A 56,927-nucleotide genomic window follows, 5' to 3' on the forward strand; every position below is an offset into this window, starting at 1 on the left:
GCCACCATGGCCTCCCCTTCCCCGCGTGCCTCAGTGCCTGCCCTGGCGCGCATGGTTCCACACCCGCAGGCTTCGTAGCGTGAATTTGCAACTTCGTAAATCCCGATGCAGTGGTTGCATTGAGTGCAGTCAACTGCCACGCTGAGTCTAAGAGCACAGCGCGTAGTGGAACGATCACGCTGAGGGGCGACGTATGTCCTACGAGATGAATGCGCCGGTTGTGGCGAGCCTGGATCAACTCTTCGTCACCGCCCCGCGGGCCACCCCCGGCTGTGACGTCTGCGCCGCCCTGCTGGACCAGTGGCACCGGCTGAGAGGGCCGCGCTCGCCGGAGTACGACCTCTCCGCCGCCTCGGACCGGGCCGTGGAGATCCGCAAGTGCCCGAACCACCCGGTGTCGGCATGAGCGCCGACGGATATCGCTTCTCGGCGCAGTGGCAGCGGGAGTTGGAGGCGGCCGTGGCCGCGCAGCTCCGAGCTGACGCGACGTCGGTGCTCCTCGTGGCGGCGGAGGAGTACCGCAGGGACTTGGCGGCGGCCCGCGAGCAGCGGCCCCCGCGTTCCCCCGTGGACCCGCCGCCGACCGCCTAGGCGGTCGGCGTGCGGAGGGCGGCAGGGGTGCCCCCGGTGAGGTCGGGAGGTGCCCCTGCCCGCTCCCGTTCGTGAAAGACGACGTGACGAGAGCCCTCCGTCCGGGATCGTGGACGGCAGGCGTGACCGCGCGGGGCGCCGAGAACCTCAAGGCCGAGGGCTACGCGCCGCACCTGACCTGTGGCGACGGACTCGAAGGGGTCCCGGATCGGGAGCCCTTCGACCGGGTCGTCAACACGGCCTCGGTCCGGCAGGTGCCGTGGGCGTGGGTCGAGCAGACGCGGGAGGGCGGCTTGATCCTCACGCCCTTCGGCACCGCCTACAGCAACGCGGGGCTGCTCCGGCTGACCTCGCACGGCCGCCGCGCCACGGGCCACTTCGTGGGCGGCTCGTCCTACATGTGGATCCGGGACCACCGGCCCACGAACACCCCGCACGTGGACGGAGGATCGCGCCGGAGGGCCTCTCCCATCTGCCCCGCGGAAGTACTGGGGAGGGGATGGGAACAGGACTTCGCCGTGGGGCTCCAGGTCCCGGACGTCACGCACGCGCACCGCGGAGCGGGGGAGGAGCGGGAGGTCCAGTTCGTCGACCTGGCGGGCACGCGCGGGGGCAACGGGCCTGGCTGGGGCACTCCGGCGACCCCGTGCCCGTACCGGAGCGGCCGGCCTAGCGGCGCCCCCGCCCGGTCGGCGGGGGCGGTCGCCTCAGCGGGTGGCGGCCAGCGCCGAGACGTCCACCTTGTACGGGGCGAAGGCGGCGTTGTTCTTGCAGGTCAGCTCCTCCCAGGTGCTGACCTTGGTGACCGGGTCGGTGCGGGTCAGGTGGAACTTGCAGGCGCCCTTGATGTACTGGCCCTTCACCCCGCCGGGGAAGTCGACCTCCTTGTTCCACAGGTACGGCGAGTTGTAGTTGTTCAGCCGCGCCGTGGCGTTCACGTCGATGCCGCCGGGGGCGTAGATCTCGTAGACCCAACCCGTCTTCTCCGCACCGTAGGTGGCGAACTTCTGCGCCACCCACTTCTCGCAACTGGTGCTCAGGTGCGCGCTGTTCTGCCCGCCGCCCTTGACGATGTACTCGGCGAGGGGAGTCAACTGGCGCCCGCGCGGGGTGAAACCGGTGCGGAAGATCTCCTCGACCCCCTCCCTCGTGTCACCGCGCCACAGGACGTTGACGTCGCTGCGCCACTGCCAGCGCTCGCCGTCCGCACCCGCCGCGACGTCGCGGCCGATCGAGCTGTCGGTCGTCGTGCGGTACCAGTCCCAGGGGCGGTAGTCGACGGTCGGCCCGCAGGGCGTGGTCAGGTCGTCGGCGAGCGCGACCGTAGCGACCGGTGCGACCGGGGCGGCGACGGCCGGGGTGATGGAGACGACGGAGACGAGGGAGAAGGCGGCGAGGAACCGGAGAGCGGACTGCAACATGGTGGGGACCCATCAGTCGATCAACGTGACGGGCCCCTTTATATGCGCGCTCTGAACGGCCGAGACGGACGGGGAAGTCGGTTCCACCCGCACGGGTGGAACAGTCGTACCGGATAAAGGATTCGGCTCAGAGATCCGGTGGATGGCCACGGCGGAGGGCGGAGTGTTCACCGTGGATACGGGCATGTGCAATCCGCGGGTCGCGCGCTATCTTTCCTCGAACGGCGCTGACGGCGTCAAGTGGTCCCGGTGTCGGGCGACGGCGGTTTCTCGATGCTGAGGGGAGATTTCCTCACCCTGGTGCAGTACGACCACCCCGTCGAAGTGGTCCTGTTCGTCAACTCGTCCTCGGGCATGGCCGAGTGGGAGATGTTCATTTCCGGCCGCCTTCGTACGGAGCGACGCATCACCGTCCGGGCGTCGCCGCGATCGCCTCCGTGGTGGGGGAGCTTCGTGGCGTACGGGCGTCGGGTGCGGGGTCCCGAGCAGCTCACCGGGGCTCTCGGGGACGGATTCCGGCACGAGGGGCCCGCTCCGGTGGGCGCGGCGACCGCCCCCGGTGTCCTGTGGATTCCGCCGAGGACCAGTACCGAAATGGTCACCGCTTTCGCACGTTCCGCCAGCAAGATCGCGCGCACCGGCGGGGTCGGCCGGGTGATTCGGATGGCTCGATCCAACCTCCTTAAGGTGCCCTTGAGTTGAGCTCGAAGGAGTGCGGATTCTCCCGGTGGGAAGAAGCCCTTCCGTAGGCCTGTTCGAGAGGGACTTCGGGATACGGAGGGCTGTCGCCGTGCGGGTGGGGGCGAACACCGGAAAACTGTCGAGAAGAGGACGGCCCGAACCTCGGGAGCCGTCGACCACGGGCGACGGGAGCGCGGGCGACACACTGTGGATCACCCGCCGCGTGCGCCGGGCGGATCTGAAGGCGGTGGGCGAAGTACGCAAGGCGTTACGGGAACTGCTCCGGCACCGCTGCCGGGGCGACGCGGCCGATGTGGCCGAACTGCTCACGACCGAACTCGTGACCAACGCCCTCGTCCACACCGACCAGGGGGCCGAGGTCTTCGCAGGCCTCACCGCCACCCGGCTGCGGGTGGAGGTGCGGGACTACGTCGCACGCCACCCCAGACCGTTCGTACCGACCGCCGACGACGGTACGCACGGCCGGGGACTGGTGCTGATCCAGGCCCTCGCCGACACCTGGGGCGTGGACTCCCTGGGCGGCACCACCGGCAAGGTGGTGTGGTTCGAGATCGACGGGGGCGCCGACGCGACGTGGGCGGCGGAACCGGCCTGAGCGCCGCGCGCCCGGACCGGTACCGCCGCCACGGTGGCCGGTCAGCCGAACTGCTGCTCCAGGTCCTTCAACTTGCGCTCCAACGAGTCGAGTCGGGGGATGGTCTGGGTGTCGTCCTCGGCGGTGAGGTCCACCGTCCGGGACGCCGTCTCGGACGGATCGGTCCCGTTGACGGCCTGGAGCGACGGCCGCCGCCGCAGCGGGAGTTGACCCGCGTCGGTCGGCGCCGGCTCCCCGCCGATGGCGGCTGCGGAGCCCGTGGCCACACCCGGTGCGGTCGCGAGTTCGTGTTCTTCCATGACGACCTCTTGCAGTTGGCGGCCCCGCGAGCGGCCGAAGGCCCGGCTCTGCCGTCCCAGCGCCTTGATGCGGGCCCGGTCCAGCCGGTTCTGGTCCCGCCTGCGGTGCCGGTCCTGCGCCTTCTCCCGCTTGTCCTCCCTGACTTCGTCGACCGCCTCGTCGAGCGTGCGCACGCCCTCCAGCAGCATCAACGACCAGGCGCCGAAGGTCTCCCGCGGAGCCCGCAGCCAACGCACGATCCGGATCTGCGGCAACGGCCGCGGCACCAGGCCCTGTTCGCGCAGCGCCGCCCGGCGGGTCTGCTTGAGCGCCCGGTCGAAGAGCACCGCCGCGGACAGCGACATCCCGGAGAAGAACTGGGGCGCGCCGTCGTGGCCGAAGCCCCGTGGTGCGTGCACCCAGTTGAACCAGGCCGCGGCCCCGGCGAAGAGCCACACCAGTATCCGGGACCCGAGGGCCGCGTCACCGTGGCTCGCCTCGCGGACGGCGAGCACCGAGCAGAACATGGCGGCGCCGTCGAGGCCGAAGGGGACCAAATACTCCCAACCTCCGGAGAGGTTGAGGTTCTGCCGCCCGAAACCGACCAGCCCGTGGAAGGAGAGCGCCGCGGCGACGGCGGCGCAGCAGAAGAGCAGGACGTAGGAGGCGGTGCCGTAGATGGCCTCCTTGCGGCGGCGGCGGTCCTCGCTGCGTTCCCAGCTGTCGTCCGACGCGGCCTTCTCGCCCTCGCGCTTGCTCTTCGCCAGCACCGCCACTGCCGCAAGTACGCCCAGGATCAACAGGCTGCCGGGCAGCAGCCAGTCCAGCGATATGTCGGTCAGTCTCATGCGGTGTCCCTTGCCTCGCGTATGCGGCTTTCCGGGCGCCATAGTGGCGGATCGCGCAAGGGCCGCACGCGGGTTTCGGGGCAAGAGGACGCCAACGGGGGGCGGAGCCCGCCGGATAGGGTGTTGTAGGTCGAACGGGCTCTCGTTCAGGGTCGATTGAGTTCGATTAACCTCACCCGAACGGGTGGCTTCACCAGGACGTCATGCCGCGGCGGCGGATTCCGTCAGCCGGGCCACGCGGTCCGTGTCGCAGGTCCGGGGGCACGTGGTGCAGGTGTCGTCGGGGCGGATCGTGTAGAAGAAGCAGCAACTCGCCCGGTCCCGGGTGGGCAGTTCCTCGCCCGCGGGTCCGGTCAGCGTGCGGAAGCCGCTGCCGCCGGTGTACGGAGCGCTGCCGCCCGGCAGGAGCAGGTCCAGCTCCGCCATCGCGCGGCGTTCCTCGCCGAGCAGGTCCCCGACGTACCAGAGGCTCTCGACGACCCCGTCGGTCACCAGGCCCCACAGCGCCCGGCGGCCGCGCCGCGTCCGGGGGCCGAAGCCCTCCAGCACCGGCCCGAGGTGCTCGGCCACCGCGGCCCGCACCTGCGCGCGCAGCGCCTCCTCGTCGGGCACGACCAGGGCCCCCGGGAGTCCGGCGGCCGGATCGTCCGGCAGGCACGCGAACCGCTCGACCTCGATGCTCATCCGGCCCTCGGACCGGTGGTGGGCGACCCGGTCCGGGGGCAGGTGCGGCACGCGCCGCGCCAACAGCCACGGCACCGTGATCAGCAGGCAGGCCGACCACGCGTAGCGGTGCAGGCCGAAGGTCGCGATCACGTCGGGTCGGCCCTTGTGGCCGTAGTCCCGGAGCACCTGGGCGTCGTCCCACGCGAGGTAGGAGTCCAAGGCGGCGCCGCCTTGGGCCAGTTCGTCCGCGCCGACCCATCCCGGGCCGCGGGGGGAGGGCTCGTGGGCGGCGCGCTCGATGACCCGCAGCTGCGGATAGGCCGCGGAGAGGCGGGCGTAGGCGTCCGCGAGGGGAGAAGGGAGTGCCGTGACGGTCATGCGGGCCATGGGTGGTCCACCGAATCGCGCGATCGTTGACAGGTTAGCCTTACCTTACCTGATCTCGTGCGGTCCGTATCGACGGCGCCCGCGCCGCGTCACCTATTCTCGGGAGGAACCCGCAGGCGGGGAGCGGAGCGGAGGAGGATCGAGTGCAGGACACGGACCGTGCCGGGGTGCCCGAGCAGGCCCGTGCGGAGGCCGGCGCCGAGGGGTCCTCCGCGCGCCGTCCGGTGCTACGGCATTCCGTCCGCGGCCAGGTCCTCGACGCGCTGCGCGCCGCGTTGGTCGACGGCACGCTCGTGCCCGGCGAGATCTACTCCGGGCCCGCCCTGGGGGAACGCTTCGGGGTCTCGGCCACGCCGGTGCGCGAGGCGATGCAGCGGCTGGCGATGGAGGGGGCGGTGGAATGCCTCCCGAACCGGGGCTTCCGGGTGGTCGCCCCGACGCCGGGCGAGTTGGCCGAGCTGGCCGAGGTACGGGCGCTGCTGGAGGTCCCCGTGATGCTGGGGCTGGTCCGTACGGCCGAACGGGCGTCCTGGGTCGCGCTGCGGCCGCTCGCCGAGGCGACCGTGGCGGCGGCGGAGGCGGGTGACCTGCCGGGGTACGCGGAGGCGGACCGGGCCTTTCACCGGGGGGTGCTGGGGTTGGCGGGCAACGGGCAGCTGCTGCGGGTCGCGGACGAGGTGCACCGGCGGGTGCAGTGGGCCCGGAGCCGGCGCTCGCTGCTGTGCACCGATGCGGCGCAGCACGTGGCGTTGCTGGAAGCGCTGATCGATGCCGACGCGAACACGGCCGACACCCTGATCCACGCCCACTTCGCCTGGCCCCCGCACTAACCGGCCCCTCCGGCCCCCGGCGTGCCCTCAATCGCCGGGCGGGCTTGATGTGGCCGGGGCCGGATCGCTGGCGCACTCCAGCCTCGCCGGCGTTTGAGGCGCGGGTCCGGGCGGAGCCCGGGGCGGGGCGGAGCCCCGTTTGCTGGTGCCGCTGCGTGGGGCCTCCGGCGGGCCCTCAAACGCCGGGCGGGCTGGATTGGCCTGGCGCCGGCCTGCTCCGGACTCGCCGGGCGGGCTGGGTTGGCCTGGCGCCGGCCCGCTCCGGATCCGCCGGGTGGGCTGGGTTGGCTTGGCGCCGGCCCGTCCGGACTCGTCGGGCGGGGTGGATTCGGCTGGGCCCGGTCCGCCTCGGCCCCGCCGGTCCGGCGTCAGGCCGCGGGGGTCAGGTGGGCGGCCAGCCAGGTGGGGATGCCGCCCAGGAGGCGGAAGAGGCGCAGGGCCTCGGCGCGCAGGCGGGCGGCCTCCGGCTCCGGTTCGGCCTCCGCGAGCGCGGCCAGGGCGGGCGCGGTGCCCACCAGGAAGCCCAGCTCCTCCCGGATGCGCAGGGATTCCGCGAAGCCGTGCCGCGCCTCCGCCAGCTCCCCGTCCCGCAGCGCGAGCCCGGCCAAGTGGCGCCAGGTGAAGGACAGCAGCAGGGTGTCCCCGTGCGCCGTGGCCCCCGCGTGCGCGCGCCGGTACGCGGGCCTCGCCGATTGCGGGGCGTCGGCCAGGTGCTCCGCCACCAGCCCCCGCCGGAAGTCCAGCAGCGGCCGCGTGGGCGATCCCGGGGCCAGCAGCGCCGCCGCCCGCCCCAGCGCGGAGCGCGCCTCGTCGGACCGGTCCCGGACGCCCAACACCGTCGCTGCGTAAGCCAGTTGGCCGCGCTCACAGGCGGCCGCGCCGCGCTCGTCGTCGTCCTGGGCCACCGCCTCGGCGATCCGCAGCGCGTCCTCCGCCTCGGCCCAGCCCTGCCCGGTGAACAGGCACCGTTCGACCAGCAGCGCGGTGCGCTGCACGGCCGGCCCGGCGCGGCCCACGTGCGGGTCCAACAGGGCCGCCGCGTCCGTCCAGCAGCCCCGCGAGCGAAGCCGCCATATCGCCCGCTGGAGGGGGTCGTCCCCTCCGGTCATTCCGGCACCCGACATGGCGGTGTCCGCCACATTGCCCTCCCCGAAGCAGCCAAGCCAGCGCGCTGCCCGCGCCCTGGGGCGAAATGAGAGCACGGATCCACTTGATCGGCCAAGGGGTCGGGTGAACCTTTTCACAAAGTCCGGACACCTCGTCAGTCGCTCCCGGCCGCCCGGCCGACCCCCCGGCCGGGCCGCTGATCAGCTCATCCGCAGTGCCAGGAAGAAGTCCAGCTTGTCCTCCAGCCGCGAAAGATCGCGGCCCGTCAACTGCTCGATTCGCCCGACGCGGTACCGCAGCGTGTTGACGTGCAGGTGCAGCCGGGTCGCACAACGGGTCCAGGACCCGTCGCAGTCCAGGAACGCCTCCAGGGTCGGGATCAGCTCCGCCCGGTGGCGCCGGTCGTAGTCCCGCAGCGGGTCGAGCAGCCGCGCGGTGAAGGCGCGGCGCACGTCGTCCGGGACGAAGGGCAGCAGCAGGACGTGCGAGGCGAGCTCGTGGTGGCCCGCCGCGCAGACCCGGCCCGGTCGGGCGGCCGCGACCCGGCGGGCGTGCCGGGCCTCCTCCAGCGCCCCGCGCAGCCCCTCGGCGGAGTGCACCGCGGCGCTGACGCCCAGCGTGAGCCGGCCGTCCTCGGCCAGACCGGCCGCCAGGGGCTCCCGTACGGTCGTCAGGAGCACGTCGGCGTGCAGGGCGGTGTCGGGGCCCTTGTCGTGCGTGGGCTCCCCGGAGTCCGCGGACAGCGCGGGCAGCGGTACGAGCGCGATCGCCTCGTCGCCCGCGTGGGCGACGGCGATCCGGTCGGAGGGCTCCGGACCCGACAGGGTCGGGTCGACCAGGATCTCCTCCAGCAGCGACTGGGCCACGGGACCGCCGGGGATGTCCCCGCCGTCCCAGTCGACCCGGGCCACCACGACCTGCCAGTGCGGGGCGGCGCCCAGCCCGGGCAGCAGCACGGGGGCCGCGACCCGCAGCCGGGCCGCGATCTCGGCGGGCGGAGCGCCCGTCTGGACGAGCTCCAGCACCTCCTGGGCGAGGCGCCGGCGGACGGTGCGGGCGGCGTCGCGCCGGTCCCGCTCGACGGCGATCAGCTGGGTGACGCCCTGGAGCAGGTCCAGGCGCTCGGCGGGCCAGTCGCTCGCGTCGGCCTCGACGGCCAGCAGCCAGTCCGACAGCACGCTCTCGCGCACGTCACGGGCCGCCGGGCCGGTGCCCCGCCCGTGTCCCCTGATCGGGAAGAGCGAGTAGGTAATACCCTGGATGGAGATCCGGTGCGGGCCCCTGCGGCCGGTCCGGACCGCCGCCAGGTGTTCGCTGGCCAGCGCCGCGCAGATGCCGGGCGCCAGCGGTTCGCCCGCCCCGGCGATCTGCCGTCCCGTAGGGGACAGCACCCAGGCGCGCAGATCGAGGTCCGTGGTGAGCAGATCGAGGACCACGTCGGGGCCACCGCCGGCGGGACCCGACGTCATCAGGCGCCGGTGGCGGTCCACGACGGCCGCGAGGTCCCCCGCGCGCTCCCCGGAGACCTGCCGCACGACGTACTCGGTGATCGTGGCGAATGCAACGTCTTCGTTCACGGCGAACAACGGCAGTCGATTGCGCCGACAGGCTGATACCAGATCGTCCGGGATGTCTCCCAGCTCGGCCTCACCGGCGGCCAGGCCCGCCACCCCGGCGCTCGCGAGCAGTCGTGCGAACGGCTCGGAGTCGTCCGAATTTCGCCGCCAGGCCAGGCCGGTCAGCACGAGTTCCCCGCCGGAGAGGTATCGGCTGGGATCCCTCAGGTCCGTCGTCATGACGCCCCGGACCGTGCGGTCCAGCTCCTCCTGGCCGCCCAGCAGCCGCAGCCCCAGCGCCTCGGTTTCCAGCAGTGCGCGCAGCCGCATGATGTCGCCGCCGATCTGTCTCGATGTTGCCGTTGGAAATCGGGCAGGTCAGTGCATCCTGCCTTTCATACGAATCTACAAGACGAGGGAGGCCGTCAGCCAACTCCTTCATGGTTTCAGTGACTGCACCCGGGGGACGCGCGGCTTGTGTACTGGCTCCACACCGCATTAACAGCACGTGAACGACCAGTCGAGGGTCTTTGGGCCCGCTGGCTTGAAGTGATCGACACGATGAAGAAGAAGAGAGCCGCACATGGACTTCCTTCGCCCCGCCAGCTGGGAGGAGGCGCTCGCCGCTAAGGCCGAGTACCCCTCAGCTGTGCCGATTGCGGGTGGCACCGATGTGATGGTCGAGATCAACTTCGACCACCGTCGGCCGGAGTACCTTCTGGACCTGAACCGCATCGGCCTCCTGCGGGAGTGGGAGGTCGGCGAGGATGTGGTCCGGCTCGGCGCTTCCGTCCCGTACACGCAGATCATGGAGAACCTCCGCACGGAGCTTCCCGGTCTCGCCCTGGCCTCGCACACGGTCGCCTCGCCGCAGATCCGTAACCGCGGCGGCGTCGGTGGCAACCTCGGCTGCGCCTCCCCGGCCGGCGACTCCCACCCCGCGTTGCTCGCGGCGGGCGCGCAGGTCGAGGTGGAGTCCGTACGCGGTTCCCGCCTGATCCCGATCGACGAGTTCTACACCGGTGTGAAGCGCAACGCGCTCGCCGCCGACGAGCTCATCAAGTCCGTCCACATCGACAAGGCGGACGGCCCCCAGCAGTACTCCAAGGTCGGCTCCCGCAACGCGATGGTCATCGCGGTGTGCGCGTTCGGTCTGGCACTGCACCCGGAGACCCGCACGGTCCGCACCGGCATCGGCTCGGCCGCGCCGACCCCGATCCGTGCGAAGGCCGCCGAGGAGTTCCTGAACGCCGCGCTCGAAGAGGGCGGCTTCTGGGAGTCCGGCAAGGTCATCACCCCGTCGATCGCCAAGCAGTTCGGTGACCTCGCCTCCGGCGCGGCCAACCCGATCGACGACGTCCGCGGCACGGCGAAGTACCGCCGTCACGCGGTCGGCATCATGGCTCGCCGCCAGCTCGTCTGGACCTGGGAGCAGTACCGCGGTACCGGAAACGGCCGCTCGCTTGAAGGGGCTGCGTAATCATGCGCGTCAATTTCACTGTCAACGGTCGTCCGCAGGAAGCCGACGACGTCTGGGAGGGCGAGTCCCTCCTCTACGTCCTGCGCGAGCGCATGGGCCTGCCGGGTTCGAAGAACGCCTGTGAGCAGGGCGAGTGCGGTTCCTGCACCGTCCGCCTCGACGGCGTGCCGGTCTGTTCCTGTCTGGTCGCGGCCGGTCAGGTCGAGGGCCGCGACGTCGTGACCGTCGAGGGCCTGGCGGAGTTCGCCAAGCAGCGCGACGAGCACGGCCACGGCGGTGCCTGCGGCACCGGCGGCGGCTGCGGCAGCAAGGGCGTGTCCCTGGACGCGGCCAAGCAGTGGCAGTCCAAGCCGGGCGACTCGCAGACCGGCGAGGGCATCGAGCTCTCCAACATCCAGCAGGCGTTCATCGACGCCGGCGCCGTCCAGTGCGGTTTCTGCACCCCGGGCCTCCTGGTCCAGGCCGACGCGCTGCTGGAGGAGAACCCCTCCCCGTCCGACCAGGACATCCGCGAGGCCCTGTCCGGCAACCTCTGCCGCTGCACGGGCTACGAGAAGATCCTCGACGCGGTCCGCCTCGCGGCCGCCCGTCAGGGAGAGGCGGTCTGACCATGGCCCAGAACACGCGCACGGTCCCGGCCGGTACGCCGACCAACGTCACGCAGAAGCACACCAAGGGCGGCATCGGCGAGTCCACGCTGCGCCCCGACGGCACCCTCAAGGTGACCGGTGAGTTCGCGTACTCCTCGGACATGTGGCACGAGGACATGCTGTGGGGCCAGACGCTGCGCAGCACCGTCGCCCACGCCGAGATCGTCTCGATCGACATCTCCGAGGCCCTGGCGATGCCGGGCGTCTACTCGGTGCTGACGTACGACGACCTGCCCGCCGAGATGAAGAACTACGGCCTGGAGATCCAGGACACGCCGGTTCTCGCCAACGGCCGGGTACGCCACCACGGTGAGCCGGTCGCCCTCGTGGCCGCCGACCACCCGGAGACCGCCCGCCGCGCGGCCGCCAAGATCAAGATCGACTACAAGGAGCTGCCGCTCGTCACGGACGAGGCCTCCGCCCTCGCCCCCGGCGCGCCGCTGATCCACGAGGGTCGCGACGACCACCACATCGGTCACGTCCCGCACCCGAACATCGTGCACCGTCAGCCGATCATCCGCGGCAACGTGGAAGAGGCCCGCAAGCGCGCCGACGTCATCGTCGAGGGCGAGTACACCTTCGGCATGCAGGACCAGGCCTTCCTCGGCCCGGAGTCCGGTCTGGCCGTCCCGTCCGAGGACGGCGGCGTCGAGCTCTACGTCGCCACCCAGTGGCTGCACTCGGACCTCCAGCAGATCGCGCCCGTCCTCGGCCTGCCGCCGGAGAAGGTCCGCATGACGCTCTCGGGCGTCGGCGGCGCCTTCGGTGGCCGCGAGGACATCTCGATGCAGATCCACGCCTGCCTGCTGGCCCTGGCCACGAACAAGCCGGTCAAGATCGTCTACAACCGGTTCGAGTCCTTCTTCGGTCACGTGCACCGCCACCCGGCGAAGCTCTACTACGAGCACGGCGCGACCAAGGACGGCAAGCTCACGCACATGAAGTGCAAGATCGTCCTGGACGGCGGCGCGTACGCGTCCGCTTCCCCGGCGGTCGTGGGCAACGCGTCCTCCCTCTCGGTGGGTCCGTACGTCCTGGAGGACGTGGACATCGAGGCGATCGCGCTCTACACGAACAACCCGCCCTGTGGCGCGATGCGCGGCTTCGGCGCCGTCCAGGCCTGCTTCGCCTACGAGGCCCAGATGGACAAGCTCGCGGCGAAGCTGGGCATGGACCCGGTCGAGTTCCGCCAGCTGAACGCCATGGAGATGGGCACGGTCATGCCGACCGGCCAGGTCGTGGACGCGCCGGCGCCGGTCGCCGAGCTGCTGCGCCGGGTCAAGGCCCGCCCGCTGCCGCCCGAGCGCCAGTGGGAGACCGCGGGCGAGGGTGCGGACGTCCGGGCGCTGCCCGGCGGCCTCTCCAACACCACGCACGGCGAGAACGTCGTCCGCGGCGTCGGCTACGCGGTCGGCATCAAGAACGTCGGCTTCTCCGAGGGCTTCGACGACTACTCCACCGCCCGCGTGCGCCTGGAGGTCATCAACGGCGAGGCCGTCGCGATGGTCCACACGGCCATGGCGGAGGTCGGCCAGGGCGGCATCACCGTCCACGCGCAGATCGCCCGTACCGAGCTGGGCGTCACGCAGGTGACCATCCACCCGGCCGACACGCAGGTCGGCTCCGCCGGTTCCACGTCCGCCTCGCGGCAGACGTACATGACCGGTGGCGCCGTGAAGAACACCTGTGAGGCCGTCCGCGAGGCGCTCCTGGAGATCGGCCGTCGCAAGAACGGCTCCTTCCACCCCGCGTGGGCCACCGCCGAGCTGTTGCTCGAAGGCGGCAAGATCGTCACCGACGGCGGCGAGGTCCTCGCGGACATCGCCGAGATCCTCGAGGACGAGGCCATCGACCTCGAACTCGAGTACCGCCACCACCCGACCGTCCCCTTCGACCTGGTCACCGGTCAGGGCAACGGGCACGTCCAGTACACCTTCGCCGCGCACCGCGCGGTGGTCGAGGTGGACACCGAGCTGGGTCTGGTCAAGGTCGTCGAACTCGCGACCGCGCAGGACGTCGGCAAGGCGCTGAACATGCTCTCGGTGGTCGGCCAGATCCAGGGTGGCACCACCCAGGGCCTCGGCGTGGCGATCATGGAAGAGATCATCGTGGACCCGAAGACCGCGAAGGTGCGCAACCCCTCCTTCACGGACTACCTGATCCCGACCATCCTCGACACCCCGACCATCCCGGTCGACGTCCTGGAGCTCGCCGACCCGAAGGCCCCCTACGGCCTCCGCGGCATGGGCGAGGCCCCGACCCTCTCGTCCACCCCGGCCGTCATCGCGGCGATCCGGCAGGCGACGGGTCTGGACATCACCAAGACCCCCATCCGTCCCGAGATGCTCACCGGAACCCTCTAGGGATTCCGGTCCCGCCGGGACCAACACTCTCCGGGCGGTGTGACGCGGGAACGTCACACTTGCCGGTCGCACCGCCCGGAGTACGAAGTACCGCACCGCTCGCGGTCCGCTTCACCCGCAGTACCGGAAGTACCGCAACACCAGCAGTAACCGCAGTACCAGCAGTTACAGGCAGTACCAGTGGTAACGAAGTAGCAGCAGTACAAGAGCAGCTCACTTGCTTCGTCTCGGGCCGTCCCCCGGGTCGTGCAGCCAAACGCACCATCCCAAATCCCGCGTCTCCAATCTTTTCTGCGGGTGCCCCTTTGAACCTTGGGAGTTAGGCACCATGACCCAGTCGTCTGTGGAGCCCAAGACCACCGCGGAAGAGGCCGGCGACGGCTCTCTCACACCCGCCGGGCGTTCTTGGCTCGACCGGTACTTTCACATAACGCACCGCGGATCCACCGTCTCGCGAGAAGTGCGCGGCGGCGTCACCACCTTCATGGCGATGGCGTACATCCTCCTGCTCAACCCCCTGATCCTTTCGGGCAAGGACGTCGCGGGCGACACCCTGAGCCAGAAGGCCCTGATCACGGCCACGGCCTTCGCCGCCGCCCTGACCACCCTCCTGATGGGCTTCATCGGCAAGGTGCCGCTGGCCCTCGCCGCCGGTCTCTCCGTCTCGGGCGTGCTCTCCTCGCAGGTCGTGCCCCACATGACCTGGCCGCAGGCCATGGGCATGTGCGTCATGTACGGCGTGGTGATCTGTCTCCTGGTCGTCACCGGCCTCCGCGAGATGATCATGAACGCGATCCCCCTCGCGCTCAAGCACGCCATCACCATGGGCATCGGCATGTTCGTCGCCCTCATCGGCCTCGTGAAGGCCGGCTTCGTGGGCCACGGCTCCGAATTCGGTCCCCCCGTGAGCCTGGGCGCCACCGGTGAGCTCGCCGGTTGGCCCGTCCTGATCTTCGCCGTGACCCTGCTCACCATCTTCATGCTGCAGGCACGCAAGGTTCCCGGTGCGATCCTGATCGGCATCGTCTCCGGAACCGTCCTCGCGGTCATCCTCAACGCCGTGGCGGACATCGACCCCAAGGCCTGGCGCAGCGGCGCCCCGGAGCTCACCGGCTCCGCGGTCTCCATGCCCGACTTCTCGCTCTTCGGCAAGGTCGAGTTCGGCGGCTGGGGCGACGTCGGCGTGATGACGGTCGGCATGATCGTCTTCACCCTGGTGCTGGCCGGCTTCTTCGACGCGATGGCCACCATCATCGGCGTCGGCACCGAGGCCAAGCTCGCCGACGACAAGGGCCGCATGCCGGGCCTGTCCAAGGCGCTCTTCATCGACGGTGCCGGTGGCGCCATCGGCGGCATCGCGGGCGGCTCCGGCCAGACCGTGTTCGTCGAGTCCGCGACCGGCGTCGGCGAGGGTGCCCGTACGGGCTTCGCCTCCGTCATCTCGGGTCTGCTCTTCGCGGCCTGCCTCTTCTTCACCCCGATCACCCAGATCGTCCCGGGTGAGGTCGCCTCGGCCGCCCTGGTCGTCATCGGCGCGATGATGATGCAGAACGCCCGCCACGTGGACTGGTCCGACACGGCCACCGCCATCCCGGTCTTCCTGACCGTCGTGCTCATGCCCTTCACGTACTCGATCACCGCTGGTGTCGCCGCCGGTGTCATCTCGTACGTCGCCATCAAGGTGGCGCAGGGCAAGGCGCGGGAGATCGGTGGCTTCATGTGGGCGCTGACCGTGATCTTCGTGGTCTTCTACGCGCTCCACCCGATCGAGGGTTGGCTCGGCGTCGGCTGAGCCGTCCCGGCCTGATGCACCACTCTTGAACCCTCCACGCAATCCTGTCACCGGAAACCGAACCTCCGAGGAGGCCGCAATGCTGGACATCGCCGAAGAACTCAACCGGTGGGTCGAGCAGGGACGTGACTTCGCCGTCGCCACGGTCGTGGCGGTCGGCGGCAGCGCACCCCGGCAGCCCGGAGCGGCCCTCGCCGTCGACAGCGAGGGCACCGCGATCGGTTCGGTCTCCGGCGGGTGCGTGGAGGGCGCGGTGTACGAGCTGTGCCAGCAGGCGCTCGAAGACGGCGAAACCGTCCAGGAGCGCTTCGGGTACAGCGACGACGATGCCTTCGCCGTAGGTCTGACCTGCGGCGGAATCATCGACATCCTGGTCACCCCGCTCCCCGTGAACTCCCCGGCCCGCGCCGTCTTCGAGGCCGCGCTGGCCGCCGCCGCCAAGGGCGAGGCGGCCGCGATCGCCCGGATCACCGACGGTCCCGCCGAGCTGATGGGCCGGGCGATCCTGGTCCGCTCCGAGGGGCCGTACGAAGGCGGCCTCGGCGGCCACCCCGAGCTGGACCGCACGGTGGCCGAAGAGGCCCGCGCGATGCTGGACGCGGGTCGGACCGCGACCCTGGAAATGGGCGCCGACGGGCGGCTCTGCGGCCGTCCCATCACCGTCCTGGTCGAGTCGAGCGTGCCGCCGCCGCGGATGATCGTCTTCGGTGCCATCGACTTCGCCTCCGCGCTGGTGCGAGTGGGCAAGTTCCTCGGCTACCACGTCACGGTCTGCGACGCGCGGCCGGTGTTCGCGACGAAGAACCGTTTCCCCGATGCCGACGAGATCGTGGTCGACTGGCCGCACCGGTACTTGGCGGCCACCTCGGTGGACGCCCGTACGGTCCTGTGCGTGCTGACGCACGACGCCAAGTTCGATGTGCCGCTGCTCGAACTGGCCCTGAAGCTCCCGGTGGCCTACGTCGGCGCGATGGGATCGCGGCGCACGCACGAGGACCGCAACGCGCGGCTGCGCGAGGTCGGCGTCACCGAGCTGGAGCTGGCGCGGCTGCGCTCGCCCATCGGCCTCGACCTGGGCGCCCGTTCCCCGGAGGAGACGGCCCTGTCCATCGCCGCCGAGATCGTCGCCAGCCGGCGCGGCGGCAGCGGACGCGCCCTCACCGGCGCGCACACCCCGATCCACCACGACGGCTCGGCCGCCGTCGTCGGCCGGATAGGCGTCGTCGCTTGAAGCGGTGACCACGGATCCACGAAGGATCCACGCACCGAGCACAGGACGTGACCCCACGGGGGTTGCGTCCTTTTGCCGTTCCCCCTATTTTACCCGCCGGTAACAGCGCCTTCCCGCAACGGAGTTGAGCGAATGTCCCGGACCTCCTCAGTACGCGTCCTCTCGGCCGTCTGCGCCCTGGCCGCGGCCCTGCTCGCGGCGGGCCCGGCGCCCGCGGCCGCCACCGCCACGGTCACCGCCACGGCCGACCCCGCCGCCCTGCGGGAGGTCCTCTTCGTCGGGAACAACTGGGAGGGGACCGCCGACGTGCTCGCCTCCACCGGGGAGCTCGGCAAGGTGGGTCGCATCAACGTGATCCCGGACAAGGAGGAGCGGCTCCGGGAGATCTACCTGAACCCGGTCAAGCTCGGCTTCTTCCTGGGGATCCGCACCACCGCGGGCGAGGGCCACGACCAGTTCGTGGACGACATGTACACCACCCCGGACGGCAGCGCCGTCGTCGTCTCCCGCCCCAGCTTCGCCGACGTCGTCTCCGTCGACGTGCGGACGGGCCGGATCAACTGGCGCTTCCCGGTCGCGGGATACCGGGCCGACCACATGGCGGTGTCGCCGGACGGGTCCCGGGTCGCGGTCTCCGCCTCCACCGCCAACACCGTGCACGTCCTGGACATCGCCACGGGACGCCAGCTCGGCTCCTTCGGCACCGGCGACAAGCCGCACGAGAACACCTTCACCCACGACGGCCGGTACCTGTGGAACAGCTCCATCGGTGACGTGACCTCCGCGCTGGACGCGCCATGGCTGGACTGGACGAAGGGCGACCGGAAGATCACGGTCGTCGACGCGCAGACCTTCCGCACCGTCCGCGTGATCGACATGCGCGCGCGGCTCGCCGCCTTCGGCCGCTCGGACCTCTCCGACGCGGTCCGCCCCATGTCCTTCAGCCCCGACGAGTCGAAGCTCTACTTCCAGGTGTCCTTCTTCAACGGCTTCCTGGAGTACGACGTGGCCACCGACCGGATCACCCGGATCAAGACCCTCCCCGTCAACCCGGCCACCAACAGCGACCGCACGACCTGGGTCAACGACTCCCGCCACCACGGCATGTCGATGAGCCCCGACGGCGCCAAGCTCTGCATCGCGGGAACCATGGACGACTACGCGACGGTCGTGGACCGGGCCACCCTCGCCGAGGGGCCCTTGGTGCCCGCCGACAAGCCGTACTGGGCCACGGTCGACGGGGACGGGACGGGCTGCGTGATCTCCGAGAGCGGCGCCGACCGGATCACGGCCATCGACTTCGCCACCGGGGCCAAGCGGGTCTCCGTCCCGGTCGGGGACCACCCGCAGCGCGTCCGGCTCGGTCACGTCCCGGCGCTCTGGACGGGCCCGGCCGCGCACTGACGGGCGCGGGCCGGCGGGAACCGGTGAGAACGGCGCGAGCGCGAACCCACACGGGTTGCTCCGTTCGGCCGCCCGGGTAACGGCGCTTGACCCGGGCGGCGCGGCTGCGCGAGCGTCGTGGGGCATGCGCCACCGACACCTCGCCCGTACGGGCCTGCTCGTCGCCGTCCTCGCCGCGCTCACCGCACCGGCGTCCGCGGCCACGTCGTACGGCCCCGCCCCCTTCCCCGCGCCCGGCCCGGCCCGGGCCGCCTCCGGTCCGGGCCGGCCGCTCTTCGCCCCCGCCGCCGACCCCGGGGCCGCTCGCCAGGCCCGGGAACTGATCGCCGCCGGGCACCCGCGGGAGGCCGCCGGGATCACCGCGATGGCCGCCACCCCGCACGCCGTCTGGCTCGGCGACCAGAGCCCCGCCCGCGCGGAGGCCGAGGCGCGGGCCGTGACCACGCGAGCCGCCCGGCAGGGGGCGCTGCCCGTGCTGGCGCTCTACAACGTGCCGGGCCGGGACTGCTCCCAGTACTCCGCGGGCGGCGCCGCCGACGGCAAGGCCTACCGGGCCTGGATCGACGCGGTCGTCCGCGGGATCGAGGACCGTCCGGTGGCCGTGGTCCTGGAGCCCGATTCCCTCGCCCTGTTGCCCCGCGAGTGCGCACCGTCCGTCGGCGGCGCCGGCGCGACCGGCGCGGGGTCGACCGACGAGCCGGGCCGGACCCGGACCGCCGCCCGCTACGCGGAGATCGGGTACGCGGTCCGGGCGCTGGCGGCCGGGCCCGCCACCGACGTGTACCTCGACACGGGACACGCCGCCTGGCACACCGTCAACACCATCGTGCCCCGGCTCCGTCAGGCGGGCGTCGCCGGCGCCACCGGCTTCGCCGTCAACGTCTCCAACTACCACTCCGACGAGGCCGGCAGCTGGTTCGCCACCCTCGTCTCGGCCTGCCTGGTCCACGTCGAGGCCGGCGGCCGCGTCGCCGACTGCCCCGACCAGTGGCGCCCGCGCGCCGAGGCGCGGGCCTGGCTCGCCGCGCACCTCGACGCCACCGCCCGGGCTCGCATGAAGCACTACGTCAGCGACACCAGTCGCAACGGCCGGGGCGCCTGGACCGCCCCCGCGGGCAAGTACCGGGAGCCGCAGGAGTGGTGCAACCCGCCCGGCCGGGGCCTCGGCGCCCGCCCGACCACGGACACCGGCGACCCGCTGGAGGACGCCCGGCTCTGGATCAAGACACCCGGCGCATCCGACGGAAACTGCCTGCGCGGCACCGCGGGTCCGCTCGACCCCGAGCGCGCGGTCGTGGATCCCAAGGCGGGGGCCTGGTTCCCGGACCAGGCACTCGAACTCGTCAGGCAGGCGAATCCAGCCATTTTGAGGTGACCAGTCCGCAATGAGCGATTAGTCTCCCGATCATGGTGGACATGCGTGCGGAGCGGAGCGGAGACAAGTCGGTGGAGATTCGTGAGGTGCCCGAGGCGGATATCGACCGCGCCCTGGAACTCGCGTACATGGTCTTCCACGACCGCCCCGAGAAGGAGGTGCGCGAGCACCATCACACGATGCTGCTCGGGTGCGAGCGGCTCGCCGCCTACGACGGCGACGTGCTGGTCGGCTTCATGGCCGCGCACGACTTCCGGCTCTCGGTGCCCGGGGCGGACCTGCCCTGCCCCGGACTCACCTTCGTCTCCGTCGCCCCCACCCACCGGCGCCGCGGCGTCCTGACCGCGCTGATGCAGGAGATGCTGCGCCGCACGGCCGCCGCGGGGCGGCCCCTCGCCGCGCTGTGGGCCTCCGAATCCCTCATCTACGGCCGCTTCGGCTACGGCTCGGCGACCCGCGGCGCCACCATCGAGATCGACTCCACCCGCCCGCTCGCCCTGCGCATCACCCCCGACGGGCGCCCGCTGCGCCTGATCGACCCGGCCGACGCCCCGGCCGTCCTCGGTCCCTACCACGAGGCCTCCCGGGTCGCGCGGGCCGGCCGCCCGACCCGCGACGCCTACCGCTGGCGCGAGGAATGGCTGCGGGAGGAGGACGAGGAGGACGAGGAGCTGAGCCCGCCGAGGATCATCGCGGTGGGGGAGGCCGGGCACCCCCTGGCCGGGTACGTCCTCTACCGCACGAAGCCGGAGGACGACCGCGGCCCCCTCAAGGTCCCCGGACTGGTCCAGGTCGACGAACTGGAGGCGGACACCCCGGCCGTGGCCGCCGCCCTGTGGAGCTGCCTGGCCGCCCTGGACCTGACCGGCAGGGTGGTCGCCTGGGGCCGCCCGGCCGACGACCCGCTGCTGCACTTCGCCGCCGACCGCGACCAGGTGCGGGTGACCGGCGAGTTCCCGGCGCTGTGGCTGCGGCTCGTCGACGTACGGGCGGCGCTGACCGCCCGTAGCTGGGCGGCGCCGGTCGATCTGGTGCTGGAGGTGGCCGACGTACGCCTGCCCGCCAACGCGGGTCGGTTCCGACTGGTGGCCGGGCCGGACGGGGCGACGTACGAGGCCACCGGTGCGACCGCGGACCTGGCGCTCGACGTCCGCGACCTGGCGGCCTGCTACCTCGGCGGGACCCGGCTCGTGGAACTGGTCTGCGCCGGGCTCGCCGAGGAGCGGACGGCGGGCGCGGCGGCGGCCCTGGACGACGCCCTGCGCACCCGCTTGTCGCCGCACACCGCCGACGAGTTCTAGGGTCAGGGAGTCAGGGAGGTCCTGAGCGAGTCGATCGCTCGGACCGCCGACATCCCGAAGTCCGGTCCCCACAGGGGGAGTCCGGCCGTGGATCCCGGCCCCTTCTGGTCCGCCAGGGGCCGGTCCAGGTCCTCCTCGCGGTAACGCCGGGCCTTCTGGTGCCAGTTCAAGATGCCCGCGAGCCAGTCCTCCAGCTCGTGGACGTAGCCGTCGAGCCCGGCCCGGGCCTCCCGGTCGAGCTTCCAGTCGTCGTAGAGGAGCGGCAGCTGGGTCCGCGCGATGTGCTCGAACTCCTCGGTGCGCTGAGTCTGGAGGGCGTGGCAGATGTGCAGCGCACGGGGGTAGTCGATGTCGAAGAAGTTCCGGGTGACGAGCACGTAGTTGTGCACCTCGCCCTCGACCTCGATCTCCTTCTGGTAGGAGAAGATGTCGTTGATCAGGCAGGCCGCGTCGGCCGCCGCGTTCTCCAAGGAGCGGATGATCCCCGACCGGTAGATCTCCTCGGGGATGCCGCGGCCGGCCCGTCCGAGCCGGCACAGGTACATCGTGAGGTTGCTGCCGAAGGTGGCGCGCCGCATCTCGGCGTAGTCGACGGGGTCCGGGATCCGGTTCAGGACCTGGTTCTCCACCTCCCACAGCCAGCTCTGCAGCATGTCCACGAGCGTGGCCCGGAATTCGCCGCGCACGACGTGGTCCATGTCGGCGGCGGTGCGCTGCCACAGGTCGGCCAGCCCCCGCTCCAGCGCGGTCACCGGGACCAGCGCCTCGGCGGGGTCCACCGGGATGACGCCGATCAGCCGGGCGGTGGCCGCCTTGGCGGCGGCCAGGTTCTTCGGCCGCGCGAAGGCGACGGGGTAGTAGTCGTCGCCGTACGTCCCCCAGCTCAGCCAGCACGCGTTGAGGGCGAGGGCTTCGGGCGTGGCGTCGGGGTCGATCCCGGCGGAGCAGAGCGCGAAGTCGTAGCCCCGGAGCTTGGCTTCGGTCCAGATCGCGGAGGCGGGGTCGCCGGGCTGCGGGTCGAGCAGGCCCATCCGGCGGCACCAGGCCACCGACTCCTCCAGCGCGTGCTGGTGGTGGGGGCTGAGCGCGAGGGGGAACGGCATGCGGAGGTCCGGGATCACGGACGGGCCGGTGCGCTCGTGCGGGACGTGGGTGAAGGAGCGGCGGCGCATGTCCTGTGCGCGCGGGGCGAACACCGAGCGGACGTCGACGGCGGCGGCGGCGAAGCCGGAGGGGAGGAAGGGCAGGGTGAGGGGGGCGGCGGAGCGCGCCCCCTCGTTCATGTAGCGACTGGAGACCAGGTGCCAGGCGTGGCCGCCGGACTGCCAGTCCTGGAGGCCCTTGGTGTAGGCGAGGACCGCCGCGATCTCGGCGGGGTCCATGGCGTGGTCGGCGAAGAGCTGGGGGAGTTCGGCGAGCGCGGTGTGCTCGAACTGCTGGAGCCGGGAGGTGAGCAGGTCGTTGGAGGCCTCGGCCGCCTCCTGGGTGCCGCACTCCAGGAAGGTCTCCAGGACGAGCACGGCGTTGGAGAGTTCGCCCTCGTCGGCCACCTCGCGCTGATAGCTGAAGATGTCGTTCCTGATGTGCACGGCGTCCGAGAAGGCGTCGCGCAGCACCCCGAGCGGGCGCGAGTGCGCGATCCGGGCGGGCACCTCGGCGGACACGTACTCGATCAGGCCCGCGGACCAGGGGGCGCCGCCGACCTTGCGGCGCATCTCGATGTACTCCAGCGGGTTCGCGATCCGCCCGATGTTGATGTTGGCGAGCTCCCACATCGACTCGTTGAGCAGGTTCTTCGTGCTCAAGGAGAACCGTTCCCGCCAGTCCATCGACATGTGCGGGACCGTCCGCGCCCAGAGGTCGGCGAGGCCGGCCTCCACCGGGTTCGTGGCCCGCGGGAAGCCGTCGGCCAGGTCCATGGGCATGAAGCCGGCGAGCCGGTCCAGGTACTGCTTGGCGCCGTCGCGGTCCTGGGAGCGCTTGAACATTTCGAGGAAGTGGTCGTCGAAGAAGAAGACCCAGACGTACCAGTCGGTGACGAGGGAGAGGGCCTCGCTGTCACAGTCGGGGTGGGTGTAGGAGCAGAGCAGCGCGTAGTCGTGCGAGTCGAGGTCGTGTTCCTCCCAGACCCCGGACCCCTCCAGCATCTCCAGGTCGCGCGCCCACCGCTTGGTGTGGGCGCGGGCCGATTCGAGGTGGGGGTTCAGGCGCGCCGGGTACGGCACGTAGAAGTCGGGCAGTTCGAACGGCTGCGTCACGGGAGGGTCGGCCTTTCGTCGGGGGCGCGGGGGCAGGTCCACCGCGCGCCCCCGCACGAGATCAGCACGGCCCCGCCCGGGGCGCGGGGGAGACGAGGGGGAGTTCACTTCATCAGGTGACGGGAGGGTCGTTCGGGAGCGCGCCGGGGCGGGAATGTGATGGAGATCGGCGCGCGGACTTGGCAGAGTGCACCCATGATCCGACGATGGCGGTTCGGGGGCCGGTCGGCTCCGGGCGCCGCGGGTCCAGGGGGAAGGAAGACCGGATGCGACAGCCGTTTCGCGGGGCAGCCAGGGCGGTGTGCCTGACCGGACTCGTCCTGTTCGGCGCGCTCGGCCCGGTGGGCCTCGCGGGGTCCGCCCGGGCCGCAACGCCCGCTCCGGTGCCCTCGGCGACGACCTCCCCGTCCTCGCTCTCGGCGTCGTCCTCCCCGGCCACCACGGCGCCCGCCGCGGACGCCGGGCCCCAGTTGGGCTTCTCCGGACCCTTCCAATTCGTGGAGACGGGCGGCCCGATCTGGATCGGCGTCGCCGGCATGCCCGAGGGCTGGACGGAGGCGGTCGCCTCCTCGCCCGCGCTGGTGGAGCCGGTCCCCCTCGTCCCCGAGCCGCCCGGGCTGCCCGGAGGCGGGCCGGGCAACGGCCGCCCCGCCGACCAGGAGCACACCTACCGCGTCCGCGCGGACATCGCCCCCGGGACCTACACCGTCACCCTGACCAGTGGGGGCCGTACGGTCGTGACCGCCCCGCTGACGGTCGTCGCGCCGGGCTCGGCGGACATCACGCGCTTCGTCCTCGGCCCGCGGGAGGAGTTCCTGGGCGGCGACGCGTCGGTCGCCGTCCGTCCGGGGGCCGAGGCCGTGGTGGTCCTGACCGACTACCGGGCCGCGGACGGCGAGAGCTCCCTGCTGGTCAAGTCGCCGGTGTTCGAGCGGCCGTTGAAGATCGTGCGCAACGGTCCGGACGATCCGGGCTGCAAGTGCGACGACGGCGGCACCGTCTTCTCGGGGCACGCCCGCGTCCGCCACGGTGTGCGACCGGGCACCTACGACATGACCGTGGTCAGCCACCACGGCAAGGAGACCACCACCCGGCGGGTGACCATCGCCGGTGAGCCGGTGACGGACCCGAAACCCTGGTTGATCGGCGGTGGGGCCGCCGCCGGGCTGCTCGTCCTCGCCGCGGTGGTCCGGACGGTGATCGTGCGGCGGCGCCGCGGAGGAGCACACCAGGCGTAACGCCGCCCCGCTCCCGCCGACCCGATGCGATCCGACCCGACGCGACCTGTGCCCGCCCGCCCGGCCCACCGGTCCGGTCTGTCATGCCCCTGACCATTTCTCTGCGTATTTCCTTCGTATTTCCTTCGTCCCGTGTCCTGCTTCGTGAATCCGGAAAGTGAACCTTGCACCCCTTGCACCCCTTGCACCCCTTGCACTCCTCATCCGATCGCATACGCCGCTTCGGCGTCTCGGTGGTCGGCGCCGTGCTGATCCTGGCGGGCGGCGGCTTCGTCGCCCGGGCCGAGCCCGCGGCCACCCCGGCCCCGACGCCCTCGGCGGCGGCCTCCGCCTCCCCGACGCGCACGCCCGCGCGCCCGCAGGCGCCCGCGCCCCGGACGTCCGCTTCCCCCGCGCCGAACGCCTCGAACGGAGCCTCGCCCGGCCCGTCGCCCAGCCCGTCGTCCAGCCCCTCGCCGAGCGGATCCCCGAGCGGATCCCCGACGGCGGCCTCCGTGACCTGGACGGACGCGGACGCCGTCCGGTTCTGGACGCGCGAGCGCATGACGTCGGCCGTCGACCCGGCCCGGCCCGCCGCGGCGCCGGGCGCCCGCACCGCACCCGCACCCTCCACGGCGCCCAAGGCGCCCAAGCTGCCCAAGCCCGGCTCCTTGTCCGCGGCCGCCTCGATGCCGACCGCGGAGCACATCCTCGGGCCCAAGTCCGTCGGCGTCCTGTTCAGTTACGACGCCGATCCGGACACCGGTGAGATGCGCGCGCACAGTTGCTCGGCCAGCGTCGTGGACAGCCCGGGCCGCAACCTGATCCTCACCGCGGGGCACTGCACCTTCGGCGGCGCGGTGGTCTTCGTCCCCTGGTACCGCACCGAGTACACCCTCGACAAGCAGACCTACGGCTTCTACCGGGTCGCGGACTTCTTCCGGGACAACCGCTACGTCAAGAACAGCATGGCCGCGGTCTCGGACCTGGACTTCGCCTTCGGCCGACTGCAGCCGTCCTCGGCGGGCAGGAACGCACAGGACGTGGTGGGCGGCAACACGCTCGTCCGCACCCCCGGATACATCAACGACGTCACCATGGTCGGGTACCCCTCCAACCACAACCCCGAGGACCACGCGGTGCGTTGCCCGGTCCGCACGGAGTGGCTGCCGGGCTTCTACCAGATCGCGGCCAAGTGCGCCGGGATGTGGGACGGCGTGTCCGGCGGACCCTGGTTCTCGAAGATCGACTGGACCTCGGGCGTCGGCGAGATCATCGGCAACGTCGGCGGCTTCAACGGCGGCGGCCCGAAGGCCGACAAGAGTGACCCGGCCTACAACGAGAACTCCTACAGCCCCATGCACGGCGACTGGTTCTTCCGCCTCTACGACGAGGCCAAGCAGGGCCAGCACATCAACCGCGCCGGTGGCTACCAACAGCCCGCGCTGCCCTACTCCATGGGCAACGGCGAGACCTGGTCGCACGCCCGCCTGCTGGCCTCCGGCGAGTACACCGGGGACGGCAAGGGCGACCTCGTCGTGGTGTGGACCGACGGCGAGGTGACGCTCTACACCGGTGACGGCACGGGCGGCTTCGCGGGGGAACGCCGGCTCGCCGCTCCCGGACCGACCTGGCAGGGCGTCAAGTCCCTGACGGGGGGCGACTTCTCCGGCGGCAGCGGCTACGACCTGCTGGCCGTCTGGAGCAACGGTGAGGTGCGGATCCTGCCCGACATCGGCGCGAACGGCGTGGGCGGCGGCATCAAGCTGGCCGACTCCGGCTCCGTGTGGAGCCACGCCGACCAGATCGCAGCGGGCAACTTCGGCACCGCGAACAACGTGAGCGACCTGCTGGTGCGCTGGAGCGACGGCGAACTCACCGACTACACCGCCGTCGGTGACCGGGGCTTCGGCGTCGAGCACCAGCTGCTGGCCGCGAACGACAACTGGAAGCAGGCCACCCTGGTCACCGCGGGCGACTTCACCGGCGGCGCGAACTGGGACACCCTGGTGCGCTGGTCGGACGGTCGGGTCTCGCAGTTCCAGGAGACCGGACCCGGCGGCATCGGCAACGAGATCCAGATGGCTCCGCCGCAGAGCATCTGGACCCACGACGTCGTGATGACGGCGGGCAGCTACGACTCCAACGGCTGGGCCGACGACCTGCTCATCCGCTGGTCCGACGGCGAGACCACCATGTACGCGCACACCGGCGCCGCCTTCGGCGCCGAACGGACCCTGGTCACCCCGAAGTAGTGCGGGCCGCGCCCCCGTCGTGCCCTCGGGGACGACGGGGGCGCGGGCACGCGGCGCCCGTCAGCCCGCCGGACTCAGCTCGGCGCCCGGGTGGGCCGTGCGCCAGGCCGCGATGGAGAGGTCCCACTCGTCGCCCGTCAGGGCGGTGAGGGAGGCGGGGAAGAGGCCGTCCTCCTCCTTCGCGATGTGCTGGTGGAGGTCCGCGACCGCGGTGCGGAGCAGGGCCACCTGCGCCGACGAGGCGAGGTCCAGGTCGGCCAGGAAGGCCGCCAGCTCCCGGTGTTCGCCGGTCAGGGCGGCGATGTAGTCCGCGTACTCGGGATCCTGCGACATGACCGCGAACAAGCCGTCCTCCTCACCCTTCCAGTGGGCGAGGAGGACGTCGGTCATCGAGGAGACGAGGGCGCGGACGCGGGGGAGGTCCCCCGCGTCCAGGGCGCGCAGGGCGTCGCCCGCCGCGTTCGTCACCGCCTCGTGCTCAGCGATGAACTCCTTGATCAACGGGATCTCGCGGCAGCCGCAGTAATGGCACATGCGTCCCAGGATGCGCCAGCCGCGAGCCGCTACTCCGCTTCCGCTTCCAAGTTGCCCTCCGTGTCCAGGTACACCTGGCGCAGGGCCTCCAGCGTCTCGGCATCCGGCTTCTCCCACATGCCGCGGGATTCCGCTTCCAGCAGACGCTCGGCGATCCCGTGCAGCGCCCAGGGGTTGGCCTCCTCCAGGAAGGCGCGGTTCTCCGGGTCCAGCACGTACGTCTGCGTCAGCTTGTCGTACATCCAGTCGGCGATCACGCCGGTCGTGGCGTCGTACCCGAAGAGGTAGTCCACGGTGGCCGCCAGCTCGAAGGCGCCCTTGTAGCCGTGGCGACGCATCGCCTCAATCCACTTCGGGTTCACCACGCGGGCGCGGAAGACCCGGGAGGTCTCCTCCACCAGGGTGCGGGTGCGGATCGTCTCCGGGCGGGTCGAGTCGCCGATGTACGCCTCGGGGGCCGTGCCGCGCAGCGCGCGGACGGTGGCCACCATGCCGCCGTGGTACTGGAAGTAGTCGTCCGAGTCGGCGATGTCGTGCTCGCGGGTGTCCGTGTTCTTCGCGGCCACCGTGATGCGCTTGTACGCCGTCTCCATCTCGGTGCGCGCGGAGCGGCCGTTCAGGCCGCGGCCGTAGGCGTAGCCGCCCCACACCGTGTAGACCTCCGCCAGGTCGGCGTCGGTGCGCCAGTCGCGCGAGTCGATCAGCTGGAGGATGCCCGCGCCGTAGGTGCCCGGGCGCGAGCCGAAGATGCGGGTCGTCGCGCGCCGTTCGTCGCCGTGCTCGGCCAGGTCCGCCTGGGCGTGCGCCCGGATGAAGTTGTCCTCGGCGGGCTCGTCCAGCCCCGCCGCCAGCCGCACCGCGTCGTCCAACAGGCCGATGACGTGCGGGAACGCGTCGCGGAAGAAGCCCGAGATGCGCAGCGTGACGTCGATGCGCGGACGGCCCAGCTCCTCCAGCGGGATGGCCTCGACACCCGTGACGCGCCGCGAGGCCTCGTCCCACACCGGGCGGACACCGAGCAGTGCGAGCGCCTCGGCCACGTCGTCGCCCGCCGTGCGCATGGCGCTCGTGCCCCACAGGGACAGGCCGACGGAGGCGGGCCATTCGCCGTTGTCCGTGCGGTAGCGGGTCAGCAGCGAGTCCGCGAGGGCCTGGCCGGTCTCCCACGCGAGGCGGGAGGGCACGGCCTTGGGGTCCACCGAGTAGAAGTTGCGGCCGGTGGGGAGCACGTTCACCAGCCCGCGCAGCGGCGAACCGGACGGGCCCGCCGGGACGAAGCCGCCCGCCAGGGCGTGCACCGCGTGCGTCAGCTCGTCCGTGGTGGCCGCCAGGCGCGGGACCACCTCGGTCGCCGCGAAGGCGAGGATGTCCGCGACCCCGGCCGGGTGGCCCGCGGCGACCGTGGCGACGGCGGACAGGGCCCAGTCGGCGGCCTCCATGGCCTCGACCAGGGCGCGGGCCGTGGCCTCCACCTCGTCCGCCGAGGTGCGGGTCGGCGCGGCCTCGTCCAGGCCGAGCGCCTCGCGCAGGCCCAGGAGCGCCGTCGTACCGCCCCAGATCTGGCGGGCGCGCAGGATGGACAGGACCAGATTGACCCGGTCCGTGCCCGCCGGGGCGCCGCCCAGCACGTGCAGGCCGTCGCGGATCTGGGCGTCCTTGACCTCGCACAGCCAGCCGTCGACGTGCAGCAGGAAGTCGTCGAAGCCGTCGTCGTCGGGCCGGGCCGCGAGGCCCAGGTCGTGGTCGAGCTTCGCGGCCTGGATCAGGGTCCAGATCTGGGCCCGGATGGCCGGCAGCTTGGCCGGGTCCATGGAGGAGATCTGCGCGTACTCGTCCAGGTGCTGCTCCAGGCGCGCGATGTCGCCGTACGACTCCGCGCGCGCCATCGGTGGCACCAGGTGGTCGACCAGGGTCGCGTGCACGCGGCGCTTGGCCTGGGTGCCCTCGCCCGGGTCGTTGACCAGGAACGGGTAGACGAGCGGCAGGTCGCCGAGCGCGGCGTCCGGAGCGCAGGAGGCCGACAGGCCGGCGTTCTTGCCGGGCAGCCACTCCAGGTTGCCGTGCTTGCCCAGGTGGATCATGGCGTCGGCGCCGAAGCCGCCGTCCTCGGCCGCGGCCTGGATCCAGCGGTAGGCGGCGAGGTAATGGTGCGAGGGCGGCAGGTCGGGGTCGTGGTAGATCGCGATCGGATTCTCGCCGAAACCGCGCGGCGGCTGGATCACGATGAGGAGGTTCCCGCGGCGCAGCGCGGCCAGCACGATGTCGCCGTCGGGGTCGCCGCCGGTCGTGGTGCGCGAGCGGTCCAGGAACATCGAGCCGGGGGCCTGGCCCCAGTGCTCCTCGACGCCTTCGCGCAGCTCGGCGGGCAGGGCGCCGTACCAGCGCCGGTAGTCGGCGGCCGGGATCCGGACGGGGTTGCGGGCCAGCTGCTCCTCGGTGAGCCAGTCCTGGTCGTGGCCGCCCGCCTCGATCAGCGCGCGGATCAGCTCGTCGCCGTCGCCCGAGACCAGGCCGGGGATCTCCTCGACGGGCCCGAAGTCGTAGCCCTCCGCGATCAGCCGGCGCAGCAGCGCGACGGCGCTGGCGGGGGTGTCGAGACCGACCGCGTTGCCGATGCGGGAGTGCTTGGTGGGGTACGCGGAGAGGACCAGCGCGATCCGCTTCTCGGCGTTCGGGGTGTGCCGCAGCCGGGCGTGGCGCACGGCGATCCCGGCGACACGGGCGGCGCGCTCGGGATCGGCGACGTACGCCGGCAGGCCGTCCTCGTCGATCTCCTTGAAGGAGAAGGGGACCGTGATCAGGCGGCCGTCGAACTCCGGCACCGCGACCTGGCTGGCCGAGTCGAGCGGGGACAGGCCCTCGTCGCTCTCCTCCCACGCGCTGCGCGAACCGGTCAGGCACAGCGCCTGCAGGATCGGCACGTCGAGGGCGGCGAGCGCGCCCGCGTCCCACGACTCGTCGTCTCCGCCGGCCGAGGCCTCGGCGGGGCGGGTGCCGCCCGCGGCGAGGACCGTGGTCACGATGACGTCCACCGTCGCCAGCTCGGCCAGCAGCTCCGGCTCGGGGGAGCGCAGCGAGGAGACGTACAGCGGCACGGGGACGCCGCCCGCCTGCTCGACGGCGTCCGAGAGGGCGTGCACGAAGGCGGTGTTGCCGCTCATGTGGTGGGCGCGGTAGTAGAGCACCGCGATCCGGGGACCGGCGGCGGGCTCCGCCGCGCGCTCCAGTCGGCCCCAGGTGGGGGCGGCCGCGGGCGGCTCGAAGCCGTGGCCGGTGAGCAGCACCGTGTCGGACAGGAAGCGGGCCAACTGCTCCAGGTTGGCGGGGCCGCCGTGCGCGAGGTAGGCGTGCGCCTCCGCCGCGATGCCGATGGGGACGGTGGACGCCTCCATCAGCTGGGCGTCCGGGGCCTGTTCGCCGGTCAGCACGACGACCGGCCGGCTCTGGTCGGCGGCGAGGAGCAGGTCGAGCCCCTCCTGCCAGGCGCGCAGGCCGCCGAGGAGGCGTACGACGACCAGGTCCACGCCGTCGAGCAGCGCGGGGAGGTCGTCGAGGGGGAGCCGGGAAGGATTCGCGAACCGGTACGGGACCGGGCCGGCGTCCGAGGCGCGGGCACTGAGCAGATCGGTGTCGGACGTCGACAGCAGCAGGATCATGCGGCGGCGGGCCTTCCTCGGGGTTTCCGCGCCCCGGGCAGTGAGGACGACGGGAGTTCCTGACTCACCCGGAGGCGCCGTGGGCAGCTGCCGGGTTCACAGTGGCGGGACCGCGCCGGAATCGCACCGGGCTTCCTCCCATGTCGCCGTCCTCGGCGATGACGGGCCGAATGGCCCGTCGAGGGGTCATCCTAGGCGGCTGCGCGGACGAATGGCAGGTGGGGGCCGGGGTCGGGTGCGACAGGGGGCGCCGTGCCGGGGGCGCCGGGGGCGCGGGGGAGGGGCGTGACGGGGGCGGCGGCGGGCGGGAGCGGGGCCGCGGGCGGCGTGGTGACGGACACAGGTCGGGCGGCGCGGATCGTGGGTATGCTCGCCGCCATGCCCCCGCCCTCCTCCGCCGCGCCCCGGGACGAACCCGTCATACGGGACCGCGGTGACGCCTGCCCCGGTGCGCTGCGCCTGCACGCGGCGGACGACGGGCACCTCGCCCGGATCCGGATCCCCGGCGGTCTGCTCACGGCCGACGCGGCCGTCGCCCTGGCAGATGCGGCGGACCGGCTGGGGGACGGCCACCTCGACCTCACCTCGCGCGGCAACGCGCAGTTGCGCGGTCTCGGCGCGGGCTGCGGCGGCGAACTCGCCGCCCTGCTGGCCGCCGCCGCCCTGCTGCCCGCAGCGGCCGCCACCCACGAACGCGTCCGCAACATCGTGGCGTCGCCGCTGTCCGGGCTCGACCGGCAGCGGCGCACCGACGTCACGCCCTGGGTCGGCGAGCTGGACCGGCTGTTGTGCGCGAGCCCGGCGGCCGCCGCGCTGTCCGGACGCTTCCTCTTCGCCCTCGACGACGGTCGCGGCGATGTGACCTCGCTCGCCCCCGACGTGCACGTCCTCGCGCTGCGCACGGGCGAGGCCGTGCTGTGGACGCACGACGACGGCGACGCGGTCCGCGTCGACCACCAGGACGCGCCCCGCGCCGCGCTGACGGTCGCCGAACACTTCCTCGACGCGGTGCGCGCGGCCGGGACCAAGGCGTGGCGGGTGAGTGAACTCCCCGCCGAACACCAGCTGGAATCAGGTGAGTTGCTGACCCGCCTGCGCGCGCGGGGGATCGCGGCGGAGCGCGCCGAAGGATTCGCGGCACGGACCGGCCCCGGCCCCGGCAGCCCCGTACCCGGGCTGGTGGCGGGCCCCGACGCGGAGCGCGCGGCGCTCTCGGTGGTGGCCCCGCTGGGACGGCTGACCGGCGACCAGTGGCGCCTGCTGGCCGCCACGGCCGCCGCCGCGGCCGGGTCCCTGCGGCTCACCCCCTGGCGCGGGATCGTCGTCCCCGGGGTCGCCGCCGCCACGGCGCCGGCGGCCCTCGCCCGACTCGCCGCGGCCGGGCTGGTCACCGCGCCGGGCGACCCGTGGGAGAACGTGAGCGCCTGCACCGGCCGGCCGGGCTGCGCGAAGGCGCTGGCGGACGTACGGGCCGACGCGCGGGCCGTGTCGGCACGGGCCGGCGCCGCGACCGGGGCGGCGCCCGTGCACTGGTCCGGCTGCGAGCGGCGGTGCGGACATCCGCGCGCCGCCGCCTGGGTGGACCTGGTCGCCGGGCCGCGGGGGTACGACCTCGCCGTGGTCGGCGGGTCGGGTCCAGGGCATCGGCCGGTGCGTGTCGAGGTACCGGCCACCACCCGGGACCTGACCGCCGCCCTCGCGGAAGCCGCGGCAGCGGTAACAGCCCGAGCAAACCCAGCAGTTCCAGCAGATGCAGCAGATCCAGAAGTTCCAGAAGTTCCAGCAGGTTCAGCAGCAGACGTAGTGAAGAGATGAGCGAGTACACAGTGTTCGAGTACGAGAAGGACGGCGCCGCGATCTACCGCCAGTCCTTTGCCACCATCCGCGCCGAGGCGGATCTCGCCGGGCTGCCGGCCTCGGTGTCGCAGGTCGCCGTACGCATGATCCACGCGTGCGGGATGACCGACCTCACGAAGGATCTCGGATACACGCCGGACGTCGTGCTGCGCGCCCGCGCCGCGCTGAACGCCGGGGCGCCCATCCTGTGCGACGTGCGCATGGTCGCCAGCGGGGTCACCCGCAAGCGGCTGCCCGCCGACAACGAGGTGATCTGCACCCTGTCGGATCCGGCCGTACCGGACCTCGCCGCGAAGATGGGGACCACGCGCAGCGCCGCCGCACTCGAACTGTGGCGCGACCGCGGCCTGTTGGAGGGCTCGGTGATCGCGGTCGGCAACGCGCCCACCGCCCTCTTCCGGCTGCTGGAGATGATCGAGGAGGGCGCTCCCCGCCCGGCCGCCGTCATCGGAGTGCCCGTCGGCTTCATCGGCGCCGCCGAGTCCAAGGACGCGCTCGCCGCCCACCCCTCGGGGCTGGACCACCTGATCGTCCGGGGGCGGCGCGGCGGCAGCGCCATCGCCGCCGCAGCCATCAACGCGATCGCGAGCGAGGAAGAATGAGCACCACCGGCACGCAGACCGGGGCCGGACGGCTCTACGGCGTGGGCCTCGGCCCCGGCGACCCCTCGCTGATGACCCTGCGCGCGGTCCAGGTGATCGCGGAGGCGGACGTCGTCGCCTACCACAGCGCGCGCCACGGGCGCTCCATCGCCCGCTCCATCGCGGCCGCCCACCTGCGCGCGGACCACGTGGAGGAGCCGCTGGTCTACCCGCTCACCACCGAGAGCACCGATCACCCCGGCGGCTACCAGGGGGCGATGGAGGAGTTCTACGAGGAGTCCGCGGCCCGCCTCGCGGTGCACCTCGACGCGGGCCGGACCGTGGCCGTGCTCGCCGAGGGCGACCCGCTCTTCTACGGCTCGTACATGCACATGCACAAGCGGCTCGCCGACCGCTACGCGACCGAGGTGATCCCGGGGGTCACCTCCGTCAGCGCCGCCGCGGCCCGTCTGCAGACCCCCCTCGTCGAGGGCGAGGAGGTGCTGACGATCCTGCCGGGCACGCTGCCCGAGGAGGAACTGACGGCCCGTCTGGCGGCCACCGACTCGGCCGTGGTGATGAAGCTCGGCCGCACCTTCCCCGCCGTGCGGCGGGCGATGGAGAAGTCCGGGCGGCTGCCCGAGGCGCGCTACGTCGAACGCGCGACGATGGCCGGTGAGCGCACCGGCATGCTCGCCGACACGGACCCCGAGACGGTCCCGTACTTCGCGGTCGCCGTGCTGCCGAGCCGGATCGGCAACCCCGGCTCCCGGCCCGCGGTCGCGCCCGACGCGGTCGGCGAGGTCGTGGTGGTGGGCACCGGACCGGCCGGTCCGCTGTGGCTGACCCCCGAGACGCGGCGGGCGCTGGCCGACGCGGACGTGCTGGTCGGCTACACGACCTACCTGGACCGGGTGCCCGTACGACCGGGTCAGGTACGGCACGGCTCCGACAACAAGGTCGAGTCCGAACGGGCCGAGTTCGCCCTGGACCTGGCCCGGCGCGGGCAGCGCGTCGCGGTGGTCTCCGGCGGCGACCCGGGGGTCTTCGCCATGGCCACGGCCGTCCTGGAGGTGGCCTCGCAGGAGGAGCACCGGGACGTCCCGGTCCGGGTGCTGCCCGGGGTCACCGCGGCCAACGCGGCGGCCGCCGCGGCGGGTGCGCCGCTCGGCCACGACTACGCCACGATCTCCCTCTCCGACCGGCTCAAGCCGTGGGAGGTGATCGCGGAGCGGCTGCACGCGGCGGCCGGGGCCGACCTGGTCATCGCCCTGTACAACCCCGGCTCGCGCAGCCGTACGTGGCAGGTGGGCAAGGCCCGGGAGCTGCTGCTGGAGCACCGCGGCCCGGACACCCCGGTGGTGCTGGCGCGGGACGTGGGCGGGCCCGAGCAGTCCGTCCGGATCGTGCGGCTCGCGGACCTGGACCCCGAACAGGTGGACATGCGGACGCTGTTGCTGATCGGCTCGTCCCAGACGCGGGTGGTCCGGCGCGGTGACGGGCGGCAGATCGTCTGGACGCCGCGGCGCTACCCCGAGTAGGCGGTGCGGGCGTCTGCGCCTGCGCCTGCGCGTCAGCGTCCGCGCAGCCAGGACGCGGCGGCGTCGACGGAAGTGGCCACCGGTACCCCCTGCGGGACCGGTGGCCGGTCGACCACGAGCACCGGGATGCCGGCCTCGCGGGCGGCGGCCAGTTTCGGAGCGGTCGCGGAGCCGCCGCTGGCCTTGGTCACCAGGACGTCGATCCGGTGCTCCCGGATCAGGGCGCGCTCGCCGTCGAGGGTGAACGGGCCCCGGTCCAGCAGGACTTCGATCCGCCGGGGGACGGGGGCCGTCGGGGCGTCGACCGAGCGGACCAGGAACCAGGTCGCGTCGAGGTGGGCGAAGGCGGCGAGCCCCGTCCGTCCGGTGGTCAGGAACGCGCGGCCGCCCAGCGCGGGCAGGGCGGCGGCGGCCGCGGCCAGGGTGGGGACGTGGTGCCAGTCGTCGCCGTCGGACGGTTCCCAGGTGGGGCGGCGCAGGGCCAGCAGGGGGGTGCCGGTCGCGGCGCAGGCGGTGGCCGCGTTGAAGCTCATCCGCTCCGCGAAGGGGTGCGTGGCGTCGACCACGGTGTCGACGTCGTGCGCGCGCAGCCAGGCGGCGAGGCCGTCGGGGCCGCCGAAGCCGCCGATGCGGGTGGTTCCCGGGGGGTGGGTGGGGCGGGTGACGCGGCCGGCCAGGGAGTTGGTGACCTGGAGGTCGGGGGCGTGCGCGGCGAGGGTTTCGGCGAGGTGGCGGGCCTCGGTGGTGCCGCCGAGGATCAGGACGTGGCGGGGTGCCGGTGCCTCCGGCGGGTGGGGTGGGTTCGGTGTGGCCGTGGCCGTGGCCGTGGCCGTGGCCGTAGCCGAGGTCGAGGTCGTGGGGCCCGTGGGGGCCGGTGTGGCCTCCGGCGGGTCCTCAAACGCCGGACGGGCTGGATTCGGCGCGGCCTGGGCCGTGGGGCCCGTGCGGGTCGGTGTGGCCTCCGGCGGGTCCTCAAACGCCGGACGGGCTGGATTCGGCGCGGCCGGGATGGGATGTGGCGCGGCCGGGGTGGGGGTTGGCTCGGGGGGGTGGGGGTCAGCAGGCATGGCGGTTGCGGGTGGGGGAGTAGAGGTGGCTGTCCGGGAACTGGTCGGCGGCCAGGGTGCGGCCCACGATGATGACCGCCGTGCGGACCAGGCCCGCCGACTTCACCGCGTCCGCGATGTCCGCCAGCGTGCCGCGCAGGATCAGTTCGTCCGGGCGGCTGGCCATCGCCACCACCGCCACCGGGCACTCGGCCCCGTAGTGCGGCGTCAGTTCGTCGACCACGCGGTCGACGTAGCGCGTGGCCAGGTGCAGCACCAGGAGCGCCCCGCTGCGGCCCAGGGTCGCCAGGTCCTCGCCCGCCGGCATCGGGGTGGCCTGCTGGGCGATCCGGGTCAGGATGACCGTCTGGCCCACCGTCGGCACCGTCAGCTCCCGCTTCAGCGCCGCGGCCGCCGCGGCGAACGCCGGTACGCCCGGGACGACTTCGTACGGGATTCCGGCCGCGTCCAGCCGCCGCATCTGTTCCGCGACCGCGCTGAAGACGGACGGGTCGCCGGAGTGCAGCCGCGCCACGTCCAGCCCGGCCGCGTGCGCGGCGGTCAACTCGGCCAGGATCTGGTCCAGGTCGAGCTGTGAGGTGTCGATCAGCCGGGCGTCCGGCGGGCATTCGGCCAACAGTTCGCGCGGGACCAGGCTGCCCGCGTACAGGCAGACCGGACTGGCCGCGAGCCGACGCGCGCCGCGCACCGTGATCAGGTCGGCGGCCCCGGGGCCCGCTCCGATGAAGTACACGGTCATGTGCGGTCCTCTCCTGCGTCCTGTGCGTCCAGTGCTTGCTGTGTGTCCTGCGCCGCCTTCGTCACCGACCACTGGGTGACCGCCATGGCCTGGCGCCAGCCCGTGAAGCCGCCGACCGCCACCGCGTGCGCGACGGCGAGTTTGACCAGGTCGCCGCCGTGGCGCCGGTACCACCGCGCGAGCAGCGCCTCCGACTCCAGCGTGACCGTGTTCGCCACGAGTCGGCCGCCCACCGGCAGGGCCGACCACACCGCGTCGAGCAGCCCCGGCGCGGTCAGCCCGCCGCCGATGAACACCGCGTCGGGCACGGGCAGTGCGTCGAGGGCCGTCGGTGCGGCGCCGAGGACGACGCGCAGGGCCGGTACGCCCAGGGCGTCGGCGTTGCGGCTGATCCGCGCCGCCCGCTCCGGGTCGCGCTCGACCGTGACCGCCCGGCAGGACGGGTGGGTGCGCATCCACTCGATGCCGATGGAACCGGAGCCGCCGCCGATGTCCCAGAGCAGTTCCCCGGGCGCGGGCGCCAGGGCCGCGAGGGTCGCGGCCCGGACGTGGCGCTTGGTGAGCTGGCCGTCGTGTTCGTAGGCGGCGTCGGGCAGGCCCGGGCCGGCGCCCAGGCGCTGCGCGCCCGCGGCCCGGCGGCAGTCGACGGCCACCACGTTCAGCGGGTCGCCGGGTGTGTGTTCCCAGCCGTCGGCCGCGCCCTCGTACGTACGCTCGTCGGCGGATCCGAGCCGTTCCATGACCCGCATCCGGCTCGGGCCGAAGCCGCGCTCCCGCAGCAGGGCGGCGATCTCGCCCGGGCTGCCCGCGCCGGCGCTGAGCACCAGGACCCGGCGGCCCTCGTGCAGGGCCGCGGCGAGTCGGGCCACCGGGCGGCCCACGACGGTCACCACCTCGGTGTCCTCCACCGGCCAGCCCGCGCGTGCGCACGCGTAGGACACGGACGAGGGGTGCGGGAGCACCCGCAGGGCGTCCGCGCCCAGCTCCTCGGACAGGGCGCGGCCGATCCCGTAGAACATGGGGTCCCCGCTCGCCAGCACCGCGATCCGCTGCTCCGCGTACTTCTCCAGGAGTCGGGGGACGGCCGGGCGCAGCGGGCTCGGCCACGGCACCCGCTCGCCCCCGCACTCGGCGTCGGGCAGCAGCTCCAGCTGGCGCGGCCCGCCGATCAGCACCTCGGCGGCGGTCAGGGCGGCCCGGGCGGTACCGGTGAGCCCGGCCCAGCCGTCCGCGCCGATGCCGACGACCGTGACGGGCGGCCCGGTCGTCGCGATGGGGAGTGGCAGGGGGCTCATGGCGCGGTACCTCGGGGGAAGGGGGTGGAACCGCACTCTACTGGCCCGTGGCGGACCCCCCGGACCGGGGGTGACCACGGCGGATGCCCGTGCCGCCACCCGCCGCGGCGGGTGTGGGGGATAGGGTGCGGGACGAGGTGGTTACCACAGGTAACTCCGATGTCTCGGGAGAAGGAGCCGGCATGCCGGGCTGGACAGCGAGCGACATCCCCGACCAGAGCGGCCGCACGGCCGTGGTCACCGGGGCCAACAGCGGGATCGGCTACGTCACCGCCCGCGAGCTGGCCCGGCGCGGGGCGCGGGTCCTGCTCGCCTGTCGCAGCGAGGCCCGGGGTCGGGCCGCCGAGGAGCTGCTCCGGCGCGAAGTGCCGGGCGCGCGGGTCGAGTTCGCCCCGCTCGACCTCGCCGACCTGGCTTCCGTGCGGGAGTTCGCCGCGGGCTTCGGCGCCGGGCACGACGCCCTCGACCTCCTCGTCAACAACGCCGGGGTGATGGCCCTGCCGTACGGGCGGACCGTCGACGGCTTCGAGACCCAGATCGGGGTCAACCACCTCGGGCACTTCGCCCTCACCGGGTTGCTCCTGCCGCACCTGCTGCGCGCGCCCGGCGCCCGGGTCGTCTCGCTCTCCAGCGGCTTCCACGCCCTGGGCGACGTCGACCTCACCGATCTGCACGGCGAGCGCGGCTACCGCCGTTGGATCGCCTACGGCCGCTCCAAGACCGCCAACCTGCTCTTCGTGCACGAGCTGTCCCGCCGGCTCGCCGCCGCCGGCTCCGACCTGGTGGCGGCCGCCGCCCACCCCGGCTACGCCGACACCAATCTGCAGACGGCCGCCGCGAAGCAGGAGGGGCGCAGGGTGACCGAGCGGGTGATGGGGTTCGCGAACGTCGTCATCGCGCAGAGCGCCGCGTCGGGCGCGCTCCCCACCCTGTACGCGGCGACCGCGCCGGGGGTGCGTCCGGACGCCTTCATCGGGCCCAAGCTCGGCTGGCGGGGCGCTCCCGTCCCGTCGTGGCGGGCCAAGTGGACCCTGGACGACACCTCCGCCGCGGCCCTGTGGTCCGCCTCCGAGCGGCTGACGTCCGTCTCGTACGGCCTCGGGGCGCAGCGGTAGCCCGGCCGGCGGGCGGAACTCAGGCGCCGGCGGCAGCGGCGGCGACGATCCAGTTCCTGAACTCGACCGCGTAGTGCCGGAGGTGGTGGTCCAGGACCTCGTCCGGGCAGGTGCGAGGGAAGTAGACCGTCAGGTTCGCGGTGAAGCCGTCGGCGGTGTCGCCGAACTGGATCAGCGCCCGCCCGACGACGGTGCCGTCGGCCAGGAAGAGGTTCGAGGACATCTTGCGCGGAAAGTCCGACTCGGGGAGGAGCTCGTCGGCGTCCGCCGCCCAGGCCAGCTGGTCCGTTCCCCAGCCGCCCATGTAGAAGTCGGCGATGTGGGGACCGATGTTCTCCACCACGCGCGCCCCGATGGAGTCGGTGCCCATCACGTAGTGCTCGGGGTGCGCCGCGAGGAGTGCGCGCTCGTCGCCCGCGAACGCCCGGTCCATCCAGGCGAGGAAGGCACCCGAGGTGAGGCCCTTCACCGCGAGCACGGTGGTGCCCGCCTTGAAGCTGCCGGCGGAGCTGCGGGCGCACTCGCGCAGGAACGCGTTGCCCGCCTCGATGTCCGGGGCCAGGAGGTCGAGGAGCCCTTGGCGGCCCAGCAGCGTCCGGAAGCGGTCCAGGGCGCGGCGGGCGTAGAAGAGCTCGAAGTCGTCGATGCTCCCGGCATTCGCGGGCCCGGTCTCCAGCGTCACGGAAACGGGCGGGAGCGTCCGGGGGGTCGGGAGAGTCTGGTCGTCGGTCATGATCGCGCCTCCATTGAGATGTGAATGTGAATTCACGTTCACATAATGAGGGTACGCCGAAGGGTGCACCGGTTGTCAAAAGGGCCTGCTGGGAGCGGCGCGGCTACCATGCGGGACATGACCGAGGAGCCGGACCGCCCAGCGTCCTACCGAGAACCCCGGCAGGCCCGCAGCGCCGCGACCCTGGCCCGCGTACTGCGGGCGGCCGAGGAGATCGCCACCTCGGTCGGCCTGGAGGAGATGACGATCGCCGCCGTCGCGGAACGCGCCGGCGTCTCGGTCGGCACGATCTATCGCCGCTTCGAGGACAAGGAGCAGCTGATCGCCGCCCTGTCCGAGCGGATGCTGGAGCGGCGCGAGGAGTACGTGGCGGAGCGGCTGCGCACCGCCGAGCCCTCGCTCTCCGGCGTCATGGACGCCTACGCGCACGCCCTGCTCCAGTCCTTCGCCGACAGCAGCGGCCTCTTCCCCGAGCTGCTGCGCGCGCGGGAGGCCCGTTCGTTGGAGCGCGGGGCCCGCACCATCACCGAGATCCATCGCCTCCTGCTCGAAGCGGCGGCCCCGTACGCCGACCAGATCCGGCGCTCCTCACCGCAGGCGGCCCTGGACACCGTGGCCCGCGCCGTCCTCGGCGCCTGCTTCCACAACTCCGTGCGCCCCGACCCCGCCACCGGTGAAGCGGCCAGGCGCCGGTACGCCGACGAGCTCGGCGACATGGCGATCGCCTACCTCCTCACCCCCGACCGGCGCCGGCCCGCCCACGCCTGATCCGCCCCGTGCGTCGAAGCTCGGGGTGGTGCTCCCCGTACGTGTGCGGCGCGTGCCGCACCGCGTCCGGAGCCGCCTTGAGCGGGTCCGGCTCGGCGGCGGCGAGCACGGTGGGGATGACGGCCTCGGAAGTCGCGCCCCGGGCGCGGAAGTCGACTGCCCGGCCACGGAAGTCGACTGCCCGGGCACCCCGTTAACACGGCCGTCGTGCGCAGCCCTCGCAAACTGATCGCCCCGGGGCTACCTTGCTACCCGCCAGTCACATTACGGTGACGCAGCCCTAGGAGAGCCATGCGCCGTGCCGCCCGGACGCTGCCCCCTGCTCCGTCCGTCCTCCCCACCGGCCCCCTGCCCGTTGCCCTGTTCACCCCGCTCGCCGTCGTTCTCGCGCTCATCGTCACGCTGCTGGCGGCCCCTTTCGCCCGCGCGGTGACCGCGCCCGCGGCCGCGCCCGCGGCCACCGCGCAGCAACGCACCCCCGTGGTCCTCGTGCACGGCTACGGGGACACCGCGGCCTCCCTCGACGGGCTGGAGGACTACCTCCACGCGCACGGCTGGCTCTCCGCCGACCTGGCCGAGTTCGGCTACGACTGGGCCGCCACCAACACCTCCAACGCCGGACGCTTCGGCGCCTTCCTCACCGAGCGCTTCGGCGACCGCCCGGTCGACATCGTGGCGCACAGCATGGGCAGCCTGCTCACCCGCAGGTTCCTGAAGGACGGCGGGAGTGCGCGGGTGCGCTCCTGGGTCTCCCTCGGTGGCCCCAACCACGGCGCGGGCGACGCCTCGCCGTGCGGCCCCTTCGGCACGTTCTGCGACGTCCACGCCGCCTCGCTCGCCGAGATGGCCCCGGGCAGTGACCTGCTCGACTCCCTCAACGCGGGCGACGAGACCCCCGGCGCCACCCGCTACACCACCTTCAGCTCCGCCTGCGACCAGCAGATCCCGCCGGGTGACAGCCGGGCCCCGCGCTCCACCGAGCTCGCGGGCGCCGTCAACCACGTCCTCCCGGAGGGCGACAGCGGCTGCCCCTCGCACTTCGGCCTGCTCGGCAACGACTGGGTGCGCCGGCGCATCGTCGAGGAGTTCTCGATCGATCCCGTGCGCACGGTGGAGCTGCGGACCGGCCCGTTCAGGATCACCGTCGACGAGGCGCGCTTCACCTCCTCCGGCGAGAGCGGCCCGGAGCTGTACGACGGGCTGACCCTCACCACGGACGGCGCCGGCCGCTCCCTGTGGCACCGCGACCGGTCCGGCGCCACCGCCTTCCCCGCCCACGACCCCTGGTTCGGCCTCGACGACACGGCCCGGAGCCAGGTGTTCACCGACGGGGCCACCGTCACCGCCTACCTCACCGACGCCGACCGCACCGCGGGCAACAACGACGACGTGATGGCCGCGGGCCGGATCCACTGGGACCCCTCGCTCGGCTTCGGTCGCCGCACCGCCCGGTTCCTGGGCGTCGACGGCGGCGAGGCCACCGTCACCTACACGGTCACCCCCGTCGCGGGGGTGCCGCAGTGCCGGGTGCGGGTGGACGCCGCCGAGCTGACGTACTTCGACGACGGCACGACCCGCCCCGCGCTCTACGGCTCCCTCACCGTCCGCGCCGCCGACGGCGCCCGCGGCACGCCCTGGTCGCGGTCCGGATCCGATCCGTCCACCTTCCCCAACAAGGGCGCCCGCACCGATCCCGACCCGTACTTCTACCAACAGGTCGGCACGGGAGCGGCGTACGGCGGCCCGGCCCCGCTGGAGATCGGGGTGTACCTCTGGGACCACGACGCCTCCTCGGCCGACGACCTGGTCGCCCGGGGCACCGTCGCCTGGGACCCCTACACCGACCGTCCCGGCACCCGGACCAACGACTTCTACGGGGACGACGACGGGCACGTCAAGGTGACCTGGACGGTCACCTGCCCCTAGGCCGCGGCGCCCCCGGGCCACCCGCGGGCCACTCGCGGTCCTCCCCTTCTTCACCCAACTCCCTTACGCTCCAGCCGACTTGCCGCCGCACCGGCGTCGGCTGGACCCGTAGGGGAGAAGCCCATGAGTTCCCGCAACCGGACGGCCGCGGTGGTCACCGCCGCCCTGGCCGTCGTCCTCGCGCTCGCCCCGGCCGCGGCGGGCGCCGCCCCCGCGCCGGTCGCGGTCCCCGGCGCGGGCCTGCCCTTCGCCGGGTCCACCGGCGTCGGCGTGCACAACGCCTACGAGAAGGCCAAGTACCCCTACTTCGCCGACGCGTTGGACTCCGGCGCCGCGATGCTCGAACTCGACGTGTGGACCAACTTCTTCGGCAGCTCCTGGCGGGTCTCCCACAGCAATCCGATCGGCAACGACAACAACTGCGAGAACGCCACCACCCCCGCCCAACTGCGCACCAAGTCCCGCAACCAGAACCTTGCGGGCTGCCTCGCCGACCTGCGCAGCTGGCACGACGCGCACCCCGGCCACCGCCCGGTCATCCTCAAGATGGAACTCAAGGACGGCTTCGCCGCCAACCTGGGCCGCGGCCCGGCCGACCTCGACGCGCTGCTCGGCGCCCGCCTGGGCGACGCCCTCTACCGGCCCGGCGACCTGGCCGCGGGCCACCCCGACCTGGACAGCGCCGCGCGCGCCGGAGCCTGGCCGAGCCGCTCCGACCTCGCCGGGAAGTTCCTGATCGAGCTGATCCCGGGCACCGTGGAGGAGGGCAACGGCGCCGACACCCTCTGGACCGACCGCGAGTACGCCACCCACCTGCGCACCCTCGCCGCCGCCGGACGGCTCGGTCAGGCCGCCGCCTTCCCCGCGGTGCACCGGGCGGAGGCCGGCGATCCCCGCACGCGCTACGCCGACGCCACGCTGCGCCCCTGGTTCGTGGTCTTCGACGGGGACGCCAGCGCCTACATCGCGCCCGCCATCGACACCGGCTGGTACGACCGCAACCACTACCTGCTGATCGCCACCGACGCGCAGGGCGTCGCGCCCGCCATCGACGGCACCCGGCCCACCGAGGCGCAGGCCCGCGACCGGGTCGCCCTGCTCGCCGGGCAGTACCACGCCTCCGTGGTCTCGGCCGACTGGTACCCGCTGCCCGCCGTGCTGGCGAGCGTGGTGCCGCGCGGCTGACCCGCCGCCGGACGGCCGCCGGCCGGCCGCCCGCGACGACGGCCGGGTCCGGCCCGCCGGGTCACGGACCGTCCAGCATCCCCGCCACCTGCTCCACGGTCAGGCAGGACAGCGGAACCAGGATCCGGGCGACCTGGGGGGCGAAGGTCTCCGAGGTCGCCAGCACCTCGGCGGCCGGGCCGTCCGCGAGGGTCTCGCCCTGCGCCATCAGCACCACCCGGTCGGCCGCCCGCACGGCGAACTCCACGTCGTGCGTGGCGATCAGCACCGCCGTGCCCCGCGCCGCCAGCTCGTCGACGATCCGGATCAGCGCCGCCTTGGCGCGGTGGTCCAGGCCGCGCGTCGGCTCGTCCAGCAACAGCACCCCCGGCGTCGCGGAGAGCCGGACGGCGAGGACGAGCGCCAGCTTCTGGCCCTCGGAGAGGTCCCGCGGGTGCATGGCGTCGTCGACCCCGGGCGCCAGCAGGTCCAGCAGCTCCCGCGCGGAGCGCACGCCGGAGGCGGCCGACTCCGCGTCCACCTGGGCGAGTTCCTGGCGTACGGTCACCCGGCTCAGCAGGTCGGTGGGCGTCTGGGTGACCATCGCGACCAGGTGCCGGACCTCGGCGGCCGGGAGCGTCCCGGGGTCCCGGCCTCCCTCGCCCCCGACCGTCACCGTGCCGGAACGCCGCGGCCCCGACCCGTGCAGGGCGTGGAGCAGCGAGGACTTGCCGCAGCCGCCGGGTCCCATCAGGGCGGTGACCTCCCCGGCGCGCAGCACCAGGTCCACCTTGTGCACCGCGGGCAGCCCCATGTGCGTCACGGTCAGCCCGCCGGCCCGCAGTGCTTCGCCCCCGCCCGTCGGCGCGGCGGGGCGCACCGGAGCCGGTATCCGCCCGGCCAGCCGGGTCCGCAGCCGGGCCGCGGCCGGGCGCGCCTCCTGCTCCGACAGCGGCAGGGGGGTCCAGCCCGCGAGCCGCCCCAGCTCCACCACGGGCGGCGCGACCGTCGACGTACGGAAGACCTCGGCGGGCCGCCCGGACACCACGGTCCCGTCCCCGGGGAGGTGGATCACCCGGTCCGCGTACTGCGCGACCCGCTCCAGCCGGTGCTCGGAGAGCAGCACCGTCATCCGCAGCTCGCGCACCAGCCGGGTGACGACCGCCAGCACCTCCTCGGCCCCCGCCGGGTCGAGGGCCGAGGTCGGCTCGTCCAGCACCAGCACCCGGGGGTGCGCGGTCAGGACGGAGCCGATGGCCACGCGCTGCTGCTGGCCGCCGGAGAGCTCGTGCAGCGGCCGGTGGCGCAGCCCGGTCAGGTCCAGCAGGGCGAGGGTCTCCTCGATCCGCGCGCGCCGCACGGCCGTCTCCACGGAGAGCTGTCCCATCGCGTAGGCCAGCTCCTCCTCGACGGTGTCGGTGACGAAGCCGTCGAGCGGATCCTGGCCCACCACACCGACCAGGTCCACGAGTTCACGCGGTGGATGCTCGGCCGTGTCCCGACCGCCGACGGTCACCCGGCCGTACAGGGTGCCGCCGGTGAAGTGCGGCACGAGTCCGTTGACCGTACCCAGCAGCGTCGACTTGCCGACGCCGGTGCGCCCGACGACCAGGCACAACTCGCCTTCCTCGACGGTCAGATTCACGTCCCGCAGCACGGATCGGGGCGCGTCGTCGTACTTCACACTGACGTTCTCGAAGCTGATCACGGGGATTCCTTGGCGGTGCGGACCAACTCTGGGGCTACAGAGGTCGGTTGAGGTAGCTCGGATGGTAACCGACACCCTTGACGGGGAGTACCCGCCGAAGCACACGCGTCCCGCGCCGAAGGAATCCCCGCGGCCGGCCGCTAGAAGGAGGTCCAGGTGAAGGCGACCTCGTCGCCCGTCTTGATCTTGAACTGGCAGCCGCCGACCGGGGTGGAGACGCCGTTCACCGAGATGTTCCAGTACGCCGCGCCCCCGCCGGAGACGTTCTTGACGGTGTCCACCGAGAAGTCGTCGAACGACGCGTACCAGGTGCCGTCCCAGCCGAAGTGGCGCTGGCGGGCCGCGTCATCGAGGGCGGCGGTGGGCGTGGGGACCGGGCTCGGGTTCTGCGCGCCGTTGGTGCCGTCGCACTTGTGGGTGCCGCCGGTCGCGGTCGTCACCTCGTGCCCCTTGGTCAGCACCAGGCCCTTGAAGAGGTTGCCGTCGGGGCCCTGCACGGTGAGCCGGACCAGGACCGGGGCGTTGGTGCGGGCGGCGGTCGTGTGGGCGACGGCCGGGGCGGCGGCCGTCAGTGCCAGCCCGAGGGCGGCGGCGGTGACGGCGGTACGGCGTATGAGCGTGCTGCGCATGGCGGGATGCCTTTCTTCGCGCTGTAGTCCATGACAGTGGAAGCATTCGGCGTGCCGTGGCAGGTGCTCCGACTCGCGGCCCGCCGCCCCAAGGGGCGGCGGGCCGCACACGGTTGCAGGTCAGCGCCGGATTCGCACCGGCTTCCCCTGGTCACGCACGCATGAAGTTGTGGATCGCACTGCCGCCGGGATCCGGTCACCCGGGCCCGGACGGCCGTGCACGGTCATCATAGGGGCACCTCGGGTCAGGACGAGGGGCTCACCTGCACGGTGGTCAGCGCCCCGCCCGACGCCTCCTTGACCACCGCGATCCGGGTCCCGGTGTCCGGCACCTTCACCCCGACCTGCGGCAGTTCGGCGTTCCAGTAGCTGCCGTGCCGGTCGTCGAAGACGGGCACGCCCGGCCGCGCGGGCACCACCAGCGGCGCCCCCGCCTTGTGCAGCACGATCCGGTCGCTCGGCCGCAGGGAGAACGTCGCGTCGAAGGTCTGCGCCCGCGCGTTGACGAGCGACCCGTCCGTGAACCGCAGCGCCCCGGGCCGGGCGTCGACCGGCAGCAGCAGGCCCCCGCCGGGATGCGCCTTGGTGGTGTTGTCGCTGTACGCGGTGTCCCACAGCCAGATCAACACGCCCTGTTGGTAGGGGTAGAACTCCACCGAGTCGTCGCCCTGCCCGAAGTTGTACGGTCCCGTTCTGAGGTACTCGCCGAAGCCGGTGTAGCGCCGGTTCTCCACCACGTAGGCGCGCGGGTGCTGCTCGGTTCCGTAACGACCCTCGGTGCGCGACCACTTGATCGCCGTCCAGCCGTTCGCCCCCTGCTCCGCACCGTCGCGCAGCAGCTCGCGGCCGTCCGCGGTGATCCGCAGGTCGTCGAAGGCCACGCCCTTGCCGTGGGTGTTGCTGTCCGAGGTCACCCGCAGTCGCAGCGAGACGTTTTTGCCCGCGTACGCGCCCAACGGCACGCCGAGTTCGGCCCAGCCGCCAGAGGTGCCGGAGATCCCCTTCGCGGGGATGGCGGCGCCGCCGACCGTGCCGGGCAGCGCCGCCCAGGTGGTCCCGCCGTCGGTGGAGGCCTCCACGGTCAGGAAGTCGAAGTCCTGCTCCACGTCGTACCAGACCCGGGCGTCGAGCCGGGCCGGGGCGCCGGCCGCGAGAGCGGTGAGGTCGACGGAGCGCGTGAGCGTGTTGTCCATGAAGTCGCCGGTGCCGCTCCACCACTGCGCCGCGCCCTCGTAGGGATCGGCCAGCTCGGTGCGGGTCACCGAGGGTGGCAGGTGCACCAACAGGGCTTGTGGATCGTCGGTGTTGTAGCCGGAGACGCCGAGCACCGCCTTGGTCCTGCGGCCCGCGTCGGCCTCGGTGTATTCGAGCCAGCCCAACTGGAGCTTGCTCCAGGCGTCCAGGTCGCCGGGGAAGGCGCCGGTGGTGCCCCGGCCCTTGCCGAGGTAGGAGGCCGAGGACATCAGCGACCAGAAGTTGACGCTGTTGTCCCCGTCCGAGCTGTAGAGGTCGGGCAGGCCCAGGTCGTGGCCGAACTCGTGGGCGAAGAGCCCGACACCGCTGTTCTCGCCGCCGGTCAGGTAGTCGCCCGCCCAGATCCCGGTGTCGCCGACCGGCGTGCCGCCCGCCTTGTTGCCCGCGGGGCCCGCCGTACCGGCCTGGTCGTAGTACGCGAACCAGCGGTGTGCCCAGACGGCGTCCTTGCCCTGGGCGCCGCCGCCCCAGGTCTGGTCCTTGCCGGCGTGCACGATGACGAGGTGGTCGAGGTAGCCGTCCGGCTCGTTGAAGTTGCCGTCGTGGTCGGCGTCGTAGCGGTCCCACACGTCGTACTCGGCCAGCTGGGCCTTGATCTGGGCCGCCGTGCGCCCCTTGGCGACCTCGCCCCGGTACCAGGCGTCGGTGGCGTCGCGGACCAGGTCCCAGTTGGTGCGGCACTGGCCGGGTTCGGCGCAGTTGTCCGTGCCGTAACGGGCCTCGTTCCAGGGGAGCTTGACCCAGCCGCTGACCTGGCCGTCCATGGCGTAGCGGCCGGAGGACTGGAGGTCGTAGTAGGAGCGCAGACTGACCGCGCCGGGGGCGTCGGAGAAGAACTGCTGCTGGTAGGAGGCCCGGCTGAAGTCCTTGCGCCACAGGGTGTGGTTATCGCTCTTGTCGGGCTTGGGGATGGTGTTGTGCCGGGGGCCCGGGGTGCCGCCGAAGCGCGGCTTGCCCTCGTACTGCGTGGTGGTGTCCACCTGGTCGCCGAACTCGGCCAGGATCACGAACACCTTGTCCTTGCGCTCCTGGGCCAGCTCCACGTAGCGCTTGCCGACCTTGGCGGTGCGCGGGAGGGTGCCGTCCGGCTCGGCCCGCAGGGCTCCGGCCCCGGCGCCGGGCCCCGCCGCGATCTCTTCGAGGGCCTGGCGGCGAAGGGCTTGGCGCTGTAGTTCCAGGGGTGCGGGCGGCGGGGCCGCCGCCTGTTCGCTCTGGACGAGCTGGGATGCGGGGGCGGGTGGGACCGCGGCGAGCGCGGTGGGGGAGAGCGCGGGGGTGGCGAGGAGGGCGAGGGCTATCGCCGCTCCTGCCGCGACGAGTCTGCGCAACGTGGCTGACCTTTCTGGGAGTTCGGCCGGGGCGCAGGTAATATTTCACATGTCACAGGTCACGGATAGGGGTTGCGTAGCGCCACCGCCGCGCAGTGCCCCTCCGGCACCAGGACGTCCGTCAGCGCCCAGTCCGCGAGCAGGGCCGGAACGGGCCCCGAGCCCACGTAGTCGGCCGCCGGATCCTCCGAGAGGCCCACCCCCAGCCCCTTGAGGTACGCCTCCTTGCGCGTCCAGACCCGGGTGAAGGCCAGGGGCCGCTCCGCGGCGGGCAGCACCGCCAGCTCGGCCGCCTCCCGCGGGTGCAGCACGTCCGCCGTCTCGGCGATCGTGCGCGCCGAAGGCACCTCCTCCACGTCCACCCCGACCGGGACGGTCGCGAAGGCCAGCAGGCTCAGCCCGTGGCAGTGCGAGAGCGAGAAGTGCAGTGCCCCGCCGGGCAGTACGGGCCGACCGTGCGGCTCCTGGCAGTGCGCGCAGGGTGCCCGGTCCACCGTCACCGCCCGCGGGGCGATGCCGAGGTAGGCGCCCAGCAGGCGGCGCAGCGCCACGTGGGCGCAGACGTACGCGTCACGGTCCGCCGCCCGGACGAACTCGGCGGCCCGGGCCAGCTCCTGGGCGTCCAGCGTGCCGGGCGCGTGCCGGGCGGCGTGCGCCCGGTAGCCGGTGGTGTCCACCAACCACAGGTCGGGGCCCGCGGGCAGCAGCGCGGCCCGTGCCGGGCCGGGGTCCGACAGCCGCGACGGGACCAACAGGTCGGCGGTGGGGGGAGGCGCCGTGCGCGTCGTGAGGATCGTCATCGTCGCCCCTCACACGGACGCGGGGACGGGGGCGGCCGCGGGGAGGGCGGCGCTCTCGGCCGGCTCCCCGGTCTTCGCCGGGGTCCGCAGCGCCATCACCGCGGCGACCGGCGAGACGAAGGCGATCGTCCCGCACACCAACCAGGTGGTCTGCACCCCGAGGAACAGCGACAGGCTGCTGAAGACGGCGATCGAGAGGGGCGCGGTACCGATGCCCGCCAGCGACAGCGTGGACATCGCCGCGCCCATCCGGTCCTCCGGCGCGGACTGCTGGTAAAGGGTCACGATCGCGGGGCCGTTGAGCCCGGAGAGCAGGCCGACCGCGGCGGCCACGACGGTGAGCGAGAGCACCGAGGGCATCAGCGCCATCACCAGGATCCCGGCCGCCAGACCCACCCCGGTCACGACGAGGCGTACGAACATCGAGATGCGGTGGGCCAGTACGGCGCCCGCGGCGCTGGAGCCCAGCGCGCCCACGCTGAAGGCGGCCAGCACCACGCCCACCGCGCCCACGCCCCAGCCGCGCTGGTGCACCAGCAGCGGCAGGGCCACCTCGGCGGGCCAGCTGAAGGCCATGTCCAGGCAGAGCGAGGCGATGAACATCCAGCGCAGTCGCGGGTGCCGGGCCAGCAGGCGGAATCCGTCACCGGAACGCCTCATCAGCGAGACGCCGGGCTCGCGGGCGGGACGGGTGAACCCGTGCGTGACGTGCAGCAGGCAGCCGAGCCAGATCGCCCCGGTGACCGCCCCGACCACCATCGCGACCCACAGCTCGCCGACCGTGATCAGCCAGGCGCCGGCCGGCGCGCCCAGGATGGGTGCGACGCGCAGGACCATGGCGTAGAGGGAGTTGGCGCGGGCCAGCTGGTCCCCACGGGCGAACATCGGCAGCAGCACCCCGGAGGCGGGACCGGCCAGACCGAGCAGGACGCCCTCGATCAGCGCCATCGTCACCAGCGGCCACAGCTGCTGCGCGGTGGCGGTGACCACGGCCCCGGTGGCGAGCAGGACGACCCGGGCGCTGGTGGTGCGCAGCAGGACGAAGCGCGGGCCGAGGGTGTCGGCGACCGCCCCGCCGAAGATCAGCATGAGGGCCCGGGGCACGGTGGCCGCGAGCATCAGGAGGGTCACCGCCCGGGTGCCGCCGAGCTGCACGGCGGTCCAGTTCATCGCGATCAGCAGGGCGAAGCTGCCCAGTTGGACGGCGGCCTGGCCGCCGACCAAGGAGCCGACCCGGCCCCACTGCACGGGGGCGGCGGAGGGGGCGGGTGTGGGTGTGGTGTTCGTATCCATCAGGCACCGCTTCTGTGAGGGGTGGAGGGGAAGGGCGAGGAGGAGGCGCCGGCCGGGGTGCTCCGGGCGCCGCGCAGGGCGAGCGCCACGGCCCGGCGGGCGGCGTGCGCGAGGGCTCCGGGTCGGGGTGCGCGGTCGTACGCATGGACCTCCAGGCGGCCGCCGAGATGGCCGAGGCCCGCTTCGGCGAGGGCCCGGGCGGCGGCGCTCCCGGCCACCCGGACGAGCCGCGGCGGCCCGGCCACGGCCACCCCGGGCAGCTCGCCCGGCCGGAACACGGCGCGCACCCGGCCCGCCCGCCGCCCGGGCCCGCCGCGCCGACGTTCGCGCGCGCGGTCCCCGGGGCGGGACGCGGAGCCGCGCGGGGCGCTCATGACCGGGACCCGGCGGGGGCGTCCGCGGGGAGCCGCGGTTCCCGCGGGTCCCACAGGTCCTCGGGGGACAGGTCGGCCGTGTGGTACTTGCCCAGCGCGCTGGTCAGCAGCCGGACCTCCAGGGCCAGCGCGGCCACCAGCCGGACCAGCCCCTCCTCGGGGTCCTCGTCCACCGCGAGCAGCGCCGCCCGGCCCAGCCCCACGGCGCTCGCGCCCAGGGCCAGCGCCCGCACCGTGCGGCCGCCCTCCCAGATCCGGCCCGTGGCCAGCAGCGCCCCGCGCGGCCTGCCGATCCGGCGCAGGCACTCGGCGAGCGGCAGGCCGACCTGGTCGAGGAAGACCCGCGGCGCCCAGCCGGTGCCGCCCTCGGCGCCGTCCACGGTCACCGCGTCGGCGCCCGCCGCCCAGGCGGTGGCGGCCGCGGCCGCGATGTCCCGCCCGGGATGGAACTTCACCCAGGTCCGGGCCAGCGGGAAGTTGTTCCGCATGAAGCGCAGCTGCTGGCGGACGATCTCCTCCGTGAAGGTGCCCGGACTCGCGCACCGCAGGTGCCGGCCCGCGCCCAGCAGCTCCCGCACGGTGAACTTCCCGGCGAGCCGCTCCGCCTGCGCGGCGTCGACCACGGTCATCCCGCCGAGCCCCGGCTTCGCGCCCTGCCCGACCTTCAACTCGAAGCCCAGTCGGCCCGAATCGCGCAGCGGCCGGGTGCCCGGATCGCTGTAGAGCAGGTTCCACACCTCGGAGTCGGCGTCCTCGGTGGACTGCTGCACCACCACCCCGCCGACCCCGTCGGCGAGGTTGTCGGCGTACGCGGCCACCCGCGCCAGCAGCGCCGAGCGCATCCCGTCGCCGCCGCGCCGGTAGCCGTGCACCGGCACCATGTTCTCGCCGATCACCATCGGGATGCCGAGCCGGGCCGCCTGCGCGCCCGCGGCCACGCCGAGGTCCCCGCTGCCCACCCGGGTGGAGCCGAACGCCGAGAGGTACAGCGGGAGTTCGGCGGCGAACCCGCCGACCTTGGTGCGCAGGTCCACGTCCTCGAAGGAGGGCTCCCGGCCCAGGTCGATCAGCTTCTCCAGCCGCCGCGGCATGAACACGGGCGGCGTCGGCCGCAGCGCGTCCAGCGCGTCCGCCGGGTAGGGCCCGTCGGTCGGATCCGCTTCCCGGGCCCCGTACAGCTGCGTCCCGTAGGTGTCCGCGGGCGGGAACACCTCGGCCGTCCCCGCGCGGGCCCGGGCGCGCACCGCGCGCTCCGGGAAGCCCGCCGCCGTCAGCGCGCTCACGGGGCGATCACCCCCGGCAGCTTCGGGTAGGCGCTGACCTGCCACAGGGCGTCGAGCCCGGTCAGGAAGCGGACCAGGCGCTGGAGCCCCATGCCGAAGCCGGCGCTCGACTGGATGCCCTCGCGGGCCAGTTCGAGGTACCAGGCGTACTTCGCCGGGTTCTCGCCGCTCTCCCGCATCCGGGTCACGATCGTCGCGTAGTGCGATTCGCGCTCGCTGCCGCTGACCAGCTCCCCGTAGCCGCCGGGGGCGATCAGGTCGAAGTTGCGCAGCAGGCCCGGGTGGTCGGGGTCCTCGCGGTCGTAGAAGCCGCGCGAGCCCTTCGGGTAGTCGTTGATGAAGAACGGCCGCTCGGCCTCCAGGGAGAGCACCTTCTCGCCCGCCCAGTCGATCTCGGCGTCCGGGCTCTGCGGGTGGCCCCGGCCGATCAGCCGCGCCACCGCCTCCTCGTGCGTGCAGGCGTCGTACTTGCCCGACCGCAGCTCGGCGAAGTCCATCTCCTCGCGCCCGAGTTCGCGCAGTACGTCGGGGACGGCCGTCCACACGTGCTCGGCCACCCGGGTCAGCAGCCCGGCCGCGATCTCCTGCGCGTCGTGGCGCGAGCCGCCGGCGATCTCCACGTCGATCTGGTGGAACTCGACCAGGTGGCGGCCGGTGGTCGCGGTCTCCGGCGGCTCCACCCGGACGTTCGGGGCGATGTAGAAGAGCTTCGGGAAACCGCGCAGCGAGGCCTGCTTGTAGAGGATCGCGCTGGTCATCAGCTTGTACGGCTCGCCGTAGTAGTCGACGTCCAGCGCCTTCGCGCCGCGCCCGCCCGGATCGGTGACCGGGCCCACCAGCGGCGGCAGCAGCTCCACGAATCCCTCGCCGCGCAAGAACTCCCGCGCCGCGTACAGGACTTCCTGCTGGACGAGCATCGCCGCCCGCAACTGCGGCGAGCGCAGGTGCTCCCCGAGCGGGGGCGGGGTGTGCGGTGCGGCGGTGGACATCGCGGTGGTGGGCGGGGTGGCGCCGTAGGGCTCCATGTCGACTCCTGTGAGTGTGCGGGTGCGTCGGTCGGTCGATGGCTGGGCGGGGGCGTTCACGCGGGGACCGGTACGGCGTCGAAGCGGCGCGCCACGTCGTGGACGGCGGCCAGCAGGCCGTCCGCGGTCATCGGGGTGGCGCCGCTCGGCGGGCGGTAGGCCCTCACCGGCATCGCGCCGACCTCGGACCAGCGCAGCCGCCCGCCCGGGTCGATCACGCTGCGGGAGCGGCCCGCGTTGTCCGGGTGCAGGCAGAAGGGGACGTCCAGCAGGCCGCGGGAGAAGGCCAGTTTGAGGCTGCGGCCGAGGTCGTCGCCCAGCTCCAGTACGGCCTCCACGAAGGCGAGCGCCTCCCGGTAGACCTCGCTGTCGCCCGCGGCGTCGATGTCGCCCGGCTCCGCGGGCCCCTCGGCCAGGGCCGCGGTCGCCGCCGCCGTCTCCAGCGCCCGTACGTTCTCCGACACGGTCGGGATCCGGTACGCCTCGGCGGCGGTCTTGACGATGAGACGGTGCGCCCCGGCCCGCACCGCGAGCTGCGCCGAGGCCTCCAGCAGTCGGGTCGCCCCGTCCTCGGTGCCGGGGAAGACCCCCATGTAGGTGTAGAGCACCACGTGGTGGTCCACCCCGGCCGGCAGGAACTCCCCGGCCAGGCGGCGCAGCGCCCGTACCGCTTCGGCGTCCTGCACCGGATCGGTCTGCTGCGCGTAGCTGAGGGAGATGCTGCGCAGGCCGTGCCGGGTGAAGAACAGGCCCTCCAGCAGGCTGATCGCGACCAGCAGCCCCGGCGGGCAGAGCTGGCCGAGCATGCAGCCGCCGAAGCTCTCCAGGTGCGGCACCCGCGGGGCGGGGACCAGGGCGGCCAACAGCTCGCAGCAGCGCGCCCAGTTGTCGACGGACTCCGCGAGCGGGGTGCGGCCGTAGGGCAGGCAGTACGAGACCGGCCCGCCCTCGGTGGCGTCCAGCCCGGCCGCGGTCAGCGCGCGGATGATCGACTCGGGCCGCGAGGAGCCGTGCCGCACCTGGACGGGGAAGCCCGGGTCCAGCACGCCGTCCAGCAGCGACCGGGTCAGGGCGGCCGGGTGGGTCGCGATGGGGTAGCCGTTGAGCGGGGTGCCCTCGGCGAGCGCGGCCCGGGCGGCGTCCTGATCGCCGACCCGGGTGTAGCTGTCGATGGTCAGGGTGCCGACGGTGGTGGCGACGGCGGACTTCGTGCGCTCCAGGCCGTCCCGCATCCGGGCGGGGTCGCTGAACCCCATCCGGGGCTGGACGACCAGCGCTCCGGCGGCCGCCGCGTCGGCGACGAAGGAGCCGAAGGAGGGGGCGCCGTTCACGCGAAGACCCGGATGCCGGTGAGCGAACCGAGGTACTCCCGCAGGGCCGCCACGTCGCCGTCGTCGAAGACGGCGTCGCACCCCGCGTCGAACAGCCGACCGCGCTGCACGGGGTCGGCGGTCCCCGCGACCCCGAGCTTGCCGCCGATGACGACGGGGAAGGCGTGGTCCGCGCGGCGCAGGGTGCGCACCGCGCTCAGCCCGTCCCGGTATCCGTGCCCGTTCACACTGCTGATCACCACGAGGTCCGGCTCCCGGTCGGCGCAGGTGTCGGCGAGCAACCGGTCCGGTACGCAGGGGCCGAGGTTGTGCACCCGGTGCCCCTCCTCCTCCAGCAGCAACTGGAGATAGACCAGATTCCATGTATGGGAATCCGATGCCGTACCCGTCAGCAGGATGTTCAAAGTCCGTCGTCGCATACGGTGAATATAGAAAGCGGATCAAGGCCCGAGGGGAAGTTCCGGCGGCAGTATTGCGGTATTACCCGGCCTGTCCGGCCGCTCGTCCCGCGGCTGATATCACGGCTGATATCGCGGCGCAAAAAGCCGCCGGGCCGCGCCCCGGGGTGCGGGGCACGGCCTGGCGGCGGGTGCAATGGGTACGGGTGGTCAGGCGTACTGGGCGACCAGGCTCTTCGGCCGGATGTCCGTCCAGTTCAGCTCCACGTAGGCGAGCGCGTCAGCCCGCGAACCGTCCGCCCAGACCACGTCCCAACCTGCGGGAACGGTGGCAAAGGTGGGCCACAGGGCGTGCTGGCCCTCGGCGTTCACCACCACGTGGAAGCTGCCCTCGGCGTTGTCGAAAGGATTGGTCATGACAGACTCCTCAATTTCTCGGAAAGGATACGGCCGATCAGGGCCAGCGGTTCGGGTTCGCCCATTCTGGTGTGCGGAACTCCGATGACATGGTTCTCCACACTGCCCTCGACATAGGGAATCCAGTGCTGTGCGAGAGTGTTTTCCGTCTTCCCGTCCTCAAGTGCCCCGAGGAACAACATGTCGGTGGCGACCGGGCGCGGAGAATACAGGTTCATGATTTCTGCGTGGTCGATGGAGGCACCGATCACGGACCGGATCTCCCCGTCGGAGAAGGCACCCAGGACCGGGTCCTGCAAGCGGACCAGACCGATCAGGGCGTCCACGTCGAAGGGGGCGTCCTCGGGGACGTCCGCGTCGTCGCCGACCAGCATGTCCCGCTTCTGCGCCGGGGTCATCCGGCGCCGCTCGGGCTCGGTCGGCATCAGGTGGACGTCCATCATGGCCAGCAGCTCGGTGCGTTCGTCCAGCTCGGCCAGGCGGACGGCGAGCGCGTGGGCGATCGTGCCGCCGAAGGACCAGCCCAGGAAGCGGTACGGGCCGTGCGGCTGGACCTCGCGGATCCGGGGCAGGTAGTCGGCGACCATCTCCTCGACGCTCCGCGGACTGTGCCCCAGCTCGCTCAGCGCCCGGGCCTGGATCGCGTACAGCGGCTGGTCGGGGCCCAGGTGCTGGGTGAGACCGGCGTACGACCAGCCCACGCCCGTACCGGGGTGGAGGCAGAACAGCGGGCGGCGGGTGCCGCCGGTGTGCAGCGGCAGCAGGACCCCCATCGGGTCGAAGCCGCTCGGCTCGTCACCGAGCAGCCCGGCCACGGTCGGCGTGCGGAACAGGTCCCGCACGCCCAGCTCCAACCCCAGGACGGTCCGCATCCGGCTGACCAGGCGCACCGCGAGCAGGGAATGCCCGCCCAGGGTGAAGAAGTTGTCGTCGATCCCGACCCCCTCCACCTCCAGCACCTCGGTGAACAGGCCGCACAGGACCTCCTCGCGCGGGGTGCGCGGCGGGCGGCCGGTGGGCCGCGCCGCGCGCGGCGGCGCGGGCAGCGCCCGGCGGTCCGGCTTGCCGTTGACGGTCAGCGGGATCGCGTCGAGCAGGACGACCGCGGAGGGGACCATGTGCTCGGGCAGTTCCCCGGCGGCCCAGCGGAGCAACGCGGGCTCCGTCAGGGTGTGTTCGGCGCGCGGCACCGCGTAGGCGACGAGGCGCTTGCCGCCGGGGCCGTCGTCGAGGACCACCACCGCGACCTGACCGACGCCCGGGTGCCGGGCCAGGGTCTCCTCGATCTCGCCCGGCTCGATCCGGAAGCCGCGCAGCTTGATCTGGCCGTCGGCCCGCCCGATGAAGCGCAGTTCCCCTTCCGGGGTCCACTGCACGAGGTCGCCGGTCCGGTACATCCGCCCGCCGTCCGCGCCGAACGGGTCGGCGACGAAGCGCTCCGCGGTCAGAGCGGCCCGGCCGATGTATCCGCGGGCCACCTGGCTGCCCGCGATGTACATCTCCCCGGGGATGCCGATCGGGACCGGCCGCATCCGCTCGTCCAGGACGTGGACGCGGGTGTTGTCGAGGGGCGCGCCCAGGAACACCCCGGGCAGCGTGCGCCGGTCCGTTCCGATCCGCTGGTGGTGGGAGGCGAAGGTGGTCTCGGTGGGGCCGTAGGAGTGGACCAGGACCGTCTCGGGGCAGTGGTCCAGGACCCGTTGGAGGGCGCTGGGCGAGGCGACGTCGCCGCCGGTCCACACCTCGTCGAGGAGCTTGAGCGTGTCCAGGCCCTCGTCCGCCATGATGTGGAAGAGCCCCATC

46 protein-coding genes, 1 pseudogene and 2 riboswitches (1 of these 49 running past the window's edge) are annotated in these 56,927 nt (G+C 73.0%); of the genes and pseudogenes, 23 read left to right on the top strand and 24 right to left on the bottom strand.

Annotated features, from left to right (window positions below; all coding sequences use genetic code 11):
* Positions 1 to 193 precede the first annotated feature (193 nt).
* From ACIBEA_RS39340 to ACIBEA_RS39350, 3 genes and pseudogenes are all read left to right on the top strand, one after another.
* Positions 194 to 406, top strand: coding sequence for a hypothetical protein (locus ACIBEA_RS39340; RefSeq protein ID WP_399268350.1), 213 nt, complete (start codon positions 194 to 196; stop codon positions 404 to 406).
* Positions 403 to 591: a hypothetical protein gene (locus ACIBEA_RS39345; RefSeq protein ID WP_399268352.1), complete on the top strand. Its 189-nt coding sequence runs from the start codon at positions 403 to 405 to the stop codon at positions 589 to 591. The genes ACIBEA_RS39340 and ACIBEA_RS39345 overlap by 4 nt, the downstream gene beginning before the upstream one ends.
* A 122-nt stretch (positions 592 to 713) precedes the next feature.
* A pseudogene (locus ACIBEA_RS39350) lies at positions 714 to 902 on the top strand (protein-L-isoaspartate(D-aspartate) O-methyltransferase); the annotation flags it as partial.
* 396 nt (positions 903 to 1,298) lie between these two features.
* Here ACIBEA_RS39350 and ACIBEA_RS39355 read toward each other — a convergent pair.
* Positions 1,299 to 2,012 carry a hypothetical protein gene (locus ACIBEA_RS39355; RefSeq protein WP_399268354.1) on the bottom strand — a complete coding sequence of 238 codons (714 nt, stop codon included), beginning with the start codon at positions 2,010 to 2,012 and terminating at the stop codon, positions 1,299 to 1,301.
* 273 nt (positions 2,013 to 2,285) lie between these two features.
* On the opposite strand from ACIBEA_RS39355, the gene ACIBEA_RS39360 reads away from it, so the two are divergent.
* Together ACIBEA_RS39360 and ACIBEA_RS39365 are read left to right on the top strand one after the other, a co-directional pair.
* Entirely contained in the window at positions 2,286 to 2,714 is a 429-nt protein-coding gene (locus tag ACIBEA_RS39360) for a hypothetical protein (RefSeq protein ID WP_399268356.1), read from the top strand.
* 202 nt (positions 2,715 to 2,916) lie between these two features.
* Positions 2,917 to 3,309: an ATP-binding protein gene (locus ACIBEA_RS39365; RefSeq protein WP_399268358.1), complete on the top strand. Its 393-nt coding sequence runs from the start codon at positions 2,917 to 2,919 to the stop codon at positions 3,307 to 3,309.
* A 41-nt stretch (positions 3,310 to 3,350) separates the two neighbouring features.
* Here ACIBEA_RS39365 and ACIBEA_RS39370 read toward each other — a convergent pair whose 3' ends face one another.
* Both ACIBEA_RS39370 and ACIBEA_RS39375 read right to left on the bottom strand, forming a co-directional pair.
* Complete coding sequence (locus ACIBEA_RS39370) at positions 3,351 to 4,436, bottom strand: DUF2637 domain-containing protein (protein WP_399268360.1); 1,086 nt, start codon at positions 4,434 to 4,436, stop codon at positions 3,351 to 3,353.
* Positions 4,437 to 4,637: 201 nt separating this feature from the next.
* Positions 4,638 to 5,489: a (2Fe-2S)-binding protein gene (locus ACIBEA_RS39375; RefSeq protein WP_399268362.1), complete on the bottom strand. Its 852-nt coding sequence runs from the start codon at positions 5,487 to 5,489 to the stop codon at positions 4,638 to 4,640.
* Positions 5,490 to 5,584: 95 nt separating this feature from the next.
* Between ACIBEA_RS39375 and ACIBEA_RS39380 the strand changes: the two genes are divergently transcribed.
* Complete coding sequence (locus tag ACIBEA_RS39380; protein ID WP_399268445.1) at positions 5,585 to 6,319, top strand: GntR family transcriptional regulator; 735 nt, start codon at positions 5,585 to 5,587, stop codon at positions 6,317 to 6,319.
* Between the two features lie 368 nt (positions 6,320 to 6,687).
* On the opposite strand, the gene ACIBEA_RS39385 is transcribed toward ACIBEA_RS39380, so the two are convergent.
* Positions 6,688 to 7,458 carry a hypothetical protein gene (locus tag ACIBEA_RS39385; RefSeq protein ID WP_399268364.1) on the bottom strand — a complete coding sequence of 257 codons (771 nt, stop codon included), beginning with the start codon at positions 7,456 to 7,458 and terminating at the stop codon, positions 6,688 to 6,690.
* Between the two features lie 168 nt (positions 7,459 to 7,626).
* Positions 7,627 to 9,312 (bottom strand): PucR family transcriptional regulator, encoded by a 1,686-nt coding sequence (locus ACIBEA_RS39390; RefSeq protein WP_399268366.1) that lies wholly within the window; start codon positions 9,310 to 9,312, stop codon positions 7,627 to 7,629.
* A gap of 253 nt (positions 9,313 to 9,565) precedes the next feature.
* On the opposite strand from ACIBEA_RS39390, the gene ACIBEA_RS39395 reads away from it, so the two are divergent.
* From ACIBEA_RS39395 to ACIBEA_RS39430, 8 genes are all read left to right on the top strand, one after another.
* Positions 9,566 to 10,462: an FAD binding domain-containing protein gene (locus ACIBEA_RS39395; protein ID WP_399268368.1), complete on the top strand. Its 897-nt coding sequence runs from the start codon at positions 9,566 to 9,568 to the stop codon at positions 10,460 to 10,462.
* A 2-nt stretch (positions 10,463 to 10,464) separates the two neighbouring features.
* Positions 10,465 to 11,070: a (2Fe-2S)-binding protein gene (locus ACIBEA_RS39400; RefSeq protein WP_399268370.1), complete on the top strand. Its 606-nt coding sequence runs from the start codon at positions 10,465 to 10,467 to the stop codon at positions 11,068 to 11,070.
* 2 nt (positions 11,071 to 11,072) lie between these two features.
* Positions 11,073 to 13,475 carry a xanthine dehydrogenase subunit D gene (gene pucD, locus ACIBEA_RS39405; RefSeq protein WP_399268372.1) on the top strand — a complete coding sequence of 801 codons (2,403 nt, stop codon included), beginning with the start codon at positions 11,073 to 11,075 and terminating at the stop codon, positions 13,473 to 13,475.
* 328 nt (positions 13,476 to 13,803) lie between these two features.
* Positions 13,804 to 15,267, top strand: coding sequence for an NCS2 family permease (locus ACIBEA_RS39410; RefSeq protein ID WP_399268374.1), 1,464 nt, complete (start codon positions 13,804 to 13,806; stop codon positions 15,265 to 15,267).
* A 79-nt stretch (positions 15,268 to 15,346) separates the two neighbouring features.
* Positions 15,347 to 16,498: an XdhC family protein gene (locus ACIBEA_RS39415; protein ID WP_399268376.1), complete on the top strand. Its 1,152-nt coding sequence runs from the start codon at positions 15,347 to 15,349 to the stop codon at positions 16,496 to 16,498.
* A gap of 132 nt (positions 16,499 to 16,630) precedes the next feature.
* On the top strand, positions 16,631 to 17,902 hold the full coding sequence (locus ACIBEA_RS39420) for a YncE family protein (protein WP_399268378.1): 1,272 nt from the start codon (positions 16,631 to 16,633) through the stop codon (positions 17,900 to 17,902).
* 124 nt (positions 17,903 to 18,026) lie between these two features.
* Entirely contained in the window at positions 18,027 to 19,277 is a 1,251-nt protein-coding gene (locus ACIBEA_RS39425; RefSeq protein ID WP_399268379.1) for a glycoside hydrolase family 6 protein, read from the top strand.
* 32 nt (positions 19,278 to 19,309) lie between these two features.
* Positions 19,310 to 20,578: a GNAT family N-acetyltransferase gene (locus tag ACIBEA_RS39430; protein WP_399268381.1), complete on the top strand. Its 1,269-nt coding sequence runs from the start codon at positions 19,310 to 19,312 to the stop codon at positions 20,576 to 20,578.
* Positions 20,579 to 20,580: 2 nt separating this feature from the next.
* Here the strand turns inward: ACIBEA_RS39430 and ACIBEA_RS39435 are convergent, their stop codons facing one another.
* Positions 20,581 to 22,836: a germacradienol/geosmin synthase gene (locus ACIBEA_RS39435; protein WP_399268383.1), complete on the bottom strand. Its 2,256-nt coding sequence runs from the start codon at positions 22,834 to 22,836 to the stop codon at positions 20,581 to 20,583.
* Positions 22,837 to 23,102: 266 nt separating this feature from the next.
* On the opposite strand from ACIBEA_RS39435, the gene ACIBEA_RS39440 reads away from it, so the two are divergent.
* Positions 23,103 to 24,074 (top strand): hypothetical protein, encoded by a 972-nt coding sequence (locus ACIBEA_RS39440; RefSeq protein WP_399268385.1) that lies wholly within the window; start codon positions 23,103 to 23,105, stop codon positions 24,072 to 24,074.
* 191 nt (positions 24,075 to 24,265) lie between these two features.
* Positions 24,266 to 26,308 (top strand): trypsin-like serine peptidase, encoded by a 2,043-nt coding sequence (locus ACIBEA_RS39445; RefSeq protein WP_399268387.1) that lies wholly within the window; start codon positions 24,266 to 24,268, stop codon positions 26,306 to 26,308.
* Between the two features lie 60 nt (positions 26,309 to 26,368).
* On the opposite strand, the gene ACIBEA_RS39450 is transcribed toward ACIBEA_RS39445, so the two are convergent.
* A complete protein-coding gene (locus tag ACIBEA_RS39450) occupies positions 26,369 to 26,842 on the bottom strand; it encodes a hemerythrin domain-containing protein (RefSeq protein ID WP_399268389.1) in 474 nt (157 codons plus the stop codon).
* 29 nt (positions 26,843 to 26,871) lie between these two features.
* Complete coding sequence (gene cobN, locus ACIBEA_RS39455) at positions 26,872 to 30,498, bottom strand: cobaltochelatase subunit CobN (RefSeq protein ID WP_399268391.1); 3,627 nt, start codon at positions 30,496 to 30,498, stop codon at positions 26,872 to 26,874.
* Between the two features lie 53 nt (positions 30,499 to 30,551).
* Positions 30,552 to 30,636, bottom strand: a riboswitch (cobalamin riboswitch).
* A gap of 240 nt (positions 30,637 to 30,876) precedes the next feature.
* Here cobN and cobG point away from each other — a divergent pair.
* Genes cobG through ACIBEA_RS39470 form a run of 3 tightly spaced genes read left to right on the top strand, consistent with a single transcriptional unit; the run spans position 30,877 to position 34,477 of the window.
* Positions 30,877 to 32,313 (top strand): precorrin-3B synthase, encoded by a 1,437-nt coding sequence (gene cobG, locus ACIBEA_RS39460; protein ID WP_399268393.1) that lies wholly within the window; start codon positions 30,877 to 30,879, stop codon positions 32,311 to 32,313.
* Complete coding sequence (locus ACIBEA_RS39465; RefSeq protein WP_399268395.1) at positions 32,310 to 32,957, top strand: precorrin-8X methylmutase; 648 nt, start codon at positions 32,310 to 32,312, stop codon at positions 32,955 to 32,957. The genes cobG and ACIBEA_RS39465 overlap by 4 nt, the downstream gene beginning before the upstream one ends.
* Positions 32,954 to 34,477, top strand: a complete 1,524-nt coding sequence (locus tag ACIBEA_RS39470; protein WP_385775807.1) for a precorrin-2 C(20)-methyltransferase — start codon at positions 32,954 to 32,956, stop codon at positions 34,475 to 34,477. The genes ACIBEA_RS39465 and ACIBEA_RS39470 overlap by 4 nt, the downstream gene beginning before the upstream one ends.
* Positions 34,478 to 34,509: 32 nt before the next feature.
* Here ACIBEA_RS39470 and ACIBEA_RS39475 read toward each other — a convergent pair whose 3' ends face one another.
* From ACIBEA_RS39475 to cbiE, 3 genes are all read right to left on the bottom strand, one after another.
* A complete protein-coding gene (locus tag ACIBEA_RS39475) occupies positions 34,510 to 35,238 on the bottom strand; it encodes a cobalt-precorrin-6A reductase (RefSeq protein WP_399268447.1) in 729 nt (242 codons plus the stop codon).
* Positions 35,239 to 35,533: 295 nt separating this feature from the next.
* The gene (cobM, locus tag ACIBEA_RS39480) at positions 35,534 to 36,283 is read right to left on the bottom strand and encodes a precorrin-4 C(11)-methyltransferase (RefSeq protein WP_399268397.1); all 750 of its coding nucleotides are present in this window, start codon (positions 36,281 to 36,283) and stop codon (positions 35,534 to 35,536) included.
* Positions 36,280 to 37,578 carry a precorrin-6y C5,15-methyltransferase (decarboxylating) subunit CbiE gene (gene cbiE / locus ACIBEA_RS39485; protein ID WP_399268399.1) on the bottom strand — a complete coding sequence of 433 codons (1,299 nt, stop codon included), beginning with the start codon at positions 37,576 to 37,578 and terminating at the stop codon, positions 36,280 to 36,282. The genes cobM and cbiE overlap by 4 nt, the downstream gene beginning before the upstream one ends.
* Before the next feature lie 182 nt (positions 37,579 to 37,760).
* Here cbiE and ACIBEA_RS39490 point away from each other — a divergent pair, with 182 nt between their 5' ends.
* Positions 37,761 to 38,693 (top strand): oxidoreductase, encoded by a 933-nt coding sequence (locus ACIBEA_RS39490; protein ID WP_399268401.1) that lies wholly within the window; start codon positions 37,761 to 37,763, stop codon positions 38,691 to 38,693.
* 19 nt (positions 38,694 to 38,712) lie between these two features.
* On the opposite strand, the gene ACIBEA_RS39495 is transcribed toward ACIBEA_RS39490, so the two are convergent.
* Positions 38,713 to 39,426, bottom strand: coding sequence for a hypothetical protein (locus ACIBEA_RS39495; RefSeq protein ID WP_399268403.1), 714 nt, complete (start codon positions 39,424 to 39,426; stop codon positions 38,713 to 38,715).
* Positions 39,427 to 39,543: 117 nt separating this feature from the next.
* On the opposite strand from ACIBEA_RS39495, the gene ACIBEA_RS39500 reads away from it, so the two are divergent.
* The 3 genes from ACIBEA_RS39500 (at position 39,544) to ACIBEA_RS39510 (ending at position 43,305) form a co-directional block, all read left to right on the top strand.
* Positions 39,544 to 40,194 carry a TetR/AcrR family transcriptional regulator gene (locus ACIBEA_RS39500; RefSeq protein WP_399268405.1) on the top strand — a complete coding sequence of 217 codons (651 nt, stop codon included), beginning with the start codon at positions 39,544 to 39,546 and terminating at the stop codon, positions 40,192 to 40,194.
* Between the two features lie 291 nt (positions 40,195 to 40,485).
* Positions 40,486 to 42,120 carry an esterase/lipase family protein gene (locus tag ACIBEA_RS39505; RefSeq protein ID WP_399268407.1) on the top strand — a complete coding sequence of 545 codons (1,635 nt, stop codon included), beginning with the start codon at positions 40,486 to 40,488 and terminating at the stop codon, positions 42,118 to 42,120.
* A 123-nt stretch (positions 42,121 to 42,243) separates the two neighbouring features.
* Positions 42,244 to 43,305 carry a phosphatidylinositol-specific phospholipase C domain-containing protein gene (locus ACIBEA_RS39510; RefSeq protein WP_399268409.1) on the top strand — a complete coding sequence of 354 codons (1,062 nt, stop codon included), beginning with the start codon at positions 42,244 to 42,246 and terminating at the stop codon, positions 43,303 to 43,305.
* Positions 43,306 to 43,366: 61 nt separating this feature from the next.
* Here ACIBEA_RS39510 and ACIBEA_RS39515 read toward each other — a convergent pair whose 3' ends face one another.
* The 12 genes from ACIBEA_RS39515 to ACIBEA_RS39570 form a co-directional block, all read right to left on the bottom strand.
* Complete coding sequence (locus tag ACIBEA_RS39515; RefSeq protein ID WP_399268411.1) at positions 43,367 to 44,992, bottom strand: ABC transporter ATP-binding protein; 1,626 nt, start codon at positions 44,990 to 44,992, stop codon at positions 43,367 to 43,369.
* 140 nt (positions 44,993 to 45,132) lie between these two features.
* Positions 45,133 to 45,621, bottom strand: coding sequence for a DUF4430 domain-containing protein (locus ACIBEA_RS39520; protein WP_399268413.1), 489 nt, complete (start codon positions 45,619 to 45,621; stop codon positions 45,133 to 45,135).
* 40 nt (positions 45,622 to 45,661) lie between these two features.
* Positions 45,662 to 45,815, bottom strand: a riboswitch (cobalamin riboswitch).
* Positions 45,816 to 45,866: 51 nt separating this feature from the next.
* A complete protein-coding gene (locus tag ACIBEA_RS39525) occupies positions 45,867 to 48,203 on the bottom strand; it encodes an immune inhibitor A domain-containing protein (RefSeq protein WP_399268415.1) in 2,337 nt (778 codons plus the stop codon).
* A gap of 59 nt (positions 48,204 to 48,262) precedes the next feature.
* On the bottom strand, positions 48,263 to 49,003 hold the full coding sequence (locus tag ACIBEA_RS39530) for a 4'-phosphopantetheinyl transferase family protein (RefSeq protein ID WP_399268417.1): 741 nt from the start codon (positions 49,001 to 49,003) through the stop codon (positions 48,263 to 48,265).
* A 9-nt stretch (positions 49,004 to 49,012) separates the two neighbouring features.
* Complete coding sequence (locus ACIBEA_RS39535; protein WP_399268419.1) at positions 49,013 to 50,296, bottom strand: MFS transporter; 1,284 nt, start codon at positions 50,294 to 50,296, stop codon at positions 49,013 to 49,015.
* Complete coding sequence (locus ACIBEA_RS39540; protein ID WP_399268421.1) at positions 50,296 to 50,670, bottom strand: hypothetical protein; 375 nt, start codon at positions 50,668 to 50,670, stop codon at positions 50,296 to 50,298. Before ACIBEA_RS39540 ends, ACIBEA_RS39535 begins: the two co-directional genes overlap by 1 nt.
* Positions 50,667 to 51,953, bottom strand: a complete 1,287-nt coding sequence (locus ACIBEA_RS39545; RefSeq protein WP_399268423.1) for a glutamate synthase-related protein — start codon at positions 51,951 to 51,953, stop codon at positions 50,667 to 50,669. Before ACIBEA_RS39545 ends, ACIBEA_RS39540 begins: the two co-directional genes overlap by 4 nt.
* On the bottom strand, positions 51,950 to 52,978 hold the full coding sequence (locus tag ACIBEA_RS39550) for an asparagine synthetase A (RefSeq protein WP_399268425.1): 1,029 nt from the start codon (positions 52,976 to 52,978) through the stop codon (positions 51,950 to 51,952). Before ACIBEA_RS39550 ends, ACIBEA_RS39545 begins: the two co-directional genes overlap by 4 nt.
* Positions 52,979 to 53,034: 56 nt before the next feature.
* Complete coding sequence (locus tag ACIBEA_RS39555; protein WP_399268427.1) at positions 53,035 to 54,309, bottom strand: methylaspartate mutase; 1,275 nt, start codon at positions 54,307 to 54,309, stop codon at positions 53,035 to 53,037.
* On the bottom strand, positions 54,306 to 54,728 hold the full coding sequence (locus ACIBEA_RS39560; RefSeq protein WP_399268429.1) for a cobalamin B12-binding domain-containing protein: 423 nt from the start codon (positions 54,726 to 54,728) through the stop codon (positions 54,306 to 54,308). Before ACIBEA_RS39560 ends, ACIBEA_RS39555 begins: the two co-directional genes overlap by 4 nt.
* A gap of 189 nt (positions 54,729 to 54,917) precedes the next feature.
* A complete protein-coding gene (locus ACIBEA_RS39565; protein WP_399268431.1) occupies positions 54,918 to 55,124 on the bottom strand; it encodes an MbtH family protein in 207 nt (68 codons plus the stop codon).
* Positions 55,121 to 56,927, bottom strand: partial view of an amino acid adenylation domain-containing protein gene (locus tag ACIBEA_RS39570; RefSeq protein ID WP_399268433.1) — the 3' end only. It continues 4,535 nt past the right edge of the window; the window shows 1,807 of its 6,342 coding nt (coding positions 4,536-6,342); the start codon falls outside the window, past its right edge — the gene reads right to left on this strand; its stop codon occupies positions 55,121 to 55,123. Before ACIBEA_RS39570 ends, ACIBEA_RS39565 begins: the two co-directional genes overlap by 4 nt.

Source organism: Streptomyces sp. NPDC051555, assembly GCF_044454405.1.
In the GTDB taxonomy this organism is placed as follows: Bacteria; Actinomycetota; Actinomycetes; order Streptomycetales; family Streptomycetaceae; genus Streptomyces.

Bases quoted from the DNA above. Each gene is read 5' to 3' on its own strand.
- ACIBEA_RS39340 (WP_399268350.1), top strand. From the start codon at position 194: ATGTCCTACGAGATGAATGCGCCGGTTGTGGCGAGCCTGGATCAACTC.
- ACIBEA_RS39345 (WP_399268352.1), top strand. From the start codon at position 403: ATGAGCGCCGACGGATATCGCTTCTCGGCGCAGTGGCAGCGGGAGTTG.
- ACIBEA_RS39355 (WP_399268354.1), bottom strand. From the start codon at position 2,012: ATGTTGCAGTCCGCTCTCCGGTTCCTCGCCGCCTTCTCCCTCGTCTCC.
- ACIBEA_RS39360 (WP_399268356.1), top strand. From the start codon at position 2,286: ATGCTGAGGGGAGATTTCCTCACCCTGGTGCAGTACGACCACCCCGTC.
- ACIBEA_RS39370 (WP_399268360.1), bottom strand. From the start codon at position 4,436: ATGAGACTGACCGACATATCGCTGGACTGGCTGCTGCCCGGCAGCCTG.
- ACIBEA_RS39375 (WP_399268362.1), bottom strand. From the start codon at position 5,489: ATGGCCCGCATGACCGTCACGGCACTCCCTTCTCCCCTCGCGGACGCC.
- ACIBEA_RS39390 (WP_399268366.1), bottom strand. From the start codon at position 9,312: ATGCGGCTGCGCGCACTGCTGGAAACCGAGGCGCTGGGGCTGCGGCTG.
- ACIBEA_RS39395 (WP_399268368.1), top strand. From the start codon at position 9,566: ATGGACTTCCTTCGCCCCGCCAGCTGGGAGGAGGCGCTCGCCGCTAAG.
- ACIBEA_RS39400 (WP_399268370.1), top strand. From the start codon at position 10,465: ATGCGCGTCAATTTCACTGTCAACGGTCGTCCGCAGGAAGCCGACGAC.
- pucD (WP_399268372.1), top strand. From the start codon at position 11,073: ATGGCCCAGAACACGCGCACGGTCCCGGCCGGTACGCCGACCAACGTC.
- ACIBEA_RS39410 (WP_399268374.1), top strand. From the start codon at position 13,804: ATGACCCAGTCGTCTGTGGAGCCCAAGACCACCGCGGAAGAGGCCGGC.
- ACIBEA_RS39415 (WP_399268376.1), top strand. From the start codon at position 15,347: ATGCTGGACATCGCCGAAGAACTCAACCGGTGGGTCGAGCAGGGACGT.
- ACIBEA_RS39420 (WP_399268378.1), top strand. From the start codon at position 16,631: ATGTCCCGGACCTCCTCAGTACGCGTCCTCTCGGCCGTCTGCGCCCTG.
- ACIBEA_RS39425 (WP_399268379.1), top strand. From the start codon at position 18,027: ATGCGCCACCGACACCTCGCCCGTACGGGCCTGCTCGTCGCCGTCCTC.
- ACIBEA_RS39430 (WP_399268381.1), top strand. From the start codon at position 19,310: ATGGTGGACATGCGTGCGGAGCGGAGCGGAGACAAGTCGGTGGAGATT.
- ACIBEA_RS39440 (WP_399268385.1), top strand. From the start codon at position 23,103: ATGCGACAGCCGTTTCGCGGGGCAGCCAGGGCGGTGTGCCTGACCGGA.
- ACIBEA_RS39450 (WP_399268389.1), bottom strand. From the start codon at position 26,842: ATGTGCCATTACTGCGGCTGCCGCGAGATCCCGTTGATCAAGGAGTTC.
- cobN (WP_399268391.1), bottom strand. From the start codon at position 30,498: ATGATCCTGCTGCTGTCGACGTCCGACACCGATCTGCTCAGTGCCCGC.
- cobG (WP_399268393.1), top strand. From the start codon at position 30,877: ATGCCCCCGCCCTCCTCCGCCGCGCCCCGGGACGAACCCGTCATACGG.
- ACIBEA_RS39465 (WP_399268395.1), top strand. From the start codon at position 32,310: ATGAGCGAGTACACAGTGTTCGAGTACGAGAAGGACGGCGCCGCGATC.
- ACIBEA_RS39470 (WP_385775807.1), top strand. From the start codon at position 32,954: ATGAGCACCACCGGCACGCAGACCGGGGCCGGACGGCTCTACGGCGTG.
- cobM (WP_399268397.1), bottom strand. From the start codon at position 36,283: ATGACCGTGTACTTCATCGGAGCGGGCCCCGGGGCCGCCGACCTGATC.
- cbiE (WP_399268399.1), bottom strand. From the start codon at position 37,578: ATGAGCCCCCTGCCACTCCCCATCGCGACGACCGGGCCGCCCGTCACG.
- ACIBEA_RS39490 (WP_399268401.1), top strand. From the start codon at position 37,761: ATGCCGGGCTGGACAGCGAGCGACATCCCCGACCAGAGCGGCCGCACG.
- ACIBEA_RS39495 (WP_399268403.1), bottom strand. From the start codon at position 39,426: ATGACCGACGACCAGACTCTCCCGACCCCCCGGACGCTCCCGCCCGTT.
- ACIBEA_RS39500 (WP_399268405.1), top strand. From the start codon at position 39,544: ATGACCGAGGAGCCGGACCGCCCAGCGTCCTACCGAGAACCCCGGCAG.
- ACIBEA_RS39505 (WP_399268407.1), top strand. From the start codon at position 40,486: ATGCGCCGTGCCGCCCGGACGCTGCCCCCTGCTCCGTCCGTCCTCCCC.
- ACIBEA_RS39510 (WP_399268409.1), top strand. From the start codon at position 42,244: ATGAGTTCCCGCAACCGGACGGCCGCGGTGGTCACCGCCGCCCTGGCC.
- ACIBEA_RS39520 (WP_399268413.1), bottom strand. From the start codon at position 45,621: ATGCGCAGCACGCTCATACGCCGTACCGCCGTCACCGCCGCCGCCCTC.
- ACIBEA_RS39530 (WP_399268417.1), bottom strand. From the start codon at position 49,003: ATGACGATCCTCACGACGCGCACGGCGCCTCCCCCCACCGCCGACCTG.
- ACIBEA_RS39535 (WP_399268419.1), bottom strand. From the start codon at position 50,296: ATGGATACGAACACCACACCCACACCCGCCCCCTCCGCCGCCCCCGTG.
- ACIBEA_RS39540 (WP_399268421.1), bottom strand. From the start codon at position 50,670: ATGAGCGCCCCGCGCGGCTCCGCGTCCCGCCCCGGGGACCGCGCGCGC.
- ACIBEA_RS39550 (WP_399268425.1), bottom strand. From the start codon at position 52,978: ATGGAGCCCTACGGCGCCACCCCGCCCACCACCGCGATGTCCACCGCC.
- ACIBEA_RS39560 (WP_399268429.1), bottom strand. From the start codon at position 54,728: ATGCGACGACGGACTTTGAACATCCTGCTGACGGGTACGGCATCGGAT.
- ACIBEA_RS39565 (WP_399268431.1), bottom strand. From the start codon at position 55,124: ATGACCAATCCTTTCGACAACGCCGAGGGCAGCTTCCACGTGGTGGTG.